56 protein-coding genes and 1 tRNA gene (2 of these 57 running past the window's edge) are annotated in these 55,648 nt (G+C 64.7%); 30 read left to right on the top strand and 27 right to left on the bottom strand.

Annotated elements, in window-relative coordinates; all coding sequences use genetic code 11:
- Positions 1–238 carry the 5' portion of a BlaI/MecI/CopY family transcriptional regulator gene (locus tag ATE70_RS18130; protein ID WP_058539156.1) on the bottom strand. Its footprint begins 137 nt before the window's first position, so the window shows 238 of its 375 coding nt (coding positions 1–238); its start codon is at positions 236–238; the stop codon falls past the left edge of the window.
- Between the two features lie 385 nt (positions 239–623).
- Between ATE70_RS18130 and ATE70_RS18125 the strand changes: the two genes are divergently transcribed.
- Positions 624–2,225, top strand: coding sequence for an ABC-F family ATP-binding cassette domain-containing protein (locus ATE70_RS18125; protein WP_197411513.1), 1,602 nt, complete (start codon positions 624–626; stop codon positions 2,223–2,225).
- Positions 2,226–2,291: 66 nt separating this feature from the next.
- Here the strand turns inward: ATE70_RS18125 and ATE70_RS25510 are convergent, their stop codons facing one another.
- Positions 2,292–2,540, bottom strand: a complete 249-nt coding sequence (locus ATE70_RS25510) for a hypothetical protein (protein WP_231740079.1) — start codon at positions 2,538–2,540, stop codon at positions 2,292–2,294.
- Between ATE70_RS25510 and ATE70_RS25860 the strand changes: the two genes are divergently transcribed.
- Positions 2,421–2,846 (top strand): PilZ domain-containing protein, encoded by a 426-nt coding sequence (locus tag ATE70_RS25860; RefSeq protein ID WP_443028828.1) that lies wholly within the window; start codon positions 2,421–2,423, stop codon positions 2,844–2,846. The genes ATE70_RS25510 and ATE70_RS25860 overlap by 120 nt on opposite strands.
- Here the strand turns inward: ATE70_RS25860 and ATE70_RS18115 are convergent.
- Positions 2,843–3,493, bottom strand: coding sequence for a glutathione S-transferase family protein (locus ATE70_RS18115; protein WP_058539154.1), 651 nt, complete (start codon positions 3,491–3,493; stop codon positions 2,843–2,845). The two genes, ATE70_RS25860 and ATE70_RS18115, sit on opposite strands and share 4 nt — an antisense overlap.
- 170 nt (positions 3,494–3,663) lie before the next feature.
- Here ATE70_RS18115 and ATE70_RS18110 point away from each other — a divergent pair, with 170 nt between their 5' ends.
- The 7 genes from ATE70_RS18110 to ATE70_RS18080 all read left to right on the top strand — a co-directional run bounded on the left by ATE70_RS18110 (position 3,664) and on the right by ATE70_RS18080 (position 14,206).
- Complete coding sequence (locus ATE70_RS18110) at positions 3,664–5,277, top strand: CHASE domain-containing protein (protein ID WP_058539153.1); 1,614 nt, start codon at positions 3,664–3,666, stop codon at positions 5,275–5,277.
- The gene (locus ATE70_RS18105; protein WP_058539152.1) at positions 5,261–8,866 is read left to right on the top strand and encodes a hydantoinase B/oxoprolinase family protein; all 3,606 of its coding nucleotides are present in this window, start codon (positions 5,261–5,263) and stop codon (positions 8,864–8,866) included. Before ATE70_RS18110 ends, ATE70_RS18105 begins: the two co-directional genes overlap by 17 nt.
- 237 nt (positions 8,867–9,103) lie before the next feature.
- A complete protein-coding gene (locus tag ATE70_RS18100) occupies positions 9,104–9,772 on the top strand; it encodes a DUF969 domain-containing protein (RefSeq protein ID WP_058539151.1) in 669 nt (222 codons plus the stop codon).
- Positions 9,769–10,707 (top strand): DUF979 domain-containing protein, encoded by a 939-nt coding sequence (locus ATE70_RS18095; protein WP_058539150.1) that lies wholly within the window; start codon positions 9,769–9,771, stop codon positions 10,705–10,707. Before ATE70_RS18100 ends, ATE70_RS18095 begins: the two co-directional genes overlap by 4 nt.
- Before the next feature lie 112 nt (positions 10,708–10,819).
- The gene (locus ATE70_RS18090; protein WP_058539149.1) at positions 10,820–11,812 is read left to right on the top strand and encodes a DUF2891 domain-containing protein; all 993 of its coding nucleotides are present in this window, start codon (positions 10,820–10,822) and stop codon (positions 11,810–11,812) included.
- A 105-nt stretch (positions 11,813–11,917) separates the two neighbouring features.
- On the top strand, positions 11,918–12,922 hold the full coding sequence (locus ATE70_RS18085; protein WP_082639831.1) for a LacI family DNA-binding transcriptional regulator: 1,005 nt from the start codon (positions 11,918–11,920) through the stop codon (positions 12,920–12,922).
- 102 nt (positions 12,923–13,024) lie between these two features.
- Positions 13,025–14,206, top strand: a complete 1,182-nt coding sequence (locus ATE70_RS18080; protein WP_058539147.1) for a GGDEF domain-containing protein — start codon at positions 13,025–13,027, stop codon at positions 14,204–14,206.
- A gap of 9 nt (positions 14,207–14,215) precedes the next feature.
- On the opposite strand, the gene ATE70_RS18075 is transcribed toward ATE70_RS18080, so the two are convergent.
- Positions 14,216–14,683, bottom strand: coding sequence for a RidA family protein (locus ATE70_RS18075; RefSeq protein ID WP_197411512.1), 468 nt, complete (start codon positions 14,681–14,683; stop codon positions 14,216–14,218).
- Positions 14,684–14,836: 153 nt separating this feature from the next.
- Between ATE70_RS18075 and ATE70_RS24935 the strand changes: the two genes are divergently transcribed.
- The 4 genes from ATE70_RS24935 to ATE70_RS18055 all read left to right on the top strand — a co-directional run bounded on the left by ATE70_RS24935 (position 14,837) and on the right by ATE70_RS18055 (position 19,140).
- Positions 14,837–15,376 carry a hypothetical protein gene (locus ATE70_RS24935; protein ID WP_058539145.1) on the top strand — a complete coding sequence of 180 codons (540 nt, stop codon included), beginning with the start codon at positions 14,837–14,839 and terminating at the stop codon, positions 15,374–15,376.
- Entirely contained in the window at positions 15,373–15,972 is a 600-nt protein-coding gene (locus ATE70_RS18065) for an OmpA family protein (RefSeq protein ID WP_058539144.1), read from the top strand. Before ATE70_RS24935 ends, ATE70_RS18065 begins: the two co-directional genes overlap by 4 nt.
- A gap of 146 nt (positions 15,973–16,118) precedes the next feature.
- Entirely contained in the window at positions 16,119–18,791 is a 2,673-nt protein-coding gene (gene acnA, locus ATE70_RS18060) for an aconitate hydratase AcnA (RefSeq protein WP_058539143.1), read from the top strand.
- A 73-nt stretch (positions 18,792–18,864) separates the two neighbouring features.
- Positions 18,865–19,140, top strand: coding sequence for a CBU_0592 family membrane protein (locus ATE70_RS18055; protein WP_058539142.1), 276 nt, complete (start codon positions 18,865–18,867; stop codon positions 19,138–19,140).
- Here the strand turns inward: ATE70_RS18055 and ATE70_RS18050 are convergent.
- The 6 genes from ATE70_RS18050 to ATE70_RS18025 form a co-directional block, all read right to left on the bottom strand.
- A complete protein-coding gene (locus ATE70_RS18050) occupies positions 19,137–20,594 on the bottom strand; it encodes an amidohydrolase family protein (RefSeq protein WP_058539141.1) in 1,458 nt (485 codons plus the stop codon). The genes ATE70_RS18055 and ATE70_RS18050 overlap by 4 nt on opposite strands.
- A 50-nt stretch (positions 20,595–20,644) precedes the next feature.
- Positions 20,645–21,142 (bottom strand): GFA family protein, encoded by a 498-nt coding sequence (locus ATE70_RS18045; RefSeq protein WP_058539140.1) that lies wholly within the window; start codon positions 21,140–21,142, stop codon positions 20,645–20,647.
- A 63-nt stretch (positions 21,143–21,205) separates the two neighbouring features.
- Positions 21,206–21,281 (bottom strand) — tRNA-Val (locus tag ATE70_RS18040).
- A gap of 69 nt (positions 21,282–21,350) precedes the next feature.
- Positions 21,351–22,322: a magnesium and cobalt transport protein CorA gene (locus tag ATE70_RS18035; protein ID WP_058539139.1), complete on the bottom strand. Its 972-nt coding sequence runs from the start codon at positions 22,320–22,322 to the stop codon at positions 21,351–21,353.
- Positions 22,323–22,396: 74 nt separating this feature from the next.
- The gene (locus tag ATE70_RS18030) at positions 22,397–22,909 is read right to left on the bottom strand and encodes a hypothetical protein (RefSeq protein ID WP_058539138.1); all 513 of its coding nucleotides are present in this window, start codon (positions 22,907–22,909) and stop codon (positions 22,397–22,399) included.
- Between the two features lie 49 nt (positions 22,910–22,958).
- A complete protein-coding gene (locus ATE70_RS18025; RefSeq protein ID WP_231732767.1) occupies positions 22,959–24,002 on the bottom strand; it encodes a MarR family transcriptional regulator in 1,044 nt (347 codons plus the stop codon).
- A 229-nt stretch (positions 24,003–24,231) separates the two neighbouring features.
- On the opposite strand from ATE70_RS18025, the gene ATE70_RS18020 reads away from it, so the two are divergent.
- From ATE70_RS18020 to ATE70_RS17995, 6 genes are read left to right on the top strand one after another with little or no spacing between them, the layout of a single operon-like run.
- A complete protein-coding gene (locus tag ATE70_RS18020) occupies positions 24,232–24,810 on the top strand; it encodes a thermonuclease family protein (protein ID WP_058539137.1) in 579 nt (192 codons plus the stop codon).
- 46 nt (positions 24,811–24,856) lie between these two features.
- The gene (gene crcB, locus ATE70_RS18015) at positions 24,857–25,234 is read left to right on the top strand and encodes a fluoride efflux transporter CrcB (protein ID WP_058539136.1); all 378 of its coding nucleotides are present in this window, start codon (positions 24,857–24,859) and stop codon (positions 25,232–25,234) included.
- The gene (locus tag ATE70_RS18010) at positions 25,231–26,454 is read left to right on the top strand and encodes an RluA family pseudouridine synthase (protein WP_058539135.1); all 1,224 of its coding nucleotides are present in this window, start codon (positions 25,231–25,233) and stop codon (positions 26,452–26,454) included. The genes crcB and ATE70_RS18010 overlap by 4 nt, the downstream gene beginning before the upstream one ends.
- A complete protein-coding gene (locus tag ATE70_RS18005; protein ID WP_058539134.1) occupies positions 26,454–27,074 on the top strand; it encodes an FMN-binding negative transcriptional regulator in 621 nt (206 codons plus the stop codon). Before ATE70_RS18010 ends, ATE70_RS18005 begins: the two co-directional genes overlap by 1 nt.
- Entirely contained in the window at positions 27,071–27,307 is a 237-nt protein-coding gene (locus tag ATE70_RS18000) for a hypothetical protein (protein WP_058539133.1), read from the top strand. Before ATE70_RS18005 ends, ATE70_RS18000 begins: the two co-directional genes overlap by 4 nt.
- Positions 27,304–27,993, top strand: coding sequence for an ATP12 family chaperone protein (locus ATE70_RS17995; RefSeq protein ID WP_058539132.1), 690 nt, complete (start codon positions 27,304–27,306; stop codon positions 27,991–27,993). The genes ATE70_RS18000 and ATE70_RS17995 overlap by 4 nt, the downstream gene beginning before the upstream one ends.
- A 107-nt stretch (positions 27,994–28,100) precedes the next feature.
- On the opposite strand, the gene ATE70_RS17990 is transcribed toward ATE70_RS17995, so the two are convergent.
- The 4 genes from ATE70_RS17990 to ATE70_RS25500 form a co-directional block, all read right to left on the bottom strand.
- Complete coding sequence (locus tag ATE70_RS17990; RefSeq protein WP_058539131.1) at positions 28,101–28,904, bottom strand: crotonase/enoyl-CoA hydratase family protein; 804 nt, start codon at positions 28,902–28,904, stop codon at positions 28,101–28,103.
- Between the two features lie 13 nt (positions 28,905–28,917).
- Positions 28,918–29,526: a 2-hydroxychromene-2-carboxylate isomerase gene (locus ATE70_RS17985; RefSeq protein ID WP_058539130.1), complete on the bottom strand. Its 609-nt coding sequence runs from the start codon at positions 29,524–29,526 to the stop codon at positions 28,918–28,920.
- A gap of 4 nt (positions 29,527–29,530) precedes the next feature.
- A complete protein-coding gene (locus ATE70_RS17980; protein ID WP_058539129.1) occupies positions 29,531–31,063 on the bottom strand; it encodes an acyl-CoA synthetase in 1,533 nt (510 codons plus the stop codon).
- 276 nt (positions 31,064–31,339) lie between these two features.
- Positions 31,340–32,053, bottom strand: a complete 714-nt coding sequence (locus ATE70_RS25500) for a response regulator transcription factor (RefSeq protein ID WP_058539128.1) — start codon at positions 32,051–32,053, stop codon at positions 31,340–31,342.
- Between the two features lie 353 nt (positions 32,054–32,406).
- On the opposite strand from ATE70_RS25500, the gene ATE70_RS17970 reads away from it, so the two are divergent.
- Positions 32,407–33,939, top strand: a complete 1,533-nt coding sequence (locus ATE70_RS17970; RefSeq protein ID WP_058539127.1) for a class I adenylate-forming enzyme family protein — start codon at positions 32,407–32,409, stop codon at positions 33,937–33,939.
- 204 nt (positions 33,940–34,143) lie between these two features.
- Here the strand turns inward: ATE70_RS17970 and ATE70_RS17965 are convergent, their stop codons facing one another.
- Genes ATE70_RS17965 through crtY form a run of 7 tightly spaced genes read right to left on the bottom strand, consistent with a single transcriptional unit; the run spans position 34,144 to position 39,660 of the window.
- Positions 34,144–34,662, bottom strand: coding sequence for an AAA family ATPase (locus tag ATE70_RS17965; RefSeq protein WP_058539174.1), 519 nt, complete (start codon positions 34,660–34,662; stop codon positions 34,144–34,146).
- Complete coding sequence (gene pnuC / locus ATE70_RS17960) at positions 34,659–35,228, bottom strand: nicotinamide riboside transporter PnuC (RefSeq protein WP_058539126.1); 570 nt, start codon at positions 35,226–35,228, stop codon at positions 34,659–34,661. Before pnuC ends, ATE70_RS17965 begins: the two co-directional genes overlap by 4 nt.
- The gene (locus tag ATE70_RS17955) at positions 35,225–36,196 is read right to left on the bottom strand and encodes a phytoene/squalene synthase family protein (protein ID WP_082639837.1); all 972 of its coding nucleotides are present in this window, start codon (positions 36,194–36,196) and stop codon (positions 35,225–35,227) included. Before ATE70_RS17955 ends, pnuC begins: the two co-directional genes overlap by 4 nt.
- Positions 36,196–36,777: a TIGR00730 family Rossman fold protein gene (locus ATE70_RS17950; protein ID WP_058539125.1), complete on the bottom strand. Its 582-nt coding sequence runs from the start codon at positions 36,775–36,777 to the stop codon at positions 36,196–36,198. The genes ATE70_RS17955 and ATE70_RS17950 overlap by 1 nt, the downstream gene beginning before the upstream one ends.
- Positions 36,774–37,025, bottom strand: coding sequence for a CPCC family cysteine-rich protein (locus tag ATE70_RS25855; RefSeq protein ID WP_082639839.1), 252 nt, complete (start codon positions 37,023–37,025; stop codon positions 36,774–36,776). Before ATE70_RS25855 ends, ATE70_RS17950 begins: the two co-directional genes overlap by 4 nt.
- Positions 37,022–38,506 carry a phytoene desaturase gene (locus tag ATE70_RS17945; RefSeq protein WP_058539124.1) on the bottom strand — a complete coding sequence of 495 codons (1,485 nt, stop codon included), beginning with the start codon at positions 38,504–38,506 and terminating at the stop codon, positions 37,022–37,024. The genes ATE70_RS25855 and ATE70_RS17945 overlap by 4 nt, the downstream gene beginning before the upstream one ends.
- Positions 38,503–39,660 carry a lycopene beta-cyclase CrtY gene (gene crtY / locus ATE70_RS17940; protein ID WP_058539123.1) on the bottom strand — a complete coding sequence of 386 codons (1,158 nt, stop codon included), beginning with the start codon at positions 39,658–39,660 and terminating at the stop codon, positions 38,503–38,505. The genes ATE70_RS17945 and crtY overlap by 4 nt, the downstream gene beginning before the upstream one ends.
- Before the next feature lie 74 nt (positions 39,661–39,734).
- Between crtY and ATE70_RS17935 the strand changes: the two genes are divergently transcribed.
- The 7 genes from ATE70_RS17935 (at position 39,735) to ATE70_RS17905 (ending at position 46,949) form a co-directional block, all read left to right on the top strand.
- Positions 39,735–40,505 carry a sterol desaturase family protein gene (locus tag ATE70_RS17935; protein ID WP_058539122.1) on the top strand — a complete coding sequence of 257 codons (771 nt, stop codon included), beginning with the start codon at positions 39,735–39,737 and terminating at the stop codon, positions 40,503–40,505.
- Complete coding sequence (locus ATE70_RS17930) at positions 40,438–40,860, top strand: DUF2141 domain-containing protein (RefSeq protein ID WP_082639841.1); 423 nt, start codon at positions 40,438–40,440, stop codon at positions 40,858–40,860. The genes ATE70_RS17935 and ATE70_RS17930 overlap by 68 nt, the downstream gene beginning before the upstream one ends.
- 240 nt (positions 40,861–41,100) lie before the next feature.
- Positions 41,101–42,690 (top strand): apolipoprotein N-acyltransferase, encoded by a 1,590-nt coding sequence (lnt, locus tag ATE70_RS17925; RefSeq protein WP_082639842.1) that lies wholly within the window; start codon positions 41,101–41,103, stop codon positions 42,688–42,690.
- 49 nt (positions 42,691–42,739) lie between these two features.
- Positions 42,740–43,960 carry a methionine adenosyltransferase gene (gene metK, locus ATE70_RS17920; RefSeq protein WP_058539120.1) on the top strand — a complete coding sequence of 407 codons (1,221 nt, stop codon included), beginning with the start codon at positions 42,740–42,742 and terminating at the stop codon, positions 43,958–43,960.
- Positions 43,961–44,031: 71 nt separating this feature from the next.
- A complete protein-coding gene (gene trmB / locus ATE70_RS17915) occupies positions 44,032–44,745 on the top strand; it encodes a tRNA (guanine(46)-N(7))-methyltransferase TrmB (protein WP_058539119.1) in 714 nt (237 codons plus the stop codon).
- Between the two features lie 45 nt (positions 44,746–44,790).
- On the top strand, positions 44,791–46,104 hold the full coding sequence (locus tag ATE70_RS17910; RefSeq protein WP_231729164.1) for a tyrosine-type recombinase/integrase: 1,314 nt from the start codon (positions 44,791–44,793) through the stop codon (positions 46,102–46,104).
- 191 nt (positions 46,105–46,295) lie between these two features.
- Positions 46,296–46,949: a GntR family transcriptional regulator gene (locus tag ATE70_RS17905; RefSeq protein WP_161786582.1), complete on the top strand. Its 654-nt coding sequence runs from the start codon at positions 46,296–46,298 to the stop codon at positions 46,947–46,949.
- 74 nt (positions 46,950–47,023) lie between these two features.
- Here ATE70_RS17905 and ATE70_RS17900 read toward each other — a convergent pair whose 3' ends face one another.
- Positions 47,024–48,229 (bottom strand): CaiB/BaiF CoA transferase family protein, encoded by a 1,206-nt coding sequence (locus ATE70_RS17900; protein WP_037557658.1) that lies wholly within the window; start codon positions 48,227–48,229, stop codon positions 47,024–47,026.
- A 58-nt stretch (positions 48,230–48,287) separates the two neighbouring features.
- Here ATE70_RS17900 and ATE70_RS17895 point away from each other — a divergent pair, with 58 nt between their 5' ends.
- The 3 genes from ATE70_RS17895 (at position 48,288) to ATE70_RS17885 (ending at position 51,068) form a co-directional block, all read left to right on the top strand.
- Positions 48,288–49,373 (top strand): DMT family transporter, encoded by a 1,086-nt coding sequence (locus ATE70_RS17895; protein WP_231732768.1) that lies wholly within the window; start codon positions 48,288–48,290, stop codon positions 49,371–49,373.
- Between the two features lie 219 nt (positions 49,374–49,592).
- The gene (locus tag ATE70_RS17890) at positions 49,593–50,462 is read left to right on the top strand and encodes an IclR family transcriptional regulator (protein ID WP_152567708.1); all 870 of its coding nucleotides are present in this window, start codon (positions 49,593–49,595) and stop codon (positions 50,460–50,462) included.
- A gap of 72 nt (positions 50,463–50,534) precedes the next feature.
- A complete protein-coding gene (locus ATE70_RS17885; protein ID WP_058456271.1) occupies positions 50,535–51,068 on the top strand; it encodes a TIGR02444 family protein in 534 nt (177 codons plus the stop codon).
- Here the strand turns inward: ATE70_RS17885 and ATE70_RS24400 are convergent.
- The 5 genes in view from ATE70_RS24400 to ATE70_RS17865 are tightly spaced (at most 23 nt apart) and all read right to left on the bottom strand, a layout consistent with a single transcriptional unit that may run on beyond the window.
- Positions 51,034–51,375, bottom strand: a complete 342-nt coding sequence (locus ATE70_RS24400) for a c-type cytochrome (RefSeq protein WP_037557657.1) — start codon at positions 51,373–51,375, stop codon at positions 51,034–51,036. The genes ATE70_RS17885 and ATE70_RS24400 overlap by 35 nt on opposite strands.
- 23 nt (positions 51,376–51,398) lie before the next feature.
- Entirely contained in the window at positions 51,399–52,859 is a 1,461-nt protein-coding gene (locus tag ATE70_RS17880) for an FAD-binding oxidoreductase (RefSeq protein WP_037557721.1), read from the bottom strand.
- 12 nt (positions 52,860–52,871) lie between these two features.
- Positions 52,872–53,111, bottom strand: coding sequence for a non-oxidative hydroxyarylic acid decarboxylases subunit D (locus ATE70_RS17875; protein WP_037557656.1), 240 nt, complete (start codon positions 53,109–53,111; stop codon positions 52,872–52,874).
- Positions 53,108–54,586 carry a non-oxidative hydroxyarylic acid decarboxylases subunit C gene (locus ATE70_RS17870; RefSeq protein WP_052182498.1) on the bottom strand — a complete coding sequence of 493 codons (1,479 nt, stop codon included), beginning with the start codon at positions 54,584–54,586 and terminating at the stop codon, positions 53,108–53,110. Before ATE70_RS17870 ends, ATE70_RS17875 begins: the two co-directional genes overlap by 4 nt.
- A protein-coding gene (locus tag ATE70_RS17865) for an aldehyde dehydrogenase family protein (protein ID WP_231729162.1) crosses the window boundary here: on the bottom strand, positions 54,586–55,648 show its 3' portion. 401 nt of this gene lie beyond the right edge of the window; 1,063 of the gene's 1,464 nt are visible here — the last part of the coding sequence; the start codon falls outside the window, past its right edge; the stop codon is at positions 54,586–54,588. Before ATE70_RS17865 ends, ATE70_RS17870 begins: the two co-directional genes overlap by 1 nt.

Raw genomic sequence — 55,648 nt, 5'->3', positions numbered from 1 at the left:
GGCTCAGCGCCGACTTGCGCGCCGTCTTGTCCGACACGCTGGGCGCATAGACGAAACCGCGCTCCGATTGTTCGCGCGCCACAAAGCCCTTCGTCTCGAGCCGCTTCAGCATCGCGCGGATCGCCGAACCTGACAATTCGTCGGCCAGCGCCTCTCCGATTTCGGTCACGGTCGACGCACCGCATTCATACAGAATATCGACGATCTCGCGTTCTCGCGGGGGCAGGCTGGACAACATACGACTCACCTCATGCGCTACATTTGTAGCGTGCTACATTTGTAGCGCTTGCTTGGCAAGGGGTTTTATTCGGATAATACACGAAGGACGGATAGCGGGCGCTTTCGGGATGGGGAGCTGCCATCTCCTCCTTTCGTCACCCCGGACTTGATCCGGGATTCATTAGCGTGACGGCAGCTATGGACCCCGGATCAAGTCCGGGGTGACGAGGATAGAGAACGTCCGCCATCGTCGTTTTCATACCACGTCAGACCGACCTCCCCGGTCGACCCCGGTTGCATGCCGCAACCGCAGCTTCTACATCACCCGCTCAACCAACCGGAGATTCCCGCCATGGACCGCAACCTGACCGCAACGCAGCCCCGCCTTGCCGCCAGGAAAGTTCATGTTCATGCCCCCCATCTCTCCATCCATTACAATCTCCAACCTCAGCTGGTCCACGCCTGACGGCCGCGCCGTCCTTTCGGACCTCGACCTTAATTTCCAGCCCGAACGCGCAGGCATCGTCGGGCGCAACGGCGTCGGCAAGTCGACGCTGCTGCGTCTGCTGACCGGCGATCTCACGCCGGCATCGGGCAGCATTGCGATCGACGGCAGCATCGCGATGCTCCGCCAGACCGTGCAGGTCGCGGCTCACGAAAGCATCGCCGATCTGTTCGGCGCACGCGACGGCCTTGCCTTGCTGCGCAAGGCCGAAGCGGGCGAAGCGAGTGTCGAAGAAATCGGCGACGCCGACTGGACGCTCGAAGCGCGGATCGACGAGGCGCTCGCCGGTGTCGGCCTGACGCTTCCCGCGGACACTCCGCTTGCACAGCTGTCGGGAGGACAGCGCACACGCGCCGCGCTCGCCGGCGCGATGTTCGCCGCACCCGATTTCCTGCTTCTCGACGAACCGACGAACAATCTCGACCGCGAGGGCCGCGAAGCCGTGCGCGACCTGCTCGCCGGCTGGCGCGGCGGCGCGATCGTCGTCAGCCACGACCGCGAACTGCTCGAGGAAATGGACGCGATCGTCGAGCTGACCAGCCTCGGCGGGACGCGCTATGGCGGCTGCTGGAGCGCCTATCGCGCGCGCAAGGACATCGAGCAGGCGGCGGTCGAGGCCGAACTCGCGGGCGCCGAAAAGCGCGCCGACGCCGCGCAGCGGCAGGCGCAGGCGGCGACCGAAAAACAGGACCGCCGCGACTCGCGCGGACGCGCCAAGGCCGCGCGCGGCGACATGCCGAAAATCCTTATAGGCGGTCTCAAGCGCCGCGCCGAAGAAACCCGCGCGGCGGGAAGCCGCCTCGCCGAACGGCAGCGCGGCATGGCCGAAGAGCAGCTATCCGCCGCGCGCGCGAAGATCGAGATCGTCGACCCCCTTGCGGTCGGCCTGCCTTCGACCGGTCTTCCCGCGTCGCGGACCGTGCTTGCCCTCGATCATGTCACGGCAGGCTATGCCGAGGACCGGCCGGTCATCGAAAATCTGTCGCTCACCCTCACCGGTCCCGAACGCGTCGCGATCACCGGTCCCAATGGCTCGGGCAAGTCGACGCTTCTCGCGCTCGTCGCCGGCACCCTGCCCCCCTGGTCGGGACAGGTCCGGGTCGGTGTCCCCTTCGCGCTCTTCGACCAACGCGTCAGCCTGCTCGACCCCGCGCAGTCGATCGCCGGCAATTTCCTCGCGCTCAACCCCGGGACGACGAACAACCAGTGCCGCGCCGCGCTCGCACGCTTTCGCTTCCGCGCCGACGCCGCCGATCGCATCGTCGGGACACTCAGCGGCGGGCAGATGCTCCGCGCCGGACTCGCCTGTGTCCTCGGCGCGCCGCAGCCGCCGCAGCTCCTGATTCTCGACGAGCCCGGCAACCATCTCGACATCGAGTCGCTGACCGCCGTCGAAACCGGCCTCGCCGCCTATGACGGCGCGCTGCTCGTCGTCAGCCACGACACGGCGTTTCTGGACGCGATCGGGATCACGCGAACGGTCGAATTGACCATATCCTGAGCGATGAAGGCCGCGCGGCCGAAACCCGTGCTTTTTGTGCCGGCGCACCATCTTTCGGCGCGCTCGCTAACCTTCTTTTAACCAGCCCGGCACCAACAACCGCATATGCCTATTTTCGGACATTTCCTGCCATCGGCGCCCAGCGCCGAAAAACGGTTCGACGCGCGCCGGAAACTCAGCCTTCTCGCCTCGGGCTTGCGGCATGACGGCACGGGCCTTGAGGTCCAGATCCACAATATCTCCGGAACGGGCCTGCTGCTCGAAAGCGATGTCAAACTGGCGACCGGCGACCGAATAGAAATCGAGCTGCCGCATGCCGGCGACATAACGGCAGTCGTCATCTGGGCAAGCGGACGTCTTTTCGGATGCCAGTTCGAAGGTCCGGTATCGCCGGCAACGCTGAGCGCCGTGGAACTCAAGAGCGCCATCGGCCCGGCGCCCGAACTGGCGGACGCCGCGGACCCTGCGCCCGGCATCGACGAAGATCAGTCGGCACCGGTGATCGACGAAGCGCCCGGGGAACCCGAGACGTTGCTGGATCTGATCGACCGCAGCCGCGAACAGATCGCGGTCGCTGCCGGCATCAGCGCCGACAGGGTCCGGATCATCGTCGAATTCTAGGCCGCCAGCACCCGCGCCATCAGCTTTTCTTCCTTCGCAATCCACATCGCCATGCTCGGCCGCGACAGGATCGCCTCGCTCCACGCCGCGATCTTCGGATGCGTCGCCGGATTGATGCACGCGCCGCAGTGGCGGAAATTCATCAGCGGCGATGCCACCGCAAGGTCGGCCAGCGTCAGCCGGTCGCCGACGAGAAACCCCGACGCCGGGATCGCGCTTTCGAGGTAGGCGAGCAGCCTGGGCAATTCCTCGCTCTCCGCTTGCGCCGCGGCGGCCAGGTCGCCTTCGCGCCCCAGGAATTTCGGTGCGACGATGCGGTTGAAGAACATCTTGCCGCTGCATGCCGCAAACACCGTGTCGCCAAACTCCTCCCACCAGATCACCCGGCCGCGCTCCTGCGGGTCGGCGGGAATCAGAGCGGGTTCGGGATATTTCGCCTCGACATATTGGATGATCGCGCTCGAATCGGCGAGCAGGAAGCCGTCATCGTCCATCGCGGGCATCTTGCCGAGCGGCGAGGCGGCACGAAACCCCGGATCGGGGTCGCCGATTCCGACGCCCTTCAGCTCGAAATCGATTCTCTTTTCGCCAAGATATGCCAGCAATTTGCGCACGAACGGTGACACCACCGACCCGTAAATAATCATCGCGCTTCTCCCATTCTATATGCGGCATCATAGGCAATGGGTTTTCGCTTGCAACCGGCCAGCGATGGGGCCGAAGCGGCACGAAATTTACTTGCTATCAGCCCTTTCGCGTGAAACATCTGGCCTCGGAGGGGGGCGCTGCTACGGCAGCCATCAGGCAGGACAAGATAATGCGCCCTTCAACCTGGGCAGATCGGCTGTTGGCGCTGCTGGTCCGCTTCGTCGGGCTGGTCATCCTGCTTGCGACCATCGTCGCGGCCGGCGCCAGTTTCCTCTATAATCAGGCCGAAGAAGCCGATCAGGCCGAACGCGTCGCGGCGCAGTTCAACATGCGGCTGCGCGATCATGTCGCGATCCTCGAAGGCGTCCGCGCGCTCTACCAGTCCGACGCCGCCGCAAGCGGCCCCGGCATCCGCGCCTATCTCGGCGCGCTCCGGCCGCAGGTCCATGCCCCCGGGATGGAGGGCATCGGCATCGCCGCCGCGATGCGCGCGGGTACGCCCGCCGCGATCGAGACGCGGCTGCACGAAAATTACGGCGAGAATATCAAGGTGTGGGGCGAGACCGACCAGCCCGTCGGCTTTCCCGTCATCCTCCTCGAACCCTATACGCCGCGCCGCGATGTCGCGCTGGGCTTCGACATGTACAGCGAGCCCGTGCGGCGCGCGGCGATGCGACGTGCCTGGCAGACCGGGCGCCCGGCCGCGAGCGGCATCGTCCATCTCGCGCAGGAGCGCGCGGCAAAGGTCAAGCAGCAGGGCTTTCTCATTTATCTCCCAGTCTACACCCGCGGGTCGGGGGTGACGGACAATGCGGCAAAAGCCCCCGGCACCCGGCCGGTCGAGGCGTTCGTCTACGCCCCCTTCCGCATCAACGACATGATGAAGGCGGTGCTCGGGCCGCAGCTGGGCAAAATCGACGGCCTCGAAATCCGCGCCGGGGCCGGTCCCTCGGCGCCGGTCATTTTCCGCCAGGGCAAGATGGGCTGGGATGCGCAGGAGCAGGTGCTGCGCGTCGCCGACCGGCAATGGACGATGCACATCTCCTACGGCCGCTTCCTCGAACGGCTGGGTCGCCCGCTCGGCATCTTCCTGTTCGGCGTCGCGCTGGCGCTGCTTGCGACCCAGCTTCACCGCGTCCAGCGCCGCCGCAGCGACGCGTTTCAGGCGCTCGCGGTGCAAACGGCGCGCCACGCCGAGGACCGCGAATTGATGATCGGCGAGATGGCGCACCGCATGAAAAACGCCTTCGCGCGCATCGGCGCGCTCGCGCGCATCACGCTCCGCGAATCCACCAGCCTCGAGGATTTCGAGGTCAAGTTCGACGGTCGCATGCGCGCGCTTTCGGACGCCAAGCAGATGCTCGTCACCGGCGCGGTGGACAGCGTCGAACTGGGGCGGATCGTCCACCGCGAACTTGAGCTCGCCGGTCGCTCCCCCGAACAGCTCGCCGCGATCGCCGGCCCCGAAGTTCGCCTCGACGACGAAGGCGCACAGGCGCTGTCGCTCGCGGTCCACGAATTCGTCACGAACAGCATCAAATATGGCGCGCTCGCGGGCGCGGGCGGCCTCGCGGTCAGCTGGCACCGCGACGGAGGCGACATCCAGCTCGACTGGGTCGAAAGCAACCTCCCCGAAACCCCGCACATCGACTGCGAAAGCTTCGGCACCCACTTCATCCGCACCCTGATCGAACGCCAGCTCAAGGGCAGCTGGCAGCGCACAGCGGTTGACAACCGCCTCGCCATCGTCATTCGCTGGCCGGACAATGTCCCGACAAACTGACGTCATAAGTTCTGACCCTTACTGGCAAATCTGGATCGACCGCGGCGGCACCTTCACCGATGTCGTCGCGCGCAGCGCCGACGGCGCCGTCGTCACCACCAAATATCTCAGCGAAGACCCCGCGCGCCCCGGCGACGCCGCGGTCAATGCGATCCGCGACCTGACGGGCGCGGGCGCGGGCGCGCTCCCGCCGCTCGCGATCCGCATGGGAAGTACGGTCGCGACCAACGCGCTCCTCGAACGCAAGGGCGAACCGACCTTGCTCGCGATCACGCGCGGCTTCGGCGACGCTCTCACCATCGGCTATCAGGACCGCCCCGAGCTTTTCGCGCGGCGGCTCGACCGCATCCCGCCGCCCCATGCCGCGATCGCCGAAATCATCGAACGCGTCGGCCCCGAGGGCGACATCCTGACCCCGCTCGACGAAGCCGCCGCCCGCGCCGCGCTGCAAGCCGCGCGCGAGCGGGGCCTCACCAGCATCGCAATCGTGCTAATGCACGGTTACCGCCACCCCGCGCACGAAGCCCGCCTGGCCGCCATCGCGCGCGAAACGGGCTTCACCCAGATCTCGACCAGCCACGACGTCAGCGCGCTGATCAAGCTGATCGGCCGCGGCGACACGACGCTCGCCGACGCCTATCTCTCGCCCGTCCTCCACCATTATGTCCGGCAATTCGTCGCGCAGCTCGGAGAGGACGCGGCCCCGCAGTTCATGAAAAGCTCGGGCGGCCTCGCATCCGCACCCGCCTTCCACGGCCGCGACGCGATCCTCTCGGGGCCCGCGGGCGGCATCGTCGGCATGGTCGGGAGCGCCGCGCCCTTGGGCAAAACCCGCCTCATCGGTTTCGACATGGGCGGCACCTCGACCGACGTCAGCCATTATGCCGGCCGGCTCGAGCGCGATAACGAGACGATCGTCGCGGGCACGCGCATCCGCGCCCCGATGCTGCGCATCCACACCGTCGCGGCGGGCGGCGGGTCGATTTGCCGCTGGGACGGCGCGCGCCTGCTCGTCGGCCCCGAAAGCGCGGGCGCGAACCCCGGCCCCGCCGCCTATGGCCGTGGCGGGCCGCTGACGGTGACCGACTGCAACGTCCTGCTCGGCAAGATCCAGCCCGGCCATTTCCCCAAGCTCTTCGGCCCGAACGGCGACCAGCCGCTCGACCGTGCGGTGGTGGTGGAAAAATTTGCCGCCATGGCCGCCAAAGTCGGGAATATCACCCCCGAAGCCCTCGCCGAAGGTCTGCTCGCCATCGCGGTCCAGCAAATGGCGAACGCGATCAAGCGCATCACCATCGCGCGCGGCCACGACGTCACGCAAGGCTACAGCCTCGTCGGTTTTGGCGGCGCGGCGGGCCAGCATGTCTGCCTCGTCGCCGATGCGCTCGGCGTCGACGAAATCCTGCTCCATCCGCTCGCGGGCGTACTCTCGGCCTTTGGCATGGGCCTCGCCAAGCCATCGGCGATCCGCGAGCGCACGCTGGCGCTCAAACTCGACGCGCATTGCAGCGCTGCCCTCGCCGCGACCGAAACCGAGCTGTCGGATCAAGCCCGCACCGATCTCGCCCCCGATGCAGCGACGACGCGCGAAACCTTGATTTTCGTTCGCCTCGCCGACAGCGACAACGCGATCGAACTCCCGCTCGCCGCACCCGCTGAGGTCGCCAGATCCTTCGCCGCCGCCTTCCGCCAGCGCTTCGGCTACGCCCCGCACGACAATCTCGTCGTCGACCGCATCCGCGTCGAACTGACCGAGGCGGGCGATGCTCCCGCAGCACTGTCCTTGCCCGCGCCGACCACCGAACCCGAACCCGAAATCGTCACTGCATGGCTCGCGGGCGCCGAGCATCGGGTCCCGCTTCACCAGCGCAGCGCCCTCGCCCCCGGCCGCGCCATCGCCGGCCCCGCGATCATTATCGACGCGCTTTCGACGACGATCGTCGAGCCCGGCTGGCGCGCCGAGGTCCAAAGCGAGGGCACGTTGCTCCTCGCCCACACGCGCGCGGCCGGAACACAAATCGTCGCGAGCGACGACCTGACCACTCCCGACCCGATCCGCCTCGAAATCTTCAACAGCCTGTTCATGGCGATCGCCGAGGAAATGGGCGGCGCGCTTCAGCACAGCGCCTCGTCGATCAACATCCGCGAGCGGCTCGACTTCTCGTGCGCGATCTTCGACGGCGAGGGCCGGCTGGTCGCCAACGCCCCGCACATGCCCGTACACTTGGGCTCAATGGGCGAAAGCGTCCGCACGATCCTGCGCCAGCGTACCCGCGACGGCCGCGGCATCCGGCGCGGCGACGCCTACGCGCTCAACGCGCCTTACGATGGCGGCACCCACCTTCCCGACATCACCGTCATCATGCCGGTATTCGTCGACAGCGACACCCCCAGCTTCTTCGTCGCCGCGCGCGGCCACCACGCCGACCTCGGCGGCATCGCCCCCGGGTCGATGCCGCCCGACAGCAAGAGCATCGAGGACGAGGGCATACTTTTCGACAATATGCTGATCGTCGACGACGGCCATTTCCGCGACGCCGCGGTCGCGTCGCACCTCGTCGACAGCCCATGGCCCGCGCGCAACCCCGCGCTCAATATCGCCGACCTCAAGGCGCAGGTCGCCGCCTGCCAGCGCGGCGCGAGCGCACTCGCCGACCTTTCCGCCACGCACGGCAGCGCCACCGTCGCCGCCTATATGGCGCATGGCCAGCGTCAGGCCGAAGCCGCGGTGCGCCAGCTTATCGCGCGCCTCGACGACGGCGCCTTCCGCTACGCAATGGACAATGGCGCCGAGGTTGCCGTCGCCGTCAAAGTCGACCGGACGGCGCGCCACGTCACCATCGACTTCACCGGCTCGTCGGCGACCCTCCCCGACAATTTCAACGCGCCCATGCCCGTCGTCCGCGCCGCGGTGCTCTATGTTCTGCGTACGATGCTCGACGATCCGATCCCGATGAACGAGGGCTGCCTTGCCCCCGTCACGCTCATCGTTCCCGACAATTCGATGCTGTCCCCGACCTATCCCGCCGCGGTCGTCGCGGGCAATGTCGAGACGAGCCAGGTCATCACCGACGCGCTCTTCGCCGCCTTCGGCGCGATGGCCCCCGCGCAGGGGACGATGAACAACTTCACCTTCGGAAACGAAACACACCAATATTATGAAACGATCGCCGGCGGCTCGGGCGCAGGTCCGGGCTTCGACGGCACATCCGTGATCCAGACGCATATGACCAACAGCCGCATGACCGACCCCGAAGTCATGGAAACGCGCTTCCCCGTGATCGTCGAGGAATTCTCGATCCGCAAAGGTTCGGGCGGTGCGGGCCAACGGCGCGGCGGCGACGGCGCCACCCGCCGCATCCGCTTCCGCGAGCCGATGGCCGCGAACATCCTCGCGAACCGCCGCCACATCGCGCCAAAGGGTCTCGCGGGCGGCGAAGACGCCGCGCCGGGACGCAACTGGGTCGAACGCGCCGACGGCCGGATCGAGATGCTGGCCGCGACGGGCAGCGCCGACCTTGCCGCGGGAGACGCCTTCGTCATCGAAACGCCCGGCGGCGGCGGCTACGGGAAACCAGGGGAGAGATAATTTGGCGACAGCGCGGTCTACCCCACGCGGGGATGACGGGATGAACGCAACCCTTCTTCCCCCTCGATGGGGGAAGGATACGCAGCCTTATCGCGACGCGATTAGGCGAAGTTGGATGGGGGTGACGGCGCGTCCTCGCGCCGTCACTTCAGGCCGAGACCACACCCCCACCGCTGCGACTAGGCAGCAAGCTGCCAAGTCTCACTGCCTCCCCCATCTAGGGGGAGGAAAATAATCATGCTCGTGCTGATCGGCACCCTGATCATCATCGCGGGCTTCCTGCTCCGCTTCAATCCGCTGCTCGTGATCATGGCCTCCGCGCTCGCGACCGGCCTCGCCGCAGGACTCGACATCGCCGCGATCATCGCCGCCTTCGGGAAGGCGTTCAACGACACGCGTTATGTCTCGATCGTCTGGATCGTGCTCCCCGTCATCGGCCTGCTCGAAGCCTATGGGCTGCAACAACACGCCCGCACGCTGATCGGCCGGATGAAGGGTGCGACGCTCGGCCGCCTCCTCACCTCCTATCTGCTGCTCCGCCAGGCGATGGCCGCGGTCGGCCTCACCTCGGTCGCGGGGCATCCGCAGACCGTCCGCCCGCTCGTCGCCCCGATGGCCGAGGCCGCCGCCGAAGCGAAGAACGACGCGCTCACCGACGACCAGCGCGAGGAAGTGAAAGCCTTCTCCGCCGCGACCGACAATGTCGGTCTCTTCTTCGGCGAAGATATCTTCCTTGCGATCGGCTCGATCCTGCTGATGAAGGGCGTGCTCGAAGGCTATGGCTATATCATCGAGCCGTTGCACTTTTCGCTCTGGGCGATCCCGACCGCAATCGCCGCCTTCCTGATCCACGGCCTGCGCCTCCGTCGCCTCGAAAAGCGAATGATGAAGGAGGCGGGCGCATGATCACGCTCGGCTTCGTTTATGTGCTCGCAGGGCTGACCTTCGCCGCCTTCGCCTTCCTCGGACTTCGGGATCGCAGCAATCCGAAACGCTTCGGCAACGCGGCCTTCTGGGGCCTGCTTGCGGTCTCGATGCTGGCGGGCGACCGGCTCGGCGACTTCGGCAACGGCCTGCTTGTTCTCGCGCTCGTCGCGATCGCCGGCGCCGGCCAGATCGGCCGTGCGCCCGGCGGCGATGTCGCGCTCGAAATCCAGGCCGAACGCGCCGCACGCCATGGCCCCTTCCTGCTCCTCGTCGCGCTGATCATCCCTGCGGTCGCGCTCGCGGGCACCTTTCTGTTCAAATGGCTCCCCGGCCTCGCCGACCCCAAGCAGGCGACGCTCATCTCGCTAGCGCTCGGCGTCCTGATCGCGCTTGCCGTCGGCATGGCGCGTTTGAAGCCGTCGCCACTCCTCCCACTCCAGCAAGGCCGCCGCCTGCTCGACGCCGTTGGCTGGGCGGCGATCCTGCCGCAGATGCTCGCCAGCCTCGGCGCGGTCTTCGCGCTCGCGGGCGTCGGCGAGGTCGTCGGCGACCTCATCGGCGCCGCGATCCCGCATGGCAGCCTGTTCGGCGCGGTGCTCGCCTACGGCCTCGGCATGGCCTTTTTTACCATGGTGATGGGCAATGCCTTCGCGGCCTTTCCCGTGATGCTCGCCGCGATCGGCATGCCCTTGCTCATCATGCAATATGAAGGCGACCCCGCGGTCGTCGCGGCGATCGGTATGCTCGCGGGCTTCTGCGGCACGCTGATGACCCCGATGGCGGCGAACTTCAATCTGGTCCCCGCCGCCTTGCTCGAGCTCAAAAATCCCTATGGCGTGATCAAGGCGCAGATCGGCACCGCGCTGCCCCTGCTCGCGGTGAACATCGTCTTCATCTGGCTGTTTGCATTCTGACCAAGTGGGCCTCCCAATCCCCGCTCGCATCGAGCGAAGTCGAGATGCCCCTCGGTCACGCATTGACGACGGGTGTCTCGACTTCGCTCGACACGAACGGGTAACGAGGGGAATGACCCACCTCACCCCCGAACACGCCACCCGCTTCGCCGCCGCGACCCTCTCGCACCTCGGCCGCGAATATCCGTACAAGATGGACCTCGTCCTGAACGGCCCCGAGGACGCAAAGCCCCCGCGCGAGCATCATCCGATCTTCCACGGCAGTTTCGACTGGCACAGCTGCGTCCACGGCTGGTGGCAGATCCTCCGCCTAGCGCGCCGCTTCCCCGACCTGCCCGTCGCCGCCAACATCCGCGCCCGCGCCGATGCGATGCTCGTCCCTGAAAAGGTCGCGGGCGAGCTTGCCTTCCTGGGCCGCCCGATGTCGGCGGGCTTCGAGCGCCCCTATGGCTGGGCTTGGCTCCTCGCGCTCCACGCCGAGGCGACACGCCACGACGCGTCGTGGGCGGCGGCGCTCGAACCGCTCGCCACCGCCTTCGCTGCACGCTTCCACGCCTTCCTGCCCAAGCTCACCTATCCGCTGCGCGTCGGCACCCATTTCAACATCGCCTTCGCACTCCTCCTAACGCGCCACTGGGCCGAAACCCGCGATCCCGCACTTGTCAGCCTGATCGACACCCGCGCCCGCGACTGGTTCGCCGGCGACCGCGGCTGTCAGGCGTGGGAACCTGGCGGCGACGAATTCCTCTCCTCGGCGCTCACCGAAGCGCATTTGATGACCGTCGTCCTCGATGACGATTTCTCCGGCTGGTTCGACGCCTTCCTCCCCCGCGCCGCACAGCAGCAGCCCGCAACGCTCTTCACCCCCGCCACCGTCTCCGACCGCAGCGACGGTAAGATCGCGCATCTCGACGGCCTCAATCTCAGCCGCGCGTGGAGCTGGCGCGCGATCGCCGCCGCACTCGGCCCGGCCCACCCCGTCGCGCCCGTTGCCGAAGCCGCGGCGCAGCGCCATCTCGCCGCCGCACTCCCGCACGTCACCGGCGACTATATGGGCGAACATTGGCTCGCCAGCTTCGCGCTCCTCGCGCTCGACGGCCTTTAGACCGTCGTTCCGGAAAGAGACGGGCGGCCTCGCCGATTGACAAGCCCCGCCCTCGCGGCGAGAGACGGCGCAAGGGGGGGAGAGAAGGCCAAGGTGAACGGAAAGATGCTGCGTCCCACATCGTTCGACGTTGCCGAGCGCGCCGGCGTGTCGCAATCGACCGTTTCGCGTGCGCTCCGCAACAGCCCCGGCGTCAACGCCGAAACGCGCGCGCGCGTCTCCGCCGCGGCGCGCGAACTCGGCTATGTCGTCGACCGCCACGCCTCGTCACTGCGCCTCAAGAGCAGCGAGACGATCGCGCTCGTCACCATCTGCCGCCCCGGCGAGGACCGCAGCGCGATCAACCCCTTTTATTTCGCGCTGCTCGGAAGCATCGCCGCTGCAACCTCGGCACGCGGGTTCAACCTGCTCGTCTCGTTCCAGGAAAATCCCGACAATTTCCGCGCCGATTTCGTGGCCTCCGGCCTCGCCGACGCGATGATCGTCATTGGCACGACCAGCAACCGCCCGGCGTGGGACTATTTCGCGCAGGCGCAGGCGTCGGGGCTCGACTTCGTCTGCTGGGGCAGCCCCGGCAGCCCGTTCCACTGGATGCGCAGCGAAAACGACATCGGCGGACAGCTCGCGGCCGAACATTTCATCAAGACCGGCCGCCGCCGTATTGCCTTCGTCGGGCCGCAGCAGTCGCCGCAGCGCCAGTTCGACGAACGCCGCGACGGCTTTTCGGCCGCGCTCGCGGCGCACGGCCTGACCGCGATCGTCGCCGAGCCGCCCGCCGCCGCCGACCGCCACGCGCAGGGCGTCGCCGCGGTGCAGGCGCTACTCGAGGCACACCCCGACACCGACGCGATCTTCGCGGCCTCGGACATGCTCGCGCTCGGCGTCTTGCAGGGCCTGAAGGATGCGGGGCGCCGCGTACCCGAGGATGTCGCGCTGATCGGCTTCGACGGCATCCGCGCCGGCACCCTCGCCGACCCGGCGCTCACCACGCTCGAACCCGACCTCGATGCCGCGGGCGAAGCGCTCGTCGCGATGGCGCTCGAGGATGACGAACGCACGCGCAGCGGCACCCGCATCCCCGTCCATCTCGTGGTGCGCGGGACCGCCTGAGTGTCCCGTTCTGGGGCGTTACCGTGACTTAACTCCCCGAAAAGTAACAATTCGTTATCCAAGGCGCTGCTACCCCAGGGGGCGGGGGCAGAAAGCGGTAGTGTGAACGGACAATTTTTCATCTCGCTGCTCAACCCGGGCATCGGCCTGCTGTTCGCCACTGCCTTTTTCCTGCTCTGGCTGAACCGCCGCGAACGCTATGTCGCCTATGCGGCGGGCGCCTATACCGCGTCGGCGATCGCCTTCATGATCCAGGACGTCGGTCCGGTGCTGCCGATGGAATTGCAGCGCCTGCCCGCCAATCTTGGCTTTCTCGCCACCGGCGTGCTCTTCGCCGCGGCGATCATCAAGCGCTACGGCCTGCCGATCCCCTGGCGCGCAATGGCGGTAACGACCGCGATCTCGATCTCCGTCTTCACCTGGTTCCTGCTCGTCCAGCCAAGCATCGCCGCGCGCATCCTGTCGATCAGCACCGGCGCGGGCCTCATCGCCGCGATGATCGTCAAGTCGCTCTGGCCGATCGAAAAGCCCTATCTCATCGACCGCGTGCTGTTCTGGGTCGCGGCGATCTCGGCGCTCAATCTCATCGTCCGCCCGATCGTGCTGCTCTCGCTCGTCGGCGGCTTCGACAATTATGTCGGCTTCCAGCAGTCGGTTTACTGGACCACCGTCCAGTTCAGCCAGGCGATGGTGTCGATCGTCGCGGCGATCAGCCTGATGGTCGCGGTCGCAATCGACCAGATCGCCGAGCTCCGCCGCGAGGCCGACGACGACAATCTGTCGGGTCTGCTCAACCGCCGCGGGTTCGAGGCGCAGGCGGGTGCGGCGCTCCGCCGCTGCATCGACGAGCATGCCCCCGTCGCGCTGATGATCGCCGACCTCGACCATTTCAAACGGGTCAACGACAATCACGGCCACGCGGTCGGCGACGCGATCATCGCCGCGTTCGGCGCGCATGTCCGCGCCATCGGCCCCGCCGGCATGATCGCGGGCCGCATCGGCGGCGAGGAATTCGCGCTGCTCGTCCCCGGCGCGAGCATCGAGGCCGCGCGCCAGCTCGCCGAGGCGGTCCGCGTCGGGCTGCAGGCCGCGTGCGCCGACCGCATCCCGGAACAGCTCTGCCCGACGACCAGCATCGGCCTCGCGATCGGCGCCCCCGGCACGACGCTCTCGGCCTTGATGCAGGAGGCCGACCAGGCGCTCTACGAAGCCAAACGCACGGGCCGCAACCGCGTCCGCACCTTCACCCCCAAGCCGGTGCGCCTCGCCGCGGGCGGAAGCTGAGCCGCCGGGCTATTTCCGGGGCTTCACCGCCACCACCTTGATCTCGACCACTGCGGTCGGCTCGTACAGCCGCGACACGCCGATCGCGGTCCACGCCGGAAAGGGGGCCTTCACATATTTGTTCTTCACCGCCGCAAAGCCGTCGATGTGCGCGGCGAGGTCGGTGTGAAAGGTCGTGATATCGACGACATCGTCCCAGCTCGCCCCCGCGCGCGCCAGCGTCGCGGCGATCCCCTTGAAGGCGCGATCATATCCGGCCGCGAGGTCGGTCTCGCCCTTTGCCATTCCCGCGACCACGCCCGACAGATAAATGGTATCGCCCGCGATCACCGCATCGGCATAGCCCACCGCTTCCTGAAATGCGCGTCCCTGGGGGTGCTCGGACATGAGCACCTTGTCCGTCTCGCGCGCCGCTGCTGGCGCGGCGACCAGCCCCGCCGCCATCGCAGCCATCGCCGCCATCATCATCCTTCGCATGCACCGCACCCCCATTTCCAGCCCGTGGCACCCGAGCCTGACAGCGGGCAGCCGCGATGGCTAGCCCCTAACGCCGGGCACGTATCACTCGCCGGGAACCCTCGCCTTGGTAAAACGTAGGTCCCCTATCCAAATAGGGACGGAGATTTATCGGTGAATATTCTGCATGTTACTTTCCTTGCTGTGACCGGAATCGCGCTCGCGGGCTGCGACGTCAGCGAGGCGCCGTCGACCCCGGACACGGCGGCCGCGCCCGAGTCGGGCGTCACGCGCGAAGCGGTCACCGCGCCGCAGGACGAAGCCCCCGTCGCACGCATGCCCGCGCAAGTTGCAATCCAGAGCCAGCCGGGACCTGACGGATCGCAGGTCGACCTGATGAAAGTTGCAGTCACCGGCGACATATTGACCGTGACGCTGCGCTGCTCGAGCGACGAGAAGATCAACAGCGAATCCTTCGACGTGCAAAAGATCAGCGTGATCGACGATGCCACGTCGCAACGGCTGGGCGTGCTCAAGGACAATGCCGGCGAATGGATGGCGTCGAACGTCGGCGGAAACAGCCTGAACACCGAATGCGAGATCAAGCCCGGCGTGATCTGGGCCAAATTCCCCGCGCCGCCCGCGACCAGCAAGACCGTGTCGATCAACCTCCCGAAAGTCGGCCCGTTCGACGGGATACCGGTCACGCGATGATGCGTCTTGCCTCGCTGTCGATCGGCGCCGCGCTGCTCGCCGCCTGTTCACCGGGCGGCGGCGGCGATGCCCCTGCCGGCGATGCGGCTACGGGGGCCGGGACGACCTCCGCCCCCGTCGCAGCCGACGCACAACCCACCGCCGGGGGCGGACCGGGAAGCGCGATGACGGGAACGGTCAGTGACCTGAAAGGCGACGTCAGCGGGCTGAACATTCGCGTCACCGACACCGCCACGATCGTCGACCTGCCCGCCGATGCGCTGTTCGAATTCGACAAGGCCGATCTGACCCCCGGTGCGGAGGCCGAGTTGCAAAAGGCGGCCGAACTGGTCCGCAAGGCGCCGCCGGGCGCCATCGAAGTGATCGGCCATAGCGACGCCAAGGGCGACGACGCCTATAACCTGCGCCTGTCCGAAAAGCGGGCGCGCACCGTCGCCGACTGGTTCGCGAGCCAGGTCGGGGTGCGCCAGCGCGCGTTCCGCGTGTCGGGCAAGGGCGAAACCGACCCGATCGCGGCAAATCAAACCGCCGACGGAAAGGATGAAGCCGCCGGCCGCGCACGGAATCGCCGCGTCGAGGTGGTCCTGCCGCGATAGCCGCCGCCCACCCCCTTGCATTTCCCCACCCTCGGCGTAAGGCGGCGCCAACATAAACCCGCGCGTGCGACTCCCGTTGGCCCCGCTCTCCCGCTTCGCCATCGGACAGTCATTCCCCGCCGCGCCAACATGGGGACTGCAATCCTATGACGACCACGGGCAACGACACGCTTGGAACCCGCTCGACGCTGAGCGTCGGCGGCAAGAATTACGCTTATTATTCGCTCGACAAGGCCGCGGCAAAGCTCGGCGACGTGTCGCGGCTGCCCTTCTCGATGAAGGTGCTGCTCGAAAATCTGCTGCGTTTCGAGGATGGCGGCTTCACCGTGTCGAAGGATGATGTGCAGGCGCTGGTCGACTGGCAAAAGGACCCGCATTCGAACCGCGAGATACAGTATCGCCCGGCGCGCGTGCTGCTGCAGGATTTCACCGGCGTTCCCTGCGTCGTCGACCTTGCCGCGATGCGCGATGCGATCGCGACGCTCGGCGGCGACACGACGAAGATCAACCCGCTCGTCCCCGTCCATCTCGTCATTGACCACTCGGTGATGGTCGACGAATTCGGCCATCCGAAGGCGTTCGAGCAGAATGTCGAAATCGAATATTATCGCAACGGCGAACGCTACGACTTCCTGAAATGGGGATCGAAGTCGCTGTCGAACTTCAAGGCGGTGCCCCCGGGCACCGGCATCTGCCACCAGGTCAATCTCGAGCATATCGCGCAGGCGGTGTGGTCGAGCGACGACGCTTCGGGTGAAACCGTCGCCTATCCCGACACCTGCGTCGGCACCGACAGCCACACGACGATGATCAACGGGCTCGGCGTGCTCGGCTGGGGCGTCGGCGGGATCGAGGCCGAGGCCGCGATGCTCGGCCAGCCCGTGTCGATGCTCATCCCCGAGGTCGTCGGCTTCAAATTCACCGGCAAGCTGAAGGAAGGCGTCACCGCGACCGACCTCGTGCTCACTGCGACGCAGATGCTGCGCGCCAAGGGCGTCGTCGGCCGCTTCGTCGAATATTTCGGCCCCGGACTCGCCTCGCTGAGCCTCGCGGATCGTGCGACGCTCGCGAATATGGCGCCCGAATATGGCGCGACGTGCGGCTTCTTCGGCGTCGACGACAAGACGCTCGATTATATGCGCCTGACCGGCCGCAGCGACGAAAATATCGCGCTGGTCGAAGCCTATGCCAAGGCGCAGGGGCTGTGGATCGTCGAGGGCGCCGCCGACCCGATTTTCACCGACACGCTCGAACTCGACCTCGGTACCGTCGTGCCGTCGCTCGCCGGACCGAAGCGCCCGCAGGACCGCGTCTCGCTCCCCGACGTCGACGATGTGTTCAACGCCGACATGGTCAACACCTATAAAAAGGCGCAGACTCGCGTGGCCGTAGAGGGCGAGGATTTCGACATCGGCGACGGCGACGTGACCATCGCTGCGATCACCAGCTGCACCAACACCTCAAACCCCGGCGTCCTCGTCGCCGCGGGTCTGGTCGCGAAAAAGGCCGACGCACTCGGGCTGAAGCCCAAGCCGTGGGTCAAGACATCGCTCGCCCCGGGATCGCAGGTTGTCACCGACTATCTCGAAAAGGCCGGGCTGCAGAAGCATCTCGACAATATCGGCTTCAACCTCGTCGGTTACGGCTGCACGACGTGCATCGGCAACTCGGGCCCGCTCGCCGAACCGATTTCGAAGGCGATCAACGAGAATGGCCTCGTCGCCGCGGCGGTGATCTCGGGCAACCGCAACTTCGAAGGCCGCGTGTCGCCCGACGTGCGCGCGAACTTCCTCGCCTCGCCGCCGCTCGTGGTGGCGTACGCGCTGAAGGGCACGGTGATCGAGGACTTCACCACCACCCCGATCGGGCAGGACCAGCAGGGCAAGGACGTCTTCCTCGCCGACATCTGGCCGACCAATCTCGAAGTCGCCGATGCGGTGGCGGGCGCGGTCGACCGCGACATGTTCGTCGCGCGCTACGCGCATGTCTACAAGGGCGACGAGCATTGGCAGAAGATCGAGGTCGAAGGCAGCGACACCTATCAGTGGCGCGCCGGCTCGACCTATGTCGCCAACCCGCCCTATTTCGAGGGCATGACGATGACCCCGGCACCGGTGAAAGACATCATCGACGCCAAGCCGCTCGCGATCCTCGGCGACTCGATCACCACCGACCACATCTCGCCCGCGGGCTCGATCAAGGCCGACTCGCCGGCCGGCAAGTGGCTGATGGAACATCAGGTCAGCAAGGCCGACTTCAACAGCTACGGCGCCCGCCGCGGCCACCACGACGTCATGATGCGCGGCACCTTCGCCAACATCCGCATCAAGAATGAAATGGTCCCCGGCATCGAGGGCGGCATGTCGCGCTATGGCGCCGAGGTCATGCCGATCTATGACGCCGCAATGCGCCACAAGGCCGACGGTACCCCGCTCGTCGTCATCGCCGGCAAGGAATATGGCACCGGCTCGTCGCGCGACTGGGCGGCAAAGGGCACGAACCTGCTCGGCGTCCGCACCGTCATCGTCGAGAGCTTCGAGCGCATCCACCGCTCGAACCTCGTCGGCATGGGCGTGCTGCCGCTGCAGTTCCAGGACGGCGACACGCGCGAGACGCTCGGCCTGACCGGCGACGACACCTTCACCATCACCGGCGTCGCCGACCTCAAGCCGCGCCAGACGGTCACGGTGAATGTTACCCGCGCCGACGGTTCGACGTTCAGCTTCGACACGCTCTGCCGCATCGATACGGCGAACGAGGTCGAATATTATATGAACGGCGGCATCCTGCATTATGTGCTGCGCAAGCTTGCGGCCTGACGCCGCAGACAGCTGATGCTAAAAGCGCCCGCCCCCTCACCGGGGCGGGCGTTTTCATTTGGAGAGGAAGCGCATGAGCGCCGAAGTCATCGTCATCGAAATCATCGGCTGGGCGGCCGCCGCAATCATCCTCGCCGCCTATATCCTGCTGTCGCTCGGCAGGCTCGACGGACGCAGCTATCTCTATCAGTGGATGAATGTCGTCGGCGCGGGCGGCTTCATCGTCAATTCGGGTTATAATGGCGCGATCCCGTCGGCGGTCCTCAATGTCATCTGGGCCGCGATGGGGCTGTTCACCCTTTGGAGCGTCTGGCGCGCCCGGCAAGCGGCGCGCGCCATCACTCCTTAGGGCTTGGCCGCCCCGGCATTCCACGCCGTAACCTTCGCGCGCGAATCGGCCAGCATCTTGTCGAGCGCCGCGCGATCCTGAACCGTCCCGCGCATCACCACCGTGTCGATGGCGCGCGTCGCGGCGATATCCTCGAGCGGATTCTTCGTCAGCAACACCAGATCGGCAGCCATGCCGGGCTTGATCGCGCCGTAACGATCAAGCTGGCCGAACCACGCCGGACCCGCGCGCGTTGCCGAGGCGAGCGCCTGCGCCGGGGTCAGTCCCTTCTGCTGGAACAGCTCGATCTCGTCGTGCAGCCCAAAACCCGGATAGTTGAAGCTGTTGAGGAAACCCGCGTCGGTCCCCGCGATGATCGGCACGCCGGCTTCGGCGAGCATCGGCAGGATCGTCGCGATATCCTCGATCTGCTTGTGGCGCGCCGCGATGGCCGCGGCGTCGGCCTTCGCCGCGCGCTCGATCCGCCAGTCATAGGTCTTGCGCAGCTTGGGCCCGATATAGGCGAGGCCCGCATCCTTCGAATGATCGTCGCGGTCGAGATAGGCGATGATGCGGCTGCCGTTCAGCGTCGGGGTGACGAACACGCCCTTCGCGGCGAAGCGGCGGTATGCAGCCATCGCGGTGTCGCGGTCGAAACCGGCATCGAGCCGGCGGTTCGCTTCGGCGCGGTCGATGCGCTTCGCGGCGAAATCGGCGGCGATCGCGGCCTCATCCTTCGCCCCGGCGTTATAGGCATAGTCGAGATGCTCGATCGAGCTGATCCCGGCGTCGACCGCCTGATCGACCGTCAGCGCCATCGGGATATGCCCCGACGTGCGCAGCCCAAGCGCCTTGGCCTTGGTCAACGCATAGAGAAACAGTTCGGGTTTCAGCGTGCTGTCGGTAATCTTGACGAAATCGACCTTGTCGCGGTTTTTCAGCCGATCGAGCGCGGCGTCGACATCGGCGGTGCTGCCGACCTCGATCGTCCCTTTCCAGACCGGCGCGATCCCCTCGATCTTTGCCCCCGACGTCAGCAGCCGCGGCCCGAACAGGCTGCCCGCCGCAATCTCGCCGCGCCAGGCGAGCACCTGCTCGGGCAGATCTCCCGAACAGTCGCGGATCGTCGTGATGCCGTTCGCGACATAGAGCGGCAGCAAAGCCTTATTCTCTTCGATCAGCTCGGGCCCGCCACCGAAATGGACGTGCATGTCCCACAGGCCGGGGATCAGATAGCCTCCCTTGCCCTCGATCGTCCGCGCCGCGTGCCAGTCCTTTGCGATGACCGCATCGGCGCCGACCGCGACGATATCGTCGCCCTTCAGCACCACCGCCTGCCCAGCGATCGTCTTCGCCGCCTCGACATCGACGATCGTCACATGGCGGATGACGACATCGCCCTGTTTCGGCGCGGCGAACGCCGGCGGAGCAAAAGCGAGCAGAGCGGGGACAAGAGCGGAAAGCAGATATTTCATGGCAGCGACCTTTTTCGAATAGGCGTCCCTTAACCCCATCGGCGGCGAGATCAAGCGACCCAGACGCCCGCGTCCCTATGCCATTCCTCGATCGATTTTTCGGGATAGAGATCGAACGCCGCATCGTCGGGCCCGATGCCGGGTTCGACCCAATCCGCCTTATATTTGAGCATCAGATGGACGCGCGATGGCGGCACCGGCAGCGGCGAATCGATCGCGCTCGCAAAGGGATGGATGAGGTCGGGCCAAGTCGGGTCATAGAGCCACAGCGCCGACCCGCATAAGCGGCAGAACCGTCGTTCGCCGCTCGAAACCTCGCACCGGCCATGCTCGTCATCTTCGATCCGCGCGCGATAGAGGCCCAGATTCTCCTCGCCCTCGACCTTCAGCGACCGCGCGTCCGCACCGAGGTTGATCGCATAGCCCCCGCCACCCTGCTGTTTCCGGCAAATCGAGCAATAGCAAAGCTCGTACGGCACGGGCGTGTGGCTCTGCATCGAAAAGCGTATCGCGCCGCACCGGCACGAGCCTTTGAGTTCGCACGGCATCGGATTTCCTTTCACGCCATCATCGGCGGTAAAGGCGCAACGCGCGATGACAAGGAAGGTTCGTGGTGGGCGCTGACGGGCTCGAACCGCCGACCCTCTCGGTGTAAACGAGATGCTCTACCAACTGAGCTAAGCGCCCCTGATGTCGCCATCAGCGGGACGTGCGCCCTGCCACAAGCCGCCACCGCTGGCAAGCAAGACGCGCGAGTCAGAGCCAGCCGATGCGTTTGAACCGCCAGAAGAGGAGCGCGCAGATCACCGCGATCGTGCCGACGACCATCGGATAACCAAAGGTCCAGCCGAGTTCGGGCATATGTTCGAAATTCATGCCATAGATGCCGGCAATCGCGGTCGGCACGGCCAGGATCGCCGCCCAGGCGGCGAGCTGGCGCGTGATGACGCCCTGGCGCTGCTGTTCGAGCATGCCATTGGTTTCGATCACCGACGCAGCAATATCGCGCAGTCCGGTCAGGCGGAACTCGGCGCGCTGCACATGGTCCCAGATGTCGCGGAAGAAAGGACGCACCGCGGGATCGACATTGGGAAGATCATCGTCGGTCGCGAGCCGACCGGCGACTTCCTTCATCATCCCGACGAGGCGCTGAAAGCGGATGATCTCGTGCCGCTGCGAATAGAGATGCCGGATTTCGGCGGCGTCGAGCGGCGTGTCCATCACGCTTTCCTCGACCGTCAGCATCCGGTCCTCGATTGCGTCGATAACGGGGAAATAGCCATCGACGATGAAATCGAGCACCGCATAGAGGACATAATCGGGACCGTGGGCCAGCTTGCCGGGCAAGGTTTCGAGGCGTGCGCGGATGTCGGTGTGCGTGCGCGCCGACCCGTGACGGACGCTGACGAAGAAATGAGGGCCGAGGAAAAAGGCGGTTTCGCCCGGATGGATCATATCGGCGTCGAGGTTGGCGGTGCGGGTCACCACGAACAGCTGGTCGCCATAGGCCTCGACTTTCGGCAGCTGGTTCGCCTTCAGCGCATCCTCGACCGCGAGCGGATGGAGGCCAAAGCGTTTCGCGATGCCTTCGAGCTCGCCCGGCGTCGGCTCGTAAAGGCCAAGCCAGAAGAAATCGCCATTGTCGCAATCTTCGGGAATCGCTTCGTCGGGGCCGATGTCGCGGACAAGCTTGCCGTCATGATAAACGCGGGCGGCCATAATCGGCATCGGCAGAAAACTCCGTTGAAGTGGGCGCTTACATAGTGCGCCCCGCGATGAAGGGAAATGGCCCGGTTTCGGAGCTAGATATCCCGGCTGTCGTACGCCCATTGCAGCAGCGCCTGCCGCTGTTTCGGCCGGCAAAAGGGATCGCCCGGTTCGCAATGCTTGCGCACTTGCGCGGCGTGGCGCCGGAACGCGCGCCACCGCGCGATCTGGCGATGGTCCTCGCCCGGCATCCGCCGTCCCGAATAATAGCGGCAATACCATTGGAACCAGCCGCGCGGATCATCGGGATGGATCCAGCCTTTCTGGACCCAGACACGCAAGGAAACACTCGCGCGGATGCCGAAATAGTTGAGCGAGCAGTCCGCCCGTTCGGGTGAAAGCTTCGCGTTTTTGAACCAGCTTTCCGGGAATTCGGCGGTGCAGTCGGTCATATATTTGCCGCAGAACACCCCGAGTTCCAGCATCTCGGCGGGCGTGAGTTCGGGCTCGAAACCGGGATCGAACGCCTCCCCCATCGGGGCCGTGCGCAAATAGCGATACCCCTGCTGCATCCGGTCGTTCACGACCACTTCGACGGCATCCTTCATGCCCGAAACCTACCCGCGCCAATCGGCGCGGGCCATGCCCATTCTTCGCCTATTCCTCGAGCGCCTCGAAATAACGGCCGAGCGCGTCTGAGGCACCTTCGGCGAGCGCGATGAAGATGCGGCGGCCATCGTGCGGGTCGTCTTCGCGCAGGAACAGGCCCGCGTCGGTCATCGTTTTGATCCAGCGCAGCGCCGTCGTCGCGGGGACCGCGGCGGCGATGCACAGGCTCGACACCGACACCGGCTGGCGCTCGAGCCGCGCGGCATAGAGATCGAGCAACATGTCCCATGCCGGATCGGCGAACAGGTCGGCGGGGAAATATTGCTCGCGCATCCGCCGTTGGCGCAGCATCCGCCGCACCGCCTTGGCGCGCTGCCGGTCGAGCGTACGCTCTTCGGGAATGAAGCTGCGCGGCATCGCGGCAAAGTCGCGCGCCGGCGCGCGGACCTGTCCCACATAGTCGGTCAGCTCCTCGGCCCGCGATGCGAAACCTATGGGGGTGCCGGGAAGCCCGCCCCGCTGGCCGGCGAGGTCGCCGAGCAGGCGCGAAATGCGCGCGACCTCTTCCTGCAGCCGGTCGATCCGCTCCATCGCATCGTCGCGCGCGATGTCGTGGAGGATGCCATGCCGCGTCCGTCTTGCTGCCGCCAGGGCGACGAGCCGGTCGGTCGGATCGGCGTCGACGAGGAACTGGACGTCGAGCGCAGCCGGTATCGCCGCCACGAGCCGATCGAGCGCAACCAGTGTGGTTTCGCATATGAGGCTGCAACCCCGCTCGCCCGCGGCCGCGCATATGTCGCCGAGCGTTTCACCTTCGATCGTCTCCGCGGCGGCGAGCCAGATAATGTCCAGTGTCGCCGTTTTCCGGATATAGTCCGCCGCCCGCAATGGAGGGAGCGTTCTGACGAGGCGCACTTCGGCGAGCGAAGCCGTGTCGGGCCAATCGGCCGCTGACCCCACGAACAAAAGCGGCGACGCCCCACCGTCGGGGATTGCTCCGCCGATCGTCGCGGGCGGGTCCGCACGGCCTGCACCGAAACCGCCGGGCGCGGTTGCCAATGTATCGAGCGTCTGCATCACCTGGCCCATCATGCTATATGTCCCCCATCGCTCCATCCTGGCGTAAGCATGCCGTCATTTCGGCGGTATTCACCTTTTGTTCGCTCCCGTTTGCCGCCAATCCGGACCCAAGCTTGATATTGGCATGAGTCGGCGTGCACCGGCCGTGATGGAATAGGTCCATTTTGGACATGATTTGTTCTCATCGTCAATCACTAATTCACCCTTGCCAAGCCGCCCCCATCGAGTCAGGCGGGATCCGATGGTTTCAGGCTCCTCCTCGCTCGCGCGGCTGCGCTGGCGGCGGCGCTTCCGGTCGCTGCTCGCACTACTGCTCCTCGCCGGGTTCGCCTTTGTCGCATGGGTGTGGTTGCCAGCACCCGCGCTGACCGTGCCGCTTGTCCATGTGATCGACGGCGACAGCCTGACGGTGCGGCAGGACGACGCGCCGCTGACGATCCGCCTGACCGGCATCGACGCGGTCGAATATCGGCAGGATTGCGCGCGCGGCGCAACGCGCTGGCCCTGCGGGCGCGAAGCACGCACCGCGCTCGAAAAACTCGCGGGCCGCGGGCCGCTCCATTGCGAGGTCGCGGCAAAGGATCGTTACGATCGCACGCTCGCCGCGTGCCGCACCACCGCCTTCCCCGACGGCATCGATCTCGGCGCCGAAATGACGCGGCTCGGATGGGCGGTGGCAACCAGCGACGCCTATATGGTCGAGGAAGCCGAGGCGCAGGCGAAACGGCGGGGCATCTGGCAGGGCGACTTTGTCCGTCCCGAAAACTGGCGCGCGACGCACGAACGCTCCACCACCGCGCTGACCCCGCCCGACGCCTAGAAATGGCCCGCTATGCCTCACGCCCGTTTCGGGCTAGGGCGGGCGCATGAACAGCCTGTTTCCCGTCATGATCGGCGGCGCGATCGGCGCCGGCGCCCGCCATCTGGTCGGGCAGGCGATGCTCGCGCGGTTCGGTCCGGCCTTCCCGTGGGGCACGCTGTCGATCAATATCGTCGGCAGCCTGTTGATGGGCCTGCTCGTCGGCTGGCTCGTGCGCAGCGGCGGCGGCGATACGACGCGGCTGTTCGTCGGCGTCGGGATTCTCGGCGGCTTCACCACCTTCTCCTCTTTCAGCATGGAATATTGGATGCTCTTCGAACGCGGTCAAAACGCTCAGGCGGCCGCCTATGTCCTCGCGTCGGTAGTCGGCGCGATTGCCGCCTGCGGGCTCGGCCTCTTCATCGTGCGGCAGGTGCCGGCATGAGCGACGCCAAAGCCAATCTCGACGGCGCCACCATCGCCGAGGAAGACGACGGCATCCGGCTCGACCGCTGGTTCAAGCGCCACCGCGAAGGAACGCCGCACGCACTGCTCGCGCGCTGGGCGCGATCGGGACAGCTGACGCTCGACGGCAAAAAGGCCGATGTGTCGGACCGGATCGCGACCGGGCAGAAACTCGTCATGCCGACACCGCCGGTCGAGACTGCGGCGCGTCCGGCGCGCAAGGGTCGTCCGCTGACCGATGCCGATATCGAGCTGGCGACCGGGATGCTCATCCACCGCGATGCCAGTGCGATCGTGCTCAACAAGCTTCCCGGGCTCGCAACGCAGGGCGGCACCAAGACCGAGCAGCATGTCGACGGCCTGCTCGACGCGCTGAAATTCGATGGCCCGACGCGCCCCAAGCTCGTCCACCGGCTCGACAAGGACACGTCGGGCGCGCTCCTCGTTGCGCGGACGCCGAAGGCCGCGGCCTATTTCGCCAAGAGCTTTTCGAACCGCAGCGCGAAGAAGACCTATTGGGCGCTGATCGTCGGCGTTCCCGACATCCAGCAGGGCGAAATCGACCTGCCGCTCGCCAAGCAGCCGGGGTCGGGCGGCGAGAAAATGCACGTCCATGACAGCGGCCTCGCATCGAAGACGCGCTATCGCGTGATCGAGCGGGCGGGCAACAGCGCGGCGTGGGTCGAACTGCAGCCGCTGACCGGGCGTACCCACCAGCTGCGCGTCCATATGGCGGCGATCGGCCATCCGATCGTCGGCGACGGCAAATATGGCGGCAAGGGTGCGTTCCTGACCGGCACGATCAGCCGCAAGATGCACCTCCACAGTCGCCGTTTGCGCATCGACCACCCCGACGGCGGCGCGATCGATATCAGCGCCGAGGTGCCCGAGCATTTCGCAGCGAGCCTCGACGCGCTCGGTTTCGACCTGCTGCTCGGCGAGGTCGGGATCGACCCGACCGAGAAAGGCCCGCCGCCAAAATCGGCGCTGAAGGCGCAGGCGAAGGCGCACAGCAAGCAGATCCGCAAGGCGCGGCGCGGCGAGCGGCGCGGCCGCACCGCCGAGAGCAAGCCGACCGATTTCGTCGGCAAGCCGAAGCCCAAGGCGAAGGCGAAACCGGGCAAGCCGGCGCCCGGGAAACCCGCGGGCAAGAAACCAAGCGCCAAGAAGCATCCGGCGCGCCCGCCCAAAGCGAGCTGATGCACCCGAACGCCGCCTTCCGCCCGCGGCAGGAGGATCTCGCCGAATTGCTCGTGCGCGAGATCGGTTTTGCCGCGATCTTTGCGAGCACCCCCGACGGGCCGCGCGTCGCGCATGCGCCGGTGGTGCTGAGCGACGACCGGGCGACGCTGCAATTCCACCTCGCGCGCGGCAACGCGCTCACCCGCCACCTGGGCGGCGCGAACGCGCTGGCGGTCGTGCAGGGCCCCGATGCCTATGTCAGCGCGAGCTGGTACGCCGACGCCGATCAGGTGCCGACGTGGAATTATGTCGCGATCGAGATGGAAGGCGTCGCCCGCAAACTCGACGACGCCGAACTGGTCGCGCAGCTCGACACGCTGTCCGCGGCGCATGAAGCGCGCGCCGGTGCGAGCCCGCCGTGGACGCGCGACAAGATGAACCCGGCGCTGTTCAGCAAGATGACCGGCGCCATTACCGGCTTCGAAATGCGGATCGCGGCGTGGCGCCCGACGATCAAACTGTCGCAGAACAAGTCCGCCGCGGAACGCGGGCGCGTGATCGAGGGCGTCGAGGCGACCGGCCATGGCGCGCTCGCGCAGTTGATGCGCCACCTTGGCGGCGATAGGGAGGGTGCATGACCCAAACCGACGACGCACTCGCCAAAAAACGTTTCTTTGCGATCTCCGCGATGCGCCTGATGGGCGCCGCCTTCGCGATGATCGGTTTCATCCTGATCAGCGGCGGTTTCACGCTCGCGGGCCAGCCGACCGACCGCTGGATCGGCGCCGCGATCGTGCTGGTCGGCGCGTTCGATTTCGCGGTCATGCCGCTGCTGCTCGCGCGCCGCTGGCGTTCGCCCAAAAACCCTTGAAGCGCTTCTGGAAAGAGGTCGCCGTCGCCCCCGAGGACGGCGGCTGGGGCATCGCGCTCGACGGCCGGCCGGTGCGCACGCCGCAACGCGCACCGCTCGCCGTCGCAAGCGCCGCACTCGCCGAAGCGATCGCCGCCGAATGGCGCAACGTGGGCGAGACGATCGATCCGGCCGCCATGCCGATGACAGGCCTGACCAACGCCGCGATCGATCTGGCGACACCCGACCTCGCCGCCTTCGCCGCGCCGGTCGCCGCTTATGCGCAGAGCGATCTCTTCTGCTATCGCGACGCGCGCGATGCCGCGCTGCAGGCCGAGCAGGCGGCGGCATGGAACCCGCTGCTCGCCTGGGCCGAGGCACGCTACGGCATCGAATTCACCCTGACGCAGGGCGTGCTGCCGGTCGACCAGCCCGAGGCGACGGTTGCGGTGTTGCAGGGTGCGGTTTTCGTGCAGGACGCATGGCGGATCACCGCGCTGACGCCGCTGGTGACGATCGGCGGATCGCTCGTCGCGGGCCTCGCCTTGCTCGAAAACGTGTTCGACGCCGACGCCTTATGGGAGACCGTGAGCCTCGACGAGCTCTATCAGGAACGCCGCTGGGGCGCGGACAGCGAAGCGCAAAAAGCACGCGCCATCCACAAACGCGACTGGGATAATGCGGCGCGGTTTCTAAATCTGGTTTAACCCCCAAAATCCGTTCGCATCGAGCGAAGTCGAGATGCCTCGCGGCTTGGCGTCATCTCGATGGGTGTCTCGACTTCGCTCGACACGAACGGAGATCGGGCGTCGACTCAATCCACGAAGTTCGGCTTCCGCTTCTGCATCCCCGCCATCACCGCTTCCATCTGGTTCGGGGTGCGGATGACCTTCACCTGCTCGTCGCTTTCGGCCTGCAGGATTTCGGCATCGCTCGCATCAGCAAGCATATTGCAGAGCCGCTTCGCACCGCGGATCGCGTGCGGGTTCTTGTCGGCGATCACTTGGGCGAGTTCCATCGCTTTCGCGAGCGGATCGTCCGACACATGCGTCGCGAAGCCCAGCAGCTTCGCTTCCGAGCCGTTGAATTCGCGGTTGGTATAGATCATCTCGCGAAGCACATCGTCGGCGACCTGCGTGCGCCACAGCGCCATGCCGGCGACATCGGGGACAAGGCCCCAACGCATCTCCATGATCGCGATGCGCGTGTCGGGGTGGACGATACGGATGTCGGCCGCGGCCATGATCTGGCTCCCCGCGCCGAACGCGACGCCATGAACCGCCGCGATCACTGGCACCGGGATTTCGCGCCAGCCCCACGCGGCGTATTGGGCATTGTTCGCGATCCCACGTGTCCGGTCGGACAGGCTGCCGCCCGCGCTGCCCGCGCCCGGATCACGATCGTTGCTGAGGCTCGAGAGGTCGAGCCCGGCGCAGAAGGCGCGGCCTTCGCCCGAGAGGACGACGACGCGGAGCCCCGCGGTCGCCTTGAGTTGATCGACCGCCTCGGCGAGCGCCTCCCACATTGCGGGGTCGAGCGCATTCATCTTGTCGGCGCGGATCAGCCGGACATCGGCGATCCCGCCTTCGAGCATGGTGATCGAAATACGGTCTTTCACGGGAGAGTCCTTTTCAGCGTGTGAGCGCGGCCTCGACGAGCGGAAGCTGGTCGTTGCCAAAATACATGTCGTCCCTATCGACGAAGATCGTCGGCGAACCATAGCCGCCGCGCGCGATGACTTCATCGGTATTCGCGCGCAGCCGCGCCTTGACCGCATCGCTGCCCGCCGCGGCGGCGAGCGCCGCGCCGCCCAGCCCCTCGGCATCGGCGGCCGCTGCGAGTACGGCGGGGTCGTCGAGATTTTCCTGCCGGTCGAAATAGCTCGCGAAGGCACCGCGCGCGAAGCGAACGAGCGCCGCCTGATCCGCTTCGAGCGCGCAGCAGAAACGCATCGCCGCGATGCTTTTTGCCGGATGCCACTCCGAAGGGAAATTCATCGGCACGCCCGCGAGCCGCGCCCAGTCCTTCAGGATTTTCCAGCTGTGCGTCAGCCGCCGGTTGTCGACCTGTTCGCGCGCCGCATAGACGGCGGGATTCACCGCATTGAACACCCCGCCGACAAGGATCGGCCGATAGACCGCCGCCGCGCCCGTCCGTTCGAGTACACCCGGCAGGTTATGGAACGCGAGGCAGGTCCACGGCGAAGAAAGGTCGAAGAAAAATTCGACGCGCGCGCTCATCGGATCAGGCCTCCGCCTTTGCCTTTTCCCAATATTGGTCGCGGAGCAGGCGCTTGTAGAGCTTGCCCGTGTCGTGGCGCGGCAGCGCTTCCATGAAATCAATGCGGCGCGGAATCTTCACCCCCGACAATTTTTCGCGCGCATAGGTCAGCAACTCGTCGCGGAAGGCATCGGTCGCGTCGGCCATGTCGGCGGGCTGGATCACAGCGATCACTTCCTCGCCCATTTCGTCGTGCGGGCCGCCGACGACCGCGACATCGGCAACCTTCGGATGGGTGACGAGGTGATTCTCGATTTCCTGCGGATAGATGTTCACCCCGCCCGAGATGATCATGAAGCTCTTGCGGTCGGTCAAATAGAGGAAGCCATCTTCATCAACTTTGCCCACATCGCCGAGGGTCGACCAGCCCTTCGAGTTGCGGCTCGACGCCGTTTTTTCATTATCCCCATGATATTCGAAGACATTTTCGCTTTCGAAGAAAACCGCGCCTTCTTCGTTCGCGCCAAGCTCGGTCTCGTTATCCTCGCCCATGATATGGATCGCGCCGAGGATCGGGCGGCCGACGCTGCCCTTGTGCGTCAGCCAGTCGGCGCTGGAGATGAAGGTCATGCCATTGCCCTCGGAGCCGGCATAATATTCGAACAATACCGGCCCCCACCAGTCGATCATCGCCTGCTTGACCGGCACCGGGCACGGGGCGGCCGCGTGGATCGCAACCTTCAATGAAGAGGTGTCGTAGCGCGTGCGAACCTCGTTCGGCAGCTTGAGCATGCGCACGAAATGCGTCGGGACCCATTGGCTGGCGTTCACGCGATATTTTTCGATGTGCGCCAGCGCGGTCTCGGGATCGAATTTCTTCATCAGCACGACGGTGCCGCCGAGGCGGTGGACGGTCATCGACCAGCGCAGCGGCGCGGCGTGATAGAGCGGCGCCGGCGACAGATAGATGCTGTCGGCGTTGATCTGGAATATCGCCGAGGCGAGCATGACGAGGCTGTTCGTCGCGTCGATCGCGGGGTCTTCGGGCAGCGGTACGCGCACCCCCTTGGGCCGGCCGGTGGTGCCCGACGAATAGAGCATGTCGACCCCGGCGCGCTCGTCGGCCACCGGCGTCGCGGGCATCGCGGCGACGGCGTCTTCCCAGCTTTCATAGCCCGGTATGTCGCCGCCCATCGCGAAGCGCTTGATCCCGGTCGTCAGCTGCTGCGCGGCGCCCGCAAGGCTCGCCGACACGATCAGAATCTGCGCGCCCGAATTTTCGAGGATATAGTCGGTCTCGTCCTGCGTCAGCCGCGACGAGATGCAGACATAGCGGAGCCCCGCGCGCTGCGCACCCCAGGTCAGCCCATAATAATGCGGGGTGTTGTCGAGCATGAAGGCGACGACATCTTCATGCCCCAACCCGTGCGAGCGAAAGAGCTGCGCCGCGCGGTTCGACGCCGCATCGAGTTCGCCATAGCTGATCGCCTCCCCCGTCTCGGCGACGATGATCGCGGCTTTATCGGGATTGGCGCGGGCGTGGACTGAGGGGTGCATCGGGCATCATCTCCGGGAATCGTTGCTTTCTTTATGTCGAAGATCAGTAGCAACCTGAAACTTTCGGTCAAGCAAGCTGGGGCTCGTGACAGGATAGCGATCAAGAAGGGGCAAATCCGAGCGGCACGTCGATCAAATCTTCGATCCTCCCTGTGCCGGAGGCATGGGGAGGTGGCAGCCTCGAAGAGGCTGACGGAGGGGCGGGACGCGACGTTGCGGCCCCTCCACCACCGCTTCGCGGCGGTCCCCCTCCCCATCGCTGCGCGACAGGGAGGATTAATCCGGACGCGACCGCAGCGCGTAACCCATGCCCTTCACCGTGCGCAGCATCGGCCAGTCGAACCCCCGATCGACCTTGGCGCGCAGCCGCGACATGTGCACCTCGACCCGATTGGTGCCGGGATCGAAATCGAGCCGCCACACCGCGCGGAGCAGCGCGCCGCGCGACAGCGGCCGGTCGGGCACACGCGCAAGGTTCGCGAGCAGGTCGAATTCGCGGAGCGGCAAACGGATGATCTGGCCCGCGCGCTCGACGCGCCGGTCGATCAGATCGATGCTGAGTTCTCCCTCGCCGAGCTGCCCGGCGGCGATGCGGCTGCGGCGCAGCAGGCTGGCAACCCGCGCGAGCACTTCGGGGAGATTGTCGGTCCAGCCCACCGCATCGTCGGCGCCCGCGCCGAGCGCGACCATCCGGTCGTCGAGCGAGTCGCGGTCGGACAAGGCGATCAGCGGCCGGCGCCCGGCAATCGACGACGCCAACCGGACGAACTCGGACGGCTCCTGCCAGTCGAGGAAGGGATTGATAAGCAACAGATTGAAGCAACTGTCGACCCAAGGGCGCAGGTCGCTCACATGCGGTGGCAGGAATTGCACCGCCAAACCCGCGGCCTCGATCGCCGCACCGAGGACATCGGCCCGTGCAGGCACGGGATGATGGACGGCGACCAGCAACTTCCGGTCGCCTTGCCCGGCAATATCCGATGATGCCATCCGCATCCCCCGTCGTCGACGCAACATCCAGGGTCAGGACCTACCAAATGCGCGTTCGAGGCGTCGAAATGGCGAAGATATCGGGCTCGAGCGGATGCAGCGGGTAGCATCGCTACCCGCAAGGCCGCGCGGGCCTGAGATCGAAGCCATTTCGGCGTCCCTTCGGGATTTGACCGATTTTGCCCATGGCTTCGTCGGCAAGTCTTGGAATATTCTCATATGCCTGCGCCTTGCCTTCTCGCCCTGAGCAAAATCGCTTCAAACCTCGAACGCGCATTTGGTAGATCCTGACCCTAGCGCCCCGCCGCCCCACCGGCATTGCACCGCCTTTCGGCTGTGCTAACCCATGGGTCATGACCAGTATCGAAATGCTTGACGGCGACTTCGCCACCCTGCCCGACCTTGTCCGTGCTCATGCCGCGGAGCGTCCCGATGCCGTAGCGGCTGCCGACGCGCTGCGGCGGCTGAGCTGGTCCGAACTGGATCAATTGACCGACCGAATCGCCGCGCGGTTGCAGCAGGACGGATTCGCGAAAGGCAACCGCACCGCGATCGCCGGCCTCAACAGCGTCGAGCAGATGGCGGTGATCCTCGGCACCCTGCGCGCCGGCGGGGTCGCGGGGCTCGTCACCAACAGCGCGACGGGCGAGCAGATGGCGGCGATGATCGCCGACACCGGTGCGCGCCACCTGTTCCTCGACAGTGCGGCAAAGACGAGCCTCGAAGGCCATGTCATCACCGCGAGCGACCTGATCGCGATGGATGGCAGCGACGCCGGAACACCGCTCGACGCCTGGCTGTCGCTCGCGGGGGCGAAGCCCGCACCGGTCGAGATTCTGCCCGATGACGGCTTCAACATCATTTATTCGTCGGGCACCACCGGCACGCCCAAGGGCATCATCCACAGCCATGCGATGCGCTGGCAGCACATCATCCGTGGCGCCCCCGCTTATGGCCCCAATGCCGTGACAATCCTGTCGACCCCGCTCTATTCGAACACGACGATGGCGAGCTTCATGCCGACCGTCGGGTCGGGCGGGCAGGTCGTCTTGATGAAGAAATTCGACGCGCGCGGCTTCCTTGAGCTCGCGGCGCGCGAGCGCGCGACGAACACGATGCTGGTCCCGGTGCAGTATCGCCGGATCATGGCGCTCGACGATTTCGGCGACTTCGACCTCTCCAGCTTCGTCGTGAAATATTGCACCTCGGCGCCCTTCGCCGCGGCGCTCAAGGCCGATGTGCTCCGGCGCTGGCCGGGCGGGCTCGTCGAGATTTACGGCATGACCGAAGGCGGCGCGGCGTTCATCCTCGAGGCGCATCAATTCCCCGACAAATTGCACACGGTCGGCAAGCCCGCGCCGGGACATATCGCAAAGGTGATCGACGAGGACGGCAACGAGCTGCCGCAAGGATCGGTCGGCGAAGTCGTCGGCCGCAGCCCCGCGATGATGACGGGATATAACAACCGTCCCGACGCGACCAAGGCGATGCACTGGTACGACGCCGAGGGAAATCTCTTCTATCGCCACGGCGACATCGGCCGGATCGACGAGGACGGCTTCCTGACCTTGATGGACCGCGCAAAGGACATGATCATCTCGGGCGGGTTCAACATTTTCCCGAGCGACCTGGAGGCGATATTGATTGCCGATGAGCGCGTCGTCGAAGCGGCGGTGGTCGGCATGCCGAGCGAGGAATGGGGCGAGACGCCCGTCGCGTTCGTCGTGCTGAAGGACGGCGCCGAGGCCGAGGCCGTGCGCGCCGATTGCAACGCCAAGGTCGGCAAGACGCAGCGGTTGAGCGCGATCACGGTCGTCGACGAACTGCCGCGCAGCCCCATCGGCAAGGTGTTGAAACGCGAGTTAAGGGACGCGTACGCGCGGTAGCTTCTGGGCCGTCGGCTTTCGACCGCTAGTTGCCGTTCCTATTTATCGTCATCCCGGACTTGATCCGGGATCCCGCTTTTTTTTGAGGCACCGACTGGCTTCGACATCAAGCGGGACCCCGGATCAAGTCCGGGGTGACGAAGAGAAAGGAGACGACGCCAGCTCCCACTCCAAAGCCGACACTCACCACATCCGCAGATTCGCTCAGGCCAACCCTGCTGCCTCAATCGCCGCCAGCGCGCTTTGCAGCCGCGCATCGCCTTCGCCCTCGACCCAGGCCCATTTGAGTTTGCGCCGGTCGAGCTCGCCGATCGCGACCTCCATGAATTGCGCCCGCGCGAGTTCGCTGCCGAACAGGCGCGTGCCGTCCTCTTCCCACGAAAGGTCCATCGCGGGGACGAGATAGAGGTCAGCGACCTCGTCCCACAAGTCGATCTCGGGCAGACGGCGGCCGAGCAGCATGATTGCCCACGCCTGCGTCATCAGCGGATCGGTGTCCGAAACCAGCCAATCGGGCCGCTGCGCAAGCGCCTCCCGGGTCGCGGCGCGATGGCCGTCGAAGATCGCGAGCAGGTCGACCTCGTCGAGATTGGTGCCGTTCGCCTCGGCATAGGTGCGGCCATATTCGGGGACGACGAGCCCGCCGAGCTGAAGCGCGAGCCGCGGCGCGAGCGTCGATTTGCCCGTGCTTTCGGCGCCATGGAGGCAGATATGGCGCGTCATATCGCTGCCCTGCCCGCGGCCGCCGCGCGTCGCCACTGGAGCAGGCCGTCGATCGACAGGCCGAGCAGCACGACATAGACCGCGCTGGTCGCGTAAAGCCCGCGCGACGCGAACAGCGGCACCGCGATCAGGTCGACGAGGATCCAGAGGAACCAGCTTTCGACGCGGCGCCGCGCGAGCAGCCATTGCGCGGTGATGCTGAGCATCGCGATCGCCCCGTCGATCCACGGCGCGGCCGCGTCGGTATAGCGGTCCATCGCAAAGCTCCACCCCGCCCACGCGGCGATCGTCGTAAGCGCCCAGCCTCGCCGCGCACGCTCGGTCATCCAGCGCACCGGCACCCCGCTGTCATCGCGCGCGCGCATCCAGGCGGCCCAGCCATAGAGATTGAGCGCGAAGAAAAAGCCCTGGAGCAGCATGTCGCTGTAAAGTTTCGCCTCGAAAAAGACGAAGGCGTAGAGAGTGACCGCGACGAGCGCGAAGGGATAGTTCCACACGCTGCGCAGTGCGACGAGTGCGACATTGGTCAGCACGAACGCCGCGGCGATCCACTCGAGATAGCTCATTCGCTGGCCCCGTGGCGCTCGACGTGTCTGGGGCGCGTCCACAGCCCCTCGCGGCTGATCCGCCGCTGCGGCGGGCGGCGCAGCACCGACCAGCCCGCGCGCGCGACCCAGCCGAGCTTGGCGAAGAGGCTCGATGCGGCGCGGTGATCCCACGCATGGTCGCCGCGCGCACGCACTTCACGCACGATATCGCCATAGATGCCCGCGGCGGCAAGCACCGCCCAGCGGCTGCGCGGGGGCAGCTTGCGCGCGCCCCAACGCGCCGATGCCTCATATTCCTCGGCCATTTCGGACAGCCATCGCGCCATCACCGACAGGCGCCCGCGAAAGGCGGGGTGCATGTGCTGGCCGGGCGGGATGTCGAGTTCGACCAGCCATTCGACCGGCAGGTAACATCGGTCGGCGGCGGCATCCTCGGCCACATCGCGCGCGATATTGGCGAGCTGGAACGCGATGCCCAGGTCCGAGGCGCGGTCGAGCGTCGTCTCGTCGGCGGGATCGATGCCCATGACGAGCGCCATCGCGACCCCGACCGCGCCCGCGACATGGTAGGAGTAGCGGAGCAGGTCTGCCTCGCTGCGCGGGCGCCAGTCCTTCGCGTCGAGTTCGAAGCCCGCGACGATATCGTCGACCACCCAGCGCGGAATAGCGACCTCGGTCAGCAGGAAGCCGAGCGCGTCGAACGCCATGTCGCCCATCGGCTGCCCGGCAAAGGCCTTATCGGTCTGCGCCCGGATATGCGCGACCGCGGCGACCGGATCATGGTCCGGCTTCATCGCGCCGCCATGATCCTGCCCGTCGGTCAGATCGTCGGCGGCGCGGCACCAGGCATAGAGCAACCACACCCGCTCGCGCGTTTCGCGGTCGAAGAGCTGGCTGGCCAGCGCGAAGCTTTTCGATCCGCGCGCGATGCTGTCGTGCGCGAAACCGTGGAGGGCATGTGCATCATAGGCCCCCGCCTCACTCATTACAGATTTTCGGCCTTCATCGCGAAAATCGTCTTGTGCGGGACATAAGCCGCCATTTTTTCGAGCAAATCGTCGAGCCCGGCGTCGACGATCATGATCCCGGCGTGCGCGGGGCGGATGAAGCCGACCTCGATCATGTTGCGATTGAACGCGATAAGGTCGTTGTAGAAGCCCGCGGCGTTGAGCAACCCGACCGGCTTGGTATGATAGCCGAGCTGCGCCCAGCTGATCGCTTCCCACAGTTCGTCCATCGTCCCGACGCCGCCGGGAATGGTGAGAAAACCGTCGGAGAGGTCGGTGAACATCTTCTTGCGTTCGTGCATGCCCGAAACGACGTGGAGTTCGGTGCAGCCGCGGTGTGCGACCTCGGCGCCGACGAGCGCTTCGGGGATGATGCCGATCACTTCGCCGCCCGCCTCCAGCGCGCTGTCGGCGACCGCGCCCATCAGCCCCAATCGGCCGCCGCCATAGACGACGCCGATGCCGCGCTCGGCCAAGGTGCGACCGACGTGGCGCGCGGTCTCGATATAGATCGGATCTTCGGGGGTCGCGGACCCGCAATAGACGGCAAGGCGTTTCATTTCTGTCTCTCAACTTCAGTTGGCGGCCTTACATGACCAAGCATTTTTTCCTCACAGGCCCCAAACTGCAAAAAGTTCTTCCGAGCTTGGTTCAGACTCAAATTTCCGTTCGGTCCACCGCGCACCTCATCTGCATCCAAATCATCTTGCCCATCATCTTCCCAATAGCAGACAGGGCATATTTCATAGTCTGCGTGCGCCTCGATCGTGAAAAACCGACAACAAGGGCATTCGACTTTGGAACTCACTGCTTGGAACCTTCCAACATCAGATTGGCGGTCGCCTTGGCGCTGCCGACGACCCCCGGGATACCCGCGCCCGGATGCGTCCCCGCGCCGACGAAGTAAAGGTTGGAAATCACATCGTCGCGGTTGTGCGCGCGGAACCACGCGCTTTGCCACAGCACGGGCTCGAGGCTGAACGCGCTGCCGAGATGCGCCGACAGGTCGCGGTGGAAATCGGCAGGGGTGTAGTGGAAGCGCGTGACGAGGTTCGCACGGAGGCCGGGGGCGACGCGGCGTTCGACCTCTTCGAGGATCGCGTCGGCGAAGCGCTCGCCGAATGCGCCGTCCCAGTCGGCTTTGGCCTTGCCCAGATGCGCGACAGGGGCGAGCGCGTAGAAGGCGGAATGACCCGGCGGCGCCATGCCTGGATCGGTGATGCTGGGATGGTGAAGGTAGAGCGAGAAGTCGTCGGGGATCACGCCGCCGTAAATATCGCCCAGCAGCCCCTTGTAGCGCGGGCCGAACAGGATGCTGTGATGCGCGATATCGGGATAGCTGCCCTTCACGCCGAAATGGACGACGAAGAGCGAGGGCGACCAGCGTTTGCGCGCGAGGCTTTTCGCAACTTTGCTCCCGCGCGGATGGTCGGCGAGCAACGTCTGGTAGCTGTGCATCAGGTCGCCGTTACACGCGACCATATCGGCGTCGCCGTACCAGCCGCCTTGCGTCGTCACGCCCGTGACGCAGTCGCCTGTGGTTTCGATCTTCGCCACCGGGTCGCCGAGCCGCAGCGCCCCACCGAGCCGCTCGAACAGCCGCACCATGCCGCGCACCAGCGCATTGGTGCCGCCACGCGCGAACCAGACTCCGCCTTCTTTCTCGATCGTGTGGATGAGCGCATAAATCGCGCTCGTCGTCATCGGGTTGCCGCCGACGAGCAGGGTATGGAACGACAAAGCCTGCCGCAGCCGCTCGTCCTGCACATAAGATGACACGATCGAATAGACGCTGCGCCACGCCCGATATTTCATCAGCGCGGGCGCCGCTTTGATCATCGAGGCGAAGTCGAGAAAGGCGACCGCACCGAGCTTCACATAACCCTGCTCGTACACCCCCTTCGAATATTCGAGGAAGCGGTCGTAGCCGGCGACGTCGGCGGGATGGAGCTTGGCGATTTCGGCACGGAGCGCGGCCTCGTCGTTCGAATAATCGAAGTTCGTGCCGTCGGGCCAATTGAGACGGTAAAAGGGCATCACCGGGACGAGGTCGACGTCCTGCGCCATCTCCTGTCCGCTCAGCGCCCATAGTTCCTGCAAACAGGGCGGATCGGTGATCACGGTTGGGCCCGCGTCGAAGGTAAAGCCGTCCTTCATCCAGTGGTACGCGCGCCCGCCGGGCTTGTCGCGCGCTTCGACGATCGTCGTTTCGACGCCCGCCGACTGGAGCCGGATCGCGAGCGCGAGCCCGCCGAAACCCGCGCCGACGACGATCGCGCGGCGCGTCATCGCCAGTCGCGTTTCCACAACGCGGAAATCGCGCGGCCGATCGGCACCGGGGGCCTGCCCGACAGGATGCGCAGCTTGTCCGCCGTGGTCGAGCGCCCGGCATAGAAGCGCGCGATCAGGCCCGGCGACAGGCGGTAGAAGCGCTCGAAGATGCGGTAGCGCTCGCCCGGATCGGCCGCGCGGAACGCCATCGCGCCGAGCATGCGGTAGAAGCGCTGGCGCCGCCACGACGCCGCCGCGCGATTGCGGAGGATGGCGGGAAGGTCGGCGCGATCGACGAGCCCGGGCAGCGATGATGCGGTACGCACGGCATCGGGAAGCGAGTAGCCGGTGGTCGCATGGAAGGCGCCCGCGCGCACCCCGATCCGTGCGGTGCGGTCGGATGCGGGCCACAGCCGGTCGAAATCGCCCGCGATCACGACGGGAAGCACGCCGCTTTCCTCGCGCGTCGTCGCCGCGACGTCCCAGCCCTGCGCCGCTGCATAGGCCGCGATCCGTTCGCGTACGACCGGGGCATCGAGATCGGCGTCGTCGCTGTAATAGGTGTCCTCGACGAACAATGTCTCGGCATCGAAGGGCAGCAGGTAGACGAAGCGATAGCCATCGAGCTGTGGGGCGGTCGCGTCCATCACGACGGGCTGCTCGACGCCGTGCCCGCCCTTCACCGTCAGCGCCTGCCCGACGAACTTCTGCCAGCCGCAGTCGAGGGTCGGGAATTTGCCTCCGCCGCGCGCGTCGATCACATGCTTGGCCGACAGCCGCCCGCCGCGCGACAGCAGCACATGGTCGGGCGCGACATGCTTGGCCTTGTCGGCGATGATATGCCCCGCCGGCAGCGCCGCGATGACAGCATCGGCGAGTGCTTCGCCGGTTATGCTCTTGTATCCCATGCGCACTTTGCGCTCGTGCGAGGGAAAACGGACATCGTACGCCGTCCAGTGATAACGCACGAGCGGCGCGACGAGCCAGCGGTCCTTCTTTGCGATGTCGCTGTCGAAAAAGGACCAGATATGATTGCCGCCGATCGGCCCCGGCTCGATCAGCCGTACGTCGAGGTCGGGGCGCTTCGCCGCGAGAGCAAGCGCCGCGAGCCCGCCGGCGAGCCCGCCGCCGACGATCGCGATGTCGCATTTATCGTTGCTCGGCCCCACCATTCCCCTGCCTTAGCCACGCGAACGCGCGGGCGCAAAGCCATTGCAACGCGGCGGCGAGCGGCTAGCCTTGCGTCATGACCGGCTGGCCGATCCTTTTGTCCGCGCTCGCGATGACCGCGATCGTCGGCGTGCGCTATCTGATCACCAGCGGCGGCTTCGCCCTCGCGACGCAGTGGAAGCACCCCGGCCTCTATCGCGGGCTCGAGCCGCAGATGCGCCGCGAGGTCGGGTGGAGCCTTGCGAGCGCCGCGATTTACGGGGTTCCGGCGGGCGTCGTCGCGTGGGGGTGGCAGGCGCATGGCTGGACGCGCATCTACAGTGATTGGGGCGCCTTTCCGCTCTGGTATCTGCCGCTTAGCCTCTTCGCCTATCTGCTGATCCACGACACATGGTTTTACTGGACGCACCGCTGGATGCACCGGCCAGCCTTGTTCCGCGTCGCGCACAGCGTCCATCACGAAAGCCGCCCGCCGACCGCGTGGGCGGCGATGAGCTTTCATCCGCTGGAGGCAATCACCGGCGCAATCGTCATCCCCGCGCTCGTCTTTCTGATCCCGATCCATGTCGCGATGCTGGGGCTCGTGCTCGCGATCATGACGATCATGGGGGTCGGCAATCATATGGGGTGGGAGATGTTCCCGCGCGCGCTTGTTCATGGACCCGCCGGCCGCTGGCTGATAACCGCGACACATCACGAGCAGCATCACGCCGCTTACCGGGGGAATTATGGTCTCTATTTCCGCTTCTGGGACAAGGCGTGCGGCACGGACCTTGGCCTTGGTCATTTCGGCCGCGCTGCTGGCCGCCGCGGCAGCGCCGCCACCGACGCCCGCTCCAACAGTTGAGGTCAGCGTTACCGGGCTGCGCAGCGCGAAGGGACAAATCCTCGTCTGCCTGACCACCAACCCCAAAGCATTTCCCGACTGCAGCAAGGACAAGGGGTCGGTGCGCATGGCGGTGAAAGCCGCCGACGCCGGCGATTTCGCGGTCCACGCGCCCGCGACCGGCACCTATGCGATCGCGGTCGTCCATGACGAGAACAGCAACAACAAGATGGATGTCGCGATCTTCGTGCCCAAGGAAGGCTTCGGCTTTTCGCGCAATCCGGCGATCACCGTCGGCCCGCCGAGCTTCAAATCGGCAAGTTTCGCGGTCGCGGGCGATATGCGCCAGTCGATCAAGATGAAATATATGCTCTAAGATGACGGGGTATTGTTGAAGGCGGCTTTGGGGTGGAGGCCGACATTGGCTCCATCCTGTGATCCCCGGCGAAGGCCGGGGCCCAGAGCGGTGAAAAGCTGGCGTTGCGTTATTACGCTCTGGGCCCCGGCCTTCGCCGGGGATCACGTAAGAAGCGGTTGAAATCGGTCCGGGACGTTCCTCGTGGGATGCGTGCAAGCCTCATTGTCGTAGCCCCTCCGCGCGGCTAATAGAGCGCGCGTGACCGCGACATCCTCCCGCATCGCTGCTTTCGCCGACCGCTGGCCAAAGCTTCTTGCCCTGACGCTCGGTGCCGTTTCGGCAACCGGCTTCGCGCCGCTCCACCTCTGGCCGCTGACCCTGCTCGCGCTCGCCGGCTGGATGGCGCTCGTCGCGCGCAGCCCCAAGGGTTCGCGCGCGCTGGGTATCGGCTGGGCGTTCGGCGTCGGCCATTTCGTCGTCGGCCTCAACTGGATCGCAACCGCCTTCACCTATCAGGCGGCAATGCCCGCATGGCTCGGGTGGATCGCAGTCGGCCTGTTGTCGCTGTATCTTGCCGTCTATCCGGCGCTTGCGGCCTGGGGCGCGTGGATGATGAAGCCCAAGGCAGACGCGCATTTTGCGGCGCCGTCCTACCTGCTGGCCTTCGCCGGCCTCTGGGCGCTCACCGAATGGCTTCGCAGCTGGATTTTCACCGGCTTCGCATGGAACCCCTTGGGGGTGATTGCCGTCCCGCACGTTGCCGCGCCCGCTGGCTGGATTGGCACATATGGCATGAGCGCGATCGTCTGCCTGTTCGCGGCGGTGATGATCCTAGCGTGGTTTCATCGCCGTGTCGCCGCAGCCACGCTTTTCGGTAGTCTGCTCGCCCTATGGGGTGCGGCATTTCTGTCGCAAACGGGCAGCAACGTCGATGCCGCCGTTCGCGTTAAGGGTACGCAGCGCATCCCCATCACCGTCGTCCAGCCCAATGTCGGACAGGAAGACAAATGGGAGGGCAGCAAGGCCGACCTCAATTTCGAAAAGCTCGCGCGTCTGACGACGCCGAAGGATGACACGCCGCGCCTGATCCTGTGGCCCGAGGCGGCGGTGCCCGATTATCTCGAAGCGGGCTATCCCGCCCCTTATTACGATCGCTCGCCCGTCGAGGCGCGTATGCGGCTCATCAAACTGATGAACCCCGACGACCTGATGCTTCTGGGTGCGCTCAAGCTCGAACTCGACAAGACGGGCGATGTCGTCGGCGCGCGCAACGCGGTGATGACGGTCCATGCCGACGGCACGCTCGGCCCGCGCTACGACAAGGCGCATCTTGTCCCTTACGGCGAATATCTGCCGATGCGCCCGATCCTGTCGGCGATCGGCCTGTCGCGGCTCGCCCCCGGCGACATCGATTTCTGGCCGGGCCCCGGCGCCCGCACCCTCGACCTCGGCGCCTTTGGTCGGGCCGGGCTGCAAATCTGCTACGAGATCATCTTTTCAGGCCAGGTGGTCGACCGGGCGCACCGCCCCGATTTCATCTTCAATCCCTCGAACGATGCCTGGTTCGGCGGCTGGGGCCCGCCGCAACATCTGGCGCAAGCGCGGCTCCGCGCAATCGAGGAAGGGTTGCCGGTCGTGCGCGCGACCCCGACGGGAATCAGCGCCGTCATCGATGCCGACGGCCGCATCGTCGAATCGCTGCCGATGCATGCGGCGGGACGCATCGACACCTTCGTTCCGAAGGCGCATGCCCCCACGCTCTTCGCGCGCTATGGCAACATGCTGCCGGTCGGGTTTGCGTTGCTGTTGCTCGCGCTGGCCATTGCCTTTCGTCGGCGCGGACGCTAACAGCACCTCACATAAAGCTTCCTTTATATCCGTTCACAGAAGGCTCTCCATGCGCAACAGCTTCCTCTTCACCTCCGAAAGCGTGTCCGAAGGACATCCCGACAAGGTGGCCGACCAGATCAGCGATTCGATCGTCGACCTGTTCCTGTCGAAGGATCCCGAAGCCCGAATCGCGTGCGAGACGCTGACCACCACCCAGCTCGTCGTGCTGGCCGGCGAAATCCGCTGCAAGGGCGTGTTCGAGAATGACGAGTGGGCACCGGGCGCGCTCGACGAGATCGAAGCCACTGTGCGCAAGACGGTGAAGGACATCGGGTACGAGCAGGCTGGCTTTCACTGGGAAAGCTTCCGCTTCGAGAATAATCTCCACGCCCAGTCGGCGCATATCGCGCAGGGCGTCGACGAAAGCGGCGACAAGGACGAAGGCGCCGGCGACCAGGGTATCATGTTCGGCTATGCGTCGGACGAGACCCCCGACCTGATGCCCGCGACGCTCGATTACAGCCACAAGATCCTCGAGCGTATGGCCGCCGACCGCAAGGCGGGCACCGCACCCTTCCTCGAACCCGATACCAAGAGCCAGGTCACGCTGCGCTACGCCAACGAGCGTCCGGTTGAGGCGACCGCGATCGTCGTGTCGACCCAGCACGCGCCCGGCTATTATTTCCACAATGGCGAAGGCGACGAAGCAAAATACACCGAGCTGCGCAAATATGTGCTCGGCGTGATCGCCGATGTGCTTCCCGCCGAACTGCTCACCGCGAACACCGTCTATCACATTAACCCGACCGGGCGTTTCGAGATCGGTGGCCCCGACGGCGACGCCGGCGTGACCGGCCGCAAGATCATCGTCGACACCTATGGCGGCGCGAGCCCGCACGGCGGCGGCGCGTTCAGCGGCAAGGACCCGACCAAGGTCGACCGCTCGGCGGCGTACATCACCCGCTATCTGGCGAAGAACATCGTCGCCGCGGGCCTCGCGCGCCGCTGCACGATCCAGCTCAGCTACGCGATCGGCGTCGCCGAGCCGCTGTCGATCTATGTCGACCTGCACGGCACCGGTACCGTTGACGAAGGCAAGATCGAGGCGGTCATCCCGCAGCTCGTGCGCCTGACGCCGAAGGGCATCCGCACGCACCTCGGCCTCAACAAGCCGATCTACAAGCAGACCGCGGCGTACGGCCATTTCGGCCGCACGTCGGAGGGCGACAGCTTCCCGTGGGAACGCACCGACCTGGTCGACAAGCTCAAGGCAGCGCTCGCCGCCTGACGCTCATTTGATGTCGCATTATGCCGGGTGGCGGGTTGCCGCCGCCCGGTCGCGCGGCTAGGGCGCGCCCCATGACTGCACATAAGCCCGGCGATCCGACGACGATCAACCGCCTCTACGGCCGTTCAAAGGGCAAGCCCCTGCGCGCGGGCCAGCAGGACCTGATCGACACGTTGCTGCCGCAGATCGCGGTTCCCACCGAGGGCGAAGTCACCGCCGAAGCGCTGTTCGGTTACGACCGCCCGCTCCATTTCGAGATCGGCTTTGGCGGCGGCGAGCATATGGCGGGGCGCGCCGACATGCTGCCCGACCATGGCTTCATCGGCGGCGAACCCTTCATCAACGGCGTCGCCCAGGCACTGGTCCACGTCGCGGGCGATCATGGCGCGCGGCTCCCCATCGGTAACGTTCGAATCCATCACGGCGACGCGCTGGAAGTGCTGCGGCGCATCCCCGATGGCGCGCTCAGCTTCGCCTATCTGCTCCACCCCGATCCCTGGCCGAAGGCGCGCCACGCCAAGCGGCGGATGATGAACGACGGCCCGCTCGACCTGATCGCGGCAAAGCTCAAACCCGGCGGCGAGTTCCGCTTCGGCACCGACCACCCCATCTATCTGCAGCACGCGCTGATGGTGATGCGCCGCCACCGCCATCAGTTCGAATGGCTGGCGCAGGATTCGCAGGATTTCCAGGTCCGCCCTGGCGGCTGGCCCGAGACACGCTACGAAGCCAAGGCGCGCGCGCACGGGCACGAGGTCTGGTATTTTCGCTGGAGGCGTATATAGGAGTGCTATAGGGTTGAAAAGGCTAGTTTTTTATAGCCACTCCCTATGCTATCTTTTCCCCAATTACGCGGCAATTTCCGCCACGGTGATTGCCGGGTGATTGCTGGAAACGCCGTATTGGGAGACCAATTTATGGCAAGCGGAAAGATCACAAAACGGTCGGTCGATGCTCTCATTTCGAGCGGGCAACATGACATTCTTTGGGATGATAGCATAAAGGGTTTTGGCGCAAAGCGAACCAAAGCTGGCGCCGTGTCTTACGTGTTGCAATTCCGAATGGGCGGTCGCGAATCTAAGACGCGTCGCTACACGATAGGCAGCCATGGCTCGCCATGGACGCCAGCCACCGCCAGAGCCGAAGCGGAGCGACTGGCTATTCTGATCGCCCAGGGAATCGATCCAGGCGAAGCAGAGCGGCAACGACGGCGAGAGTCGGTCGATCTAGCCTTCGATAATTACTCTGATCGCTTCGCTGAGGCCTGCGTTGGAGAAGGCTGGAGGCGCCTCGTCAAGCGCAGCCTCGAGCTGCATGTAAAGCCGGTCTTGGGATCAAAGCCCCTTCCCAATCTTACGCGAATCGACATCGTTGCCGTCTTCGACCGCATGCCGCGCGCGCAGATCGCAAATATCCGTAACGTCTTCGCTGTTTTGCGCCGCCTTTTGCGCTGGGCCGTCAGCCGGGGAGATATCGATCGGAGTCCGATGGAAGGCATGGAAACCCCGCCCCCGGTCAAACCTCGCGATCGCTGGCTTTCAGACGAGGAGCTTGGCCGCATCTGGATGGCGGCGCCAAACACGCATTCCTGTTTCGGACCCATCATCCGCCTTCTGATCGTCACCGGTCAGCGACGAGAGGAGGTTTCGTCGCTGCGTTGGGAGGAACTCAACCGTAAAGATCTCCTATGGACCCTGCCCGGCGAACGGGCAAAGAATGGCGAGCCCAACCGAATTCCGCTCAACGAACTTGCAGTTGCGATCCTCGACGAGGTTGCCGGGTCGGCTATCTGGCCGCGTAGCGGCAGGATGTTCACGACCTCCAGGGGCGGAAGGTTCACCGGATATAGCAAAGGCAAGATCAAGCTCGACCTGCTTATGTCGCAAGACGGCCGCGAACCGTTACCGGACTGGCGACTGCATGACTTGAGACGAACTCTTGCAACCGGGTTTCAACGGCTAGGCGTTCGATTTGAAGTGACCGAAGCTGTGCTCAATCACGTCGGAGGTTCCCGCGCGGGCGTCGCCGGTATCTACCAGCGCCACGACTGGAAGGACGAGAAGCGCGAAGCAATGAAGAGTTGGAACGATCATCTGGCGGCGATCATTCGTTTGGCGAATATGGCGCGTGATCGCGCATGGTAAGCGCTTATAAAAAGACTTGCTGTCCACGATCGATTGCGCCGAACAAAATATGCAGAGTGAATCTGTCGATTTCCGTTGCGAACAGCTCTTGCAGCCGGATCCGTTCGCCAACGACTGACTCTTGCGTTCTTGCTGAATCAAGGGGGATATTCGCGGCGTGCGTAGCAGCGCCAAAGTTGGAGACAATTCGAGTGAACAAGAAGGATGAAATTTACGATCTTCTCGTTAGCCGAATGGTTGGCGCGCAATATAATTTTGGCCAGCGGCTGTCGGTCAAGGATCTTGTGAGCGATACCGGAGCGAGCCGCCAGCCGATCATGGCCGCGCTCAACCGTTTGAGTTCGGAAGGATTTGTTCGCATAATTCCGCAGGTCGGTTGCGAGGTGATAAATCCAAGCTATGACCAGATCGCAGATTTCTATATCATGTTTGAAAGGCTCGAGGGACTGCTGACGGAACTGGCGGCAGCGCGTCGGACCGATTCGCAAACGCGCGATTTGCGCGCGCTGCAAGCACGTATTCTCACGATCGACTTTGACGAGCCGCGCAGCGCGGTAATTTATTGCGAACTCAACCGTGCCTTCCATCAGCTCATCCACGATATGGCTCAGTCGCCCTTTCTCGACGCGCGGCAGAACAGCAATTTTGACATGTCTGATTTCTTCATCAACCAAGCCGGTGGTTTCAATCATTTCATGGCCGATACCGCACGTGAACATGATGAAATCATTGAGGCGATCGCTTCCAAATCTCCTGCCCGCGCGCGCGGGCTGGCAGAATCACACATCGGCGCGGTCGCCTCGTCGGCGTTGGCGGGCCTGCGAAAACATCGCGCCGCCGCCTAACTAATATTCATGAGAGCATGGTGAGGAAGGGCATGATCGGAGGCTCCATCGTCGCTCGGTGCGGTCGATGAGGATCACCCTATTACTCCTCTTGTCTTTAGCCCCACTACTTCTAAGTCGCCCAGTCCGAGCTCTCTCCGCAGAACGGAATCAGTATTCTCGCCCAAGAGCGGTGGTGGTGTGGAGGCAACCGCGCGCTCGCCATCGACTTTGATGGGGCTGGCTATGCCTGGAAGATCACCCAATTCCTTGTGGTTGAGCGAAATCTTCATTCCACGGTGCAGAACATGAGCGTCCTTAAAGACGTCCGAAATTTCATTGATCGGACCAGCCGGGACATCGGCGGCGTCGAGCCGTTCTATCCATGAAGCTGCGCCCGCGCCTACAAAGATCGGCGCCAACTCATCTTCCAGCGCCTGTTTGTTTCCGGCCCGCGAACCATTGGTGCCAAAGCGTGGGTCGTCAGCAAGGTCACTCCGCCCAATTGCGTCGCACAGCCGACGAAACTGAGAGTCGTTCCCGATTGCGAGATTGATCCCGCGGTCGGCTGTCGGGAAAGACTGGTATGGCACGATGTTGGGGTGAGCGTTGCCATAACGGGGCGGATTCTCCCCCGTGGCGAAAAAGTTAAAGGCTTGATTTGCAAGGGTGGCAACGGTGACATCGAGCAACGACACGTCGAGATGAGCGCCCTCGCCGGTATTTCCCCGCCGGACAAGAGCTGCCAGGATCGCGATCGCCGAGTAGAGACCCGTCATGATGTCAGACAGGGCAACGCCCGTCTTCATCGGGCCACTTTCCTGCGAACCCGTGACGCTCATTAATCCGCCCATGCCCTGCGCGATAAAATCATAACCGGGCCGGCCGCTATAGGGGCCGTCTTGGCCAAAGCCCGTCACGGAACAATAGACCAGGGCCGGGTTGGCCTCTCGCAGCCTCGCAGCGTCGAGCCCGTAGCGCTTGAGCGTCCCGACTTTGAAATTCTCAACGACAACGTCGCAACCGGCCGCCAAATCTCGAATAATCTGCTGTCCCTCGGCGTCGGTGAAATCGACGGCAATCGCTTCCTTTCCCCGATTTGCGCACAGATAATAGGCAGACGTTGCCTCTCCGCCGGCATAAAGCCAAGGCGGCCCCCAACGACGCGTGTCGTCCCCTTCGAGCGGGCGTTCGACCTTGATAACTGTGGCGCCCAAATCGGCCATGAGCTGCGTTGCCCAAGGTCCAGCAAGGACCCGACTGAGGTCAAGAATCCGAATTCCTTCTAACATTCGGGTCATGGTGCCCCTCCAGCGAGCGCCACCTTATGCGCTTCCTTATTGCATTTAGAAAAATGTGATGCACTATGTGCAACGCGATGACGCAGATCGGATCATGGTTCAAGCCAAATTTTGCGAGCCAGAAGAAGCGCAGGGCGGCGCACCAGATCGGCAAACTGACCAAAAGGGGCATCCATTGACGCATCGATTTCCAATATTTCAGCGAGCCTGGGGTTCTGCTGGCTTATTGCTTTGTGCAGCCTCGCTTTTTTGGGCCCTCAACCCCATTGTTGCGCGCGCAGTTCACCACCTCGTTACCCCCCTCGGCATGGCCTTTTGGCGATGGGTCGTAGCAATGGGGGTAGGCTTACTTTTCGCTTGGCCGCATCTTGTCGCGGATCGTCGCGCAATTCTGCAGAATTGGAAAATGCTGTCGTTTCTCGGAACGCTTGGGATCGGAGCGTTCGCCCTCGTGGTTTATTGGGGCCTTCAATATACAACGGCGACGAATAACCTGATGATGCAGGGCGCCATGCCTTCGATGATACTCCTGCTTTCGACAGTGATCTTTCGAGACCGAATTACGATCGGTCAGTTGGCAGGCACGCTCGTATCACTGGCCGGTTTGCTCGTCATCGTCGCGCAAGGAAGCCTAGCCAATATTCTGGCCATGACGTTCAACCGCGGAGATGCCGCCGCCCTTTTCGGCGTTTTTCTCTACTCGCTCTACTCGACCCTTTTGCGGAAGAAACCCGCCATACATCAGCTCAGCTTTCTCGTAACGCTGTTCGCGGTCGGGGCCGCAAGCATTGCCATCCCGTATCTTCTGGAGATTGCGCACGGCCATTATATGGCGGCGAGGATTGAGGTTCCGCTCGCCATCCTTTATGTCGGAATTTTCCCTTCGCTCCTTGCATATTTCTTTTTCAACCGTTCAGTGGATTTGATCGGTGTCGCTCGCGCGAGTATCTATATGAATCTGCCCCCAGTCTTTGGGGTTGCGCTTGCAATTCTCCTGCTTGGAGAACATCTCGCTCCCTTTCACATTGCGGGCGCGGCACTTGTCGGTGCAGGGGTGTTCATGGCGACACGCCGCGAGGACGAGCAGCCAGCAGCAGGCCGCGTCGAAACTGTGGCCGTCGAGGCTGCATCCTCGCCGCGCTAATTTTCACGTTCGATTTGCCGGCGGACACTGGCACACGGCAGGAGAGCGGATACGCGCGAATGGCTGGCAACAGGGCGCAATCTGCCATTGCATAGGAATGCCGCGCGGGCAGTTGCACAAGAAACGACTTTGCATCTTGAGATATGAATTGTATCTGTTGTTGCTTCCTAGAACCCTCGTATCCCTGCAAAAGGGACAAAATAAGAGAATGGAAGAAGTTTGGAACGTCAGGCAAAAAGCGTGAGAGTGACAGAGCTTGAAGACGATCACTCCGATATGTCCGCCTCTTCCAAATCGCCGCGCGATGTTGCGCAAAAGCCTCGCAAGAGTATCCAGTCGGTAGAGACTGGGGTCCGCGTGCTCGAAGCGCTGATATCTTGTCCCGGCGGCTGCGCACCCCTTCGCGATATCGCCGCGGGAGCCGAGATGTCGCGCAGCCAGGCGCACCGATATCTCCAGGCCTACATTAATACTGGGCTGGTCCAGCAGGAGCCTGCGGACGGTCGCTATTCTCTCGGTCCAACCGCCCTCAAGATCGGACTCTCGGCCTTGTCGAGGCTCGACGTTATTCGCATCACCACCGCCTATCTGCGGCAGCTTGCGGATGATCTCGAGACCACTGGTCTGCTCTCGATATGGGGTGACTATGGGCCGACGATCATCCGTTGGCTCGATGGCGGCGTTCCAATTGCGACGTCTTTGCACGTCGGATCGGTCCTTCCCATTCAGCATTCGTCTGCAGGGCTAGTTTTCATGGCTTTCCAGCCACTCCCTGCCTATAAGCGGCTGCTTGAACGTGAGCGCGCTGCGCGGACGTCCATCGATGAAATCGAGCTGCAAGCTATGCTGACGGAGATCCGGAGGCAAGGCTACGCCAAGGTGGACGGCCAAGTGGTACCGGGGCTCGCTGCCATTTCAGTCCCGGTATTCGACATGCAGGAAAAGCTGATCGCGGTGATTGGCGTACTTGGCCGGATGACCGACGAAAAATTCTTTTGCCAGAGCAATATCGACAAAGTCCAGGCCGCCGCTCTCAAAGCCAGCAACGCAATGGGCTGGCAGCCGGAGGAGATGCGTGGGGATTCCTGACCCGCTTGGTGCGATCGCCATAAACGGGAGCCTCCCGGGCGCTGGCATGCGAGGGGATTTCGGGGGCAGGACGTGAAGCCACTCGATCCCGACACCTTCTGGCGTTTCTCGGTATCAGCTTATGCGCAGCCCGGTGTAGCGGATATTTGCCTCAGCTTGCAGGACGACCATGGCTTCGATGTCAACCTCCTGCTTCTGTGCTGCTGGTTAGCGCAGCTGCGGTCGATCGTGCTTAGCGAGACGGAATTGCGTTTTCTCCTCGCAGAAATTGAGGCGACAAATTCAGAAGTCATCGGGCCACTGCGTCAGGCCCGCCGGTGGCTGAAAGCTCCCGCCAGTACCAGCGGGGCCTCGGCTGCCAAGGCGCAGCGTGTCCGGCGCCTCGTAAAGATGGCCGAACTCGAAGGGGAACGGCTGGCGCAGCACCTGCTAATCAGCGCGGCGAGTGCGCTTGGAGCTGAGAGCTGCGCGGACCGAATGAACGCCGCAAACCTCAGTCTGACGGCCTATACGCGGATCGTTAACGAGACTGACGCTGCCGATGCCTTGCAAAGCCTTGCGCGCCTCGTCGTCAAGGAGCGTTCGAAGGACCCTTTGCCGTCTTGATGTAGGTGAATACAAGATCCACATCGGCGTCTGTCAGCTCGGTTGGGCGGAATGGCGGCATTTCGATCAGCCCGTTTCGGACGACCGAGTGGACATAGTCCTTGTCGAGGTCCTTGCGGCCAATGAGGGGCGCAACGGGTCGCTCCATCTCTTCAAGCAGCATAGTGGCGGGATGACCCGGGCCCGGGTCGTGACAACCCGCGCAGTTCAGGGCATATAATTCTGCACCGTCCGGTTTGTCCGCATCTGACGATTTCGAACAAGCGGTTAGCATCAGCAGAGCGACCGCCAGCAATCCCATCTTCATGCTTTCGATTCCCTTGTTTGAGGTCAGGCCGACAGAAAGAGGTTCGCGGGATCGAGCGCGCGTTTCACGCGCGCGTGCAGTTGAGTTATCGCGCCGCTTTCATAGGTCGCCCTAGCAGAGGCGGCGAGCGCCGGCTCGACGTGCGTCTGTCCAAATCCGGCACCTGCCTGCGCATCGATCAGCTCGATAGCGCAGTCTCTCGCCCGTTTACTGCCCGCGGGACTGCCATCGAAGCACAAATACTGCCGATGCTGGGCAGAGCGCCAGACGGCATTCGTTTCTCCGACAAAATCGAAACCGTGCCGGCCGGAAATATCGCGCGACAAGTCATAAAGGCGAAGCCCTTCCTTGCCATCAACCGGGCTGATGGGGCCGATGTCGAGAGAGGATCCTCCGGCCCAGGCCGAAGGGCGGCCAAGTGCATTACCGACCGAACCAAGCATCATGCCTTTTCGCCACGCCCACAGTCCTTCCATCCCGGCTGCGGGAGCGGCCAGCACCCGCGAGCCTTTGATCGATGCGAACGCGTCCTGGACCATCGACCAAGCGATGCGAACATTGTCGGGGAGCCCGTAAAGCGAGCCGTAAAGAGTCCAGTAGCCAAGCCCGATCGACTCCCCGGCTTTTCGAACCTCGCCGGCGGACATTGGGCCGGTGCCGCCGAAGTCGCGGCGTACCTTGCCCGAACGCGCTGCTTCGTGCAGCGCATTTGCCACCGCCACGCCATTGGGGACGACCATATTGGTCTTGAGCGGGCCCAGTACATCGAGAAGTTTGCCAAGATCGTCTTCGTCCGGCACCGTGACAGCAAAGGATTGCGCTGCCGGGGGCTGGGGCATGAGCCAGAGGCCGAGCTTGGTCACGACGCCAAGATCGGATTGTGTGAAGAGCCCGTCGATCCAGGGCCCGTAACCAAATTTGAAGAGCTGCCAGCAGGTACTCTTGGGCATAGCACCCATCCCTGTCCGGACACTGCGGCCGTCGGCCAGCATCAACTCAAGCCCGCATTGCATAAGATAATGATCGGCATATGGGGTATAGCCCACGCGCCGCTTCAGAAAGGCGCTCGCCACCGATTCGTCGGGCTCACCCGGGCAATCGACCCAGAGCTTGAGCCCCCGCTCGCCTATCTGTTCGGAGAGTTGCCGAAAGGTGACGCCTGGCTCGACGAGGCAGTAAGCCAAGTTCTCATTGATCTCGAGAATCTCATTCATGCGGCCAAGATCGAGCAATATGATCTTGTCGCGTGCCGCCACCTCCTGACCTGCGACCGCGCGGCACACAGGTTGAAGCGCCGCTCCGGCCTCGCTCGCCACCGCGAGGACCTTGGCAAGTTGCTCGGTGTCGCGCGGCGCGATGATACCCAGGGGCAGGGCGACTCCGGAATGGAAGGGTGCGAGCGCCGCCGGATCGCGCGTTACCCCATCGGCACCGACCAGTGCTTCTAGCGCGTCGAGCGCGGCGGCTTGGCGATTTGCGTCCATCTTGATCACCCCCTATTTCCGCATGGTCGAAGGTTGCAGGACGATCGGAAAAAGATCCGGCTCCGAAACATCGATCGCGAACTCCTCGGCGCGCACACGCGGGTCGATCGCACTCGCCGGCTCGCTGTCGCGCCAAGAGAAACAGCAGGCCGTGCAGCGATGGATTGTCCAAATCGTTTTCTCGCCATCGACGCCGCGGAAATCAGGGATCGAAGCGTCGGAGCCACATCGCGGGCAATGGGGTGCAGTCATAGCGTCTCGCCTCGTTGCATCGCCTGGATCCGTTTGCCGAGGTCATCGATAGTCTGGCCGGTGGGCGGGGTGACCAGATGTGCCTCGCCCACCGGATCGGGCGGGAGATAGCTTGTTGCGTCGATAATCAGATGGTGCCCCTTCCCCGGCGTCACGGCAGCGGGGTCGATCGGGACCATCGCCATGTTCGGCAGGACGATGATGTCCTCCGCGCGCGTCCGGGTCGACAGGGCCCACATGACCTGGTTGAGATCGAAGGGATCGATATCGCCATCGACCATGATCAGATTTTTCAGATACATGAGGCCATGGGGCGTACCAAGCGCGCGGAGCGCCACGGATTTTGCGAAGCCCGCCATCCGGTTCTTGACCGCGATGATCGCTGTCAGTCCGTGCTGGTACAGCGCATTCACCGCGGTGACTTCGGGAAAGGTCTGGCGCAACTGTGCATAGATGGGCGCCGACGTATGAAGACCGATCAACGTGTCGTGCTCCGTCCAGCCACGACCGATGTAGATATTCTCGAATATAGGGTTCTTTCGGTGCGAGACGGCGGTCACCTTGAAGACAGGGGCGCGTCGCACGCCGCTGTAGGATCCTGGGAATTCACCGAACGGCCCTTCGAAGACGCGCTCACCAAGCTGGAGCTCGGCTTCGATGACGATCTCGCTATCCGCGAGGATGTCGATACCGTTGCCGGAATTCGTCAGCCGGATCGGCGCTCCCATCATCGCCGAGGCATAAGCATATTCGGACTCGTCGTAGCCGATTGGTGTTGCTGCGAACAACGCGACGCCGGGATGGTTGCCGAGCATGACGGCGATCTTGAGCGGCAGGCCTTCGCGTTCCGCTGCGAGGATCTGGCGTCCCATGTCATGCGACGGGATCGTCATCAGGCTGAAGCGATCGGGACCCTGGATCTGAAGCCTGTAGATGCCGACATTCTGCTTGCCGAAATTTTCCGGATCCAACGGATCGCGCGAAGCCACCGACGCCTTGGCCAAATAGAAACCCCCGTCAAACTCGTTGATGCGATACACGGGCAGCAGGTCGTAGAGATTGATATTCTCCTCGTGCCGGCACTCATGGACAGGCGCCTGCCCCTCGGAAACGCGGCTGATCTGGGCAGAGGCATCGCCCCAGCGCCCGGCTATGTCGAAGAACATATCCCGGATTGTGGTGCCTTTTGGCTGACCCAGGAGCAGCGCGATATTATCCCAAGAGCCGTGCACCCCGACAACCGTGCGTTTCCCGGGGTAGCCCGCTATATTGTCGAACAGGATCGCAGGAGCATGGTTGACATCGCGCGAGGCGGCCACGGCAATGTTGCGCAGGTCGGGCTCGGGCATGATCCGGTCCGTCCAGGTAATGGCCTGCCCATATTCTTCGAGGAGCTCCAGAAAATCGCGCAGCGATCCGACGCCTCTTGCGCGATCGGCGAGGTTGGCGCGAATGGATGACTTTCCTTGAGACATCAGTGTGCTCCCCCAACGGCCGCGTCGGTCTGGATGCTCACCCATTTCCACTCGGTCATGATTTCAAGATCGGCCTCGGTGCCCTCGCGGCCAAATCCGGAAGCCTTGGAACCGCCGAACGGCACGTGAGGCTCGTCGTGCAACGTGGGCGCGTTGACATGGACCATCCCGGACTCGATTTCGCGAGCGAACCGAAGCGCCTTGTCGATGTCGCGCGTGAAGATCGCGGCGCTCAGGCCATATTCGGTGTCGTTGGCAAGCCGGAGGGCTTCATCGAGGTCATCGAACGGATAGAGCGACGTGACCGGCCCGAAGGTTTCCTGGGCCGCTACCTCCATCCCGGGCTGGACACCGGAGAGGATGGTCGCATGGCACACATGGCCCGTCCATTCGCCCCCGGCGAGTATTTCGGCTCCCTTGCCGCGGGCGTCATCGATATGCTGCCGCACGCGCGCGCGCTGACGCCCGGAAATGATAGGACCCAGCATCGTTGCGGGATCGCGCAGATCGCCGGATGAGAGTTTCGCAGCTGCAGCAGCGAAAGCCTTGGAGAACCGGTCGAAGATCGGACGTTCGACATAGATACGCGACGCCCCCATGCACACCTGGCCCTGATACATGAAGATGCTGAAGATCGCGGCCGCCACGGCCTTTTCGATGTCGGCGTCGGCGCAGACGACGAGAGGACTCTTCCCGCCGAGTTCGAGGGTATATTTCTTGAAGCCTTCAGCTGCGATGCGCGCGATATGCCGCCCGACCCGGGACGAGCCCGTGAAGGTGATCGCGCGAACCTTGGGATGGCCAGTAAGCGCATCGCCGATTTTGGCGCCGTCCCCATATACAATGTTGAACAGGCCTTCGGGCACGCCTGCTTCCTCCCAGAGGCGCGCGAGTTGATCGGCCACGCGCGGTGCCGCTTCCGACGGAAGCAGGACGAAGGCATTGCCCGTCGCGAGCGCCATGGCCGACTGCTTGATCCCCTTGATCAGCGGGACGTTGAACGGCGTAATGCCGGCAACGACTCCGACCGGTTCGCGAAAACTCATGCTGACGCGGCCGGGC

It is taken from the genome of Sphingopyxis sp. H053, assembly GCF_001468225.1.
Classification (GTDB): Bacteria; Pseudomonadota; Alphaproteobacteria; order Sphingomonadales; family Sphingomonadaceae; genus Sphingopyxis.
This window is presented reverse-complemented; position numbering and strand designations above follow the sequence as displayed.

Bases quoted from the DNA above. Each gene is read 5' to 3' on its own strand.
- ATE70_RS18125 (WP_197411513.1), top strand. From the start codon at position 624: ATGTTCATGCCCCCCATCTCTCCATCCATTACAATCTCCAACCTCAGC.
- ATE70_RS25510 (WP_231740079.1), bottom strand. From the start codon at position 2,540: ATGCGGCAGCTCGATTTCTATTCGGTCGCCGGTCGCCAGTTTGACATC.
- ATE70_RS18115 (WP_058539154.1), bottom strand. From the start codon at position 3,493: ATGATTATTTACGGGTCGGTGGTGTCACCGTTCGTGCGCAAATTGCTG.
- ATE70_RS18110 (WP_058539153.1), top strand. From the start codon at position 3,664: ATGCGCCCTTCAACCTGGGCAGATCGGCTGTTGGCGCTGCTGGTCCGC.
- ATE70_RS18105 (WP_058539152.1), top strand. From the start codon at position 5,261: ATGTCCCGACAAACTGACGTCATAAGTTCTGACCCTTACTGGCAAATC.
- ATE70_RS18100 (WP_058539151.1), top strand. From the start codon at position 9,104: ATGCTCGTGCTGATCGGCACCCTGATCATCATCGCGGGCTTCCTGCTC.
- ATE70_RS18095 (WP_058539150.1), top strand. From the start codon at position 9,769: ATGATCACGCTCGGCTTCGTTTATGTGCTCGCAGGGCTGACCTTCGCC.
- ATE70_RS18090 (WP_058539149.1), top strand. From the start codon at position 10,820: ATGACCCACCTCACCCCCGAACACGCCACCCGCTTCGCCGCCGCGACC.
- ATE70_RS18085 (WP_082639831.1), top strand. From the start codon at position 11,918: ATGCTGCGTCCCACATCGTTCGACGTTGCCGAGCGCGCCGGCGTGTCG.
- ATE70_RS18075 (WP_197411512.1), bottom strand. From the start codon at position 14,683: ATGCGAAGGATGATGATGGCGGCGATGGCTGCGATGGCGGCGGGGCTG.
- ATE70_RS18065 (WP_058539144.1), top strand. From the start codon at position 15,373: ATGATGCGTCTTGCCTCGCTGTCGATCGGCGCCGCGCTGCTCGCCGCC.
- acnA (WP_058539143.1), top strand. From the start codon at position 16,119: ATGACGACCACGGGCAACGACACGCTTGGAACCCGCTCGACGCTGAGC.
- ATE70_RS18055 (WP_058539142.1), top strand. From the start codon at position 18,865: ATGAGCGCCGAAGTCATCGTCATCGAAATCATCGGCTGGGCGGCCGCC.
- ATE70_RS18050 (WP_058539141.1), bottom strand. From the start codon at position 20,594: ATGAAATATCTGCTTTCCGCTCTTGTCCCCGCTCTGCTCGCTTTTGCT.
- ATE70_RS18045 (WP_058539140.1), bottom strand. From the start codon at position 21,142: ATGCCGTGCGAACTCAAAGGCTCGTGCCGGTGCGGCGCGATACGCTTT.
- ATE70_RS18035 (WP_058539139.1), bottom strand. From the start codon at position 22,322: ATGCCGATTATGGCCGCCCGCGTTTATCATGACGGCAAGCTTGTCCGC.
- ATE70_RS18030 (WP_058539138.1), bottom strand. From the start codon at position 22,909: ATGAAGGATGCCGTCGAAGTGGTCGTGAACGACCGGATGCAGCAGGGG.
- ATE70_RS18025 (WP_231732767.1), bottom strand. From the start codon at position 24,002: ATGATGGGCCAGGTGATGCAGACGCTCGATACATTGGCAACCGCGCCC.
- ATE70_RS18020 (WP_058539137.1), top strand. From the start codon at position 24,232: ATGGTTTCAGGCTCCTCCTCGCTCGCGCGGCTGCGCTGGCGGCGGCGC.
- crcB (WP_058539136.1), top strand. From the start codon at position 24,857: ATGAACAGCCTGTTTCCCGTCATGATCGGCGGCGCGATCGGCGCCGGC.
- ATE70_RS18010 (WP_058539135.1), top strand. From the start codon at position 25,231: ATGAGCGACGCCAAAGCCAATCTCGACGGCGCCACCATCGCCGAGGAA.
- ATE70_RS18005 (WP_058539134.1), top strand. From the start codon at position 26,454: ATGCACCCGAACGCCGCCTTCCGCCCGCGGCAGGAGGATCTCGCCGAA.
- ATE70_RS18000 (WP_058539133.1), top strand. From the start codon at position 27,071: ATGACCCAAACCGACGACGCACTCGCCAAAAAACGTTTCTTTGCGATC.
- ATE70_RS17985 (WP_058539130.1), bottom strand. From the start codon at position 29,526: ATGAGCGCGCGCGTCGAATTTTTCTTCGACCTTTCTTCGCCGTGGACC.
- ATE70_RS17980 (WP_058539129.1), bottom strand. From the start codon at position 31,063: ATGCACCCCTCAGTCCACGCCCGCGCCAATCCCGATAAAGCCGCGATC.
- ATE70_RS25500 (WP_058539128.1), bottom strand. From the start codon at position 32,053: ATGGCATCATCGGATATTGCCGGGCAAGGCGACCGGAAGTTGCTGGTC.
- ATE70_RS17970 (WP_058539127.1), top strand. From the start codon at position 32,407: ATGACCAGTATCGAAATGCTTGACGGCGACTTCGCCACCCTGCCCGAC.
- ATE70_RS17965 (WP_058539174.1), bottom strand. From the start codon at position 34,662: ATGACGCGCCATATCTGCCTCCATGGCGCCGAAAGCACGGGCAAATCG.
- pnuC (WP_058539126.1), bottom strand. From the start codon at position 35,228: ATGAGCTATCTCGAGTGGATCGCCGCGGCGTTCGTGCTGACCAATGTC.
- ATE70_RS17955 (WP_082639837.1), bottom strand. From the start codon at position 36,196: ATGAGTGAGGCGGGGGCCTATGATGCACATGCCCTCCACGGTTTCGCG.
- ATE70_RS17950 (WP_058539125.1), bottom strand. From the start codon at position 36,777: ATGAAACGCCTTGCCGTCTATTGCGGGTCCGCGACCCCCGAAGATCCG.
- ATE70_RS17945 (WP_058539124.1), bottom strand. From the start codon at position 38,506: ATGACGCGCCGCGCGATCGTCGTCGGCGCGGGTTTCGGCGGGCTCGCG.
- crtY (WP_058539123.1), bottom strand. From the start codon at position 39,660: ATGGTGGGGCCGAGCAACGATAAATGCGACATCGCGATCGTCGGCGGC.
- ATE70_RS17935 (WP_058539122.1), top strand. From the start codon at position 39,735: ATGACCGGCTGGCCGATCCTTTTGTCCGCGCTCGCGATGACCGCGATC.
- metK (WP_058539120.1), top strand. From the start codon at position 42,740: ATGCGCAACAGCTTCCTCTTCACCTCCGAAAGCGTGTCCGAAGGACAT.
- trmB (WP_058539119.1), top strand. From the start codon at position 44,032: ATGACTGCACATAAGCCCGGCGATCCGACGACGATCAACCGCCTCTAC.
- ATE70_RS17910 (WP_231729164.1), top strand. From the start codon at position 44,791: ATGCTATCTTTTCCCCAATTACGCGGCAATTTCCGCCACGGTGATTGC.
- ATE70_RS17900 (WP_037557658.1), bottom strand. From the start codon at position 48,229: ATGACCCGAATGTTAGAAGGAATTCGGATTCTTGACCTCAGTCGGGTC.
- ATE70_RS17895 (WP_231732768.1), top strand. From the start codon at position 48,288: ATGCACTATGTGCAACGCGATGACGCAGATCGGATCATGGTTCAAGCC.
- ATE70_RS24400 (WP_037557657.1), bottom strand. From the start codon at position 51,375: ATGAAGATGGGATTGCTGGCGGTCGCTCTGCTGATGCTAACCGCTTGT.
- ATE70_RS17880 (WP_037557721.1), bottom strand. From the start codon at position 52,859: ATGGACGCAAATCGCCAAGCCGCCGCGCTCGACGCGCTAGAAGCACTG.
- ATE70_RS17875 (WP_037557656.1), bottom strand. From the start codon at position 53,111: ATGACTGCACCCCATTGCCCGCGATGTGGCTCCGACGCTTCGATCCCT.
- ATE70_RS17870 (WP_052182498.1), bottom strand. From the start codon at position 54,586: ATGTCTCAAGGAAAGTCATCCATTCGCGCCAACCTCGCCGATCGCGCA.